The 53,478-nt window shown below is 61.0% G+C and carries 60 protein-coding genes and 1 pseudogene (1 of these 61 running past the window's edge); 2 read left to right on the forward strand and 59 right to left on the reverse strand.

What is annotated here, in order from left to right:
- The 55 genes and pseudogenes from trbF to IV109_RS19050 form a co-directional block, all read right to left on the reverse strand.
- Window positions 1–630, reverse strand: partial view of a conjugal transfer protein TrbF gene (trbF, locus tag IV109_RS18780; protein ID WP_296700559.1) — the 5' portion only. It extends 75 nt beyond the left edge of the window; only the first 630 of its 705 coding nucleotides appear in the window; the start codon lies at window positions 628–630; the stop codon falls past the left edge of the window.
- Between the two features lie 12 nt (window positions 631–642).
- Window positions 643–2,019 carry a P-type conjugative transfer protein TrbL gene (trbL, locus tag IV109_RS18785; protein ID WP_296700562.1) on the reverse strand — a complete coding sequence of 459 codons (1,377 nt, stop codon included), beginning with the start codon at window positions 2,017–2,019 and terminating at the stop codon, window positions 643–645.
- Window positions 2,020–2,024: 5 nt separating this feature from the next.
- On the reverse strand, window positions 2,025–2,303 hold the full coding sequence (locus tag IV109_RS18790) for an EexN family lipoprotein (protein WP_296700565.1): 279 nt from the start codon (window positions 2,301–2,303) through the stop codon (window positions 2,025–2,027).
- A 10-nt stretch (window positions 2,304–2,313) separates the two neighbouring features.
- Window positions 2,314–3,042 carry a P-type conjugative transfer protein TrbJ gene (gene trbJ, locus IV109_RS18795; protein WP_296700568.1) on the reverse strand — a complete coding sequence of 243 codons (729 nt, stop codon included), beginning with the start codon at window positions 3,040–3,042 and terminating at the stop codon, window positions 2,314–2,316.
- Window positions 3,039–5,495: a conjugal transfer protein TrbE gene (trbE, locus tag IV109_RS18800; protein ID WP_296700571.1), complete on the reverse strand. Its 2,457-nt coding sequence runs from the start codon at window positions 5,493–5,495 to the stop codon at window positions 3,039–3,041. The genes trbJ and trbE overlap by 4 nt, the downstream gene beginning before the upstream one ends.
- 22 nt (window positions 5,496–5,517) lie before the next feature.
- Window positions 5,518–5,802 carry a VirB3 family type IV secretion system protein gene (locus IV109_RS18805; protein ID WP_296700574.1) on the reverse strand — a complete coding sequence of 95 codons (285 nt, stop codon included), beginning with the start codon at window positions 5,800–5,802 and terminating at the stop codon, window positions 5,518–5,520.
- Complete coding sequence (locus tag IV109_RS18810) at window positions 5,799–6,131, reverse strand: TrbC/VirB2 family protein (protein WP_296700577.1); 333 nt, start codon at window positions 6,129–6,131, stop codon at window positions 5,799–5,801. The genes IV109_RS18805 and IV109_RS18810 overlap by 4 nt, the downstream gene beginning before the upstream one ends.
- On the reverse strand, window positions 6,128–7,093 hold the full coding sequence (gene trbB, locus IV109_RS18815; protein WP_296700738.1) for a P-type conjugative transfer ATPase TrbB: 966 nt from the start codon (window positions 7,091–7,093) through the stop codon (window positions 6,128–6,130). Before trbB ends, IV109_RS18810 begins: the two co-directional genes overlap by 4 nt.
- An 85-nt stretch (window positions 7,094–7,178) precedes the next feature.
- Window positions 7,179–7,655: a CopG family transcriptional regulator gene (locus tag IV109_RS18820; protein ID WP_296700579.1), complete on the reverse strand. Its 477-nt coding sequence runs from the start codon at window positions 7,653–7,655 to the stop codon at window positions 7,179–7,181.
- Window positions 7,652–9,673, reverse strand: a complete 2,022-nt coding sequence (locus IV109_RS18825; protein WP_296700587.1) for a conjugal transfer protein TraG — start codon at window positions 9,671–9,673, stop codon at window positions 7,652–7,654. The genes IV109_RS18820 and IV109_RS18825 overlap by 4 nt, the downstream gene beginning before the upstream one ends.
- Window positions 9,674–10,207: 534 nt before the next feature.
- Window positions 10,208–13,342: an efflux RND transporter permease subunit gene (locus IV109_RS18830; protein ID WP_296700590.1), complete on the reverse strand. Its 3,135-nt coding sequence runs from the start codon at window positions 13,340–13,342 to the stop codon at window positions 10,208–10,210.
- A gap of 12 nt (window positions 13,343–13,354) precedes the next feature.
- A complete protein-coding gene (locus IV109_RS18835; protein ID WP_296700593.1) occupies window positions 13,355–14,929 on the reverse strand; it encodes an efflux RND transporter periplasmic adaptor subunit in 1,575 nt (524 codons plus the stop codon).
- A complete protein-coding gene (locus IV109_RS18840) occupies window positions 14,926–16,200 on the reverse strand; it encodes a TolC family protein (protein WP_296700596.1) in 1,275 nt (424 codons plus the stop codon). The genes IV109_RS18835 and IV109_RS18840 overlap by 4 nt, the downstream gene beginning before the upstream one ends.
- A 59-nt stretch (window positions 16,201–16,259) precedes the next feature.
- On the reverse strand, window positions 16,260–16,607 hold the full coding sequence (locus tag IV109_RS18845; protein ID WP_296700600.1) for a copper-binding protein: 348 nt from the start codon (window positions 16,605–16,607) through the stop codon (window positions 16,260–16,262).
- 91 nt (window positions 16,608–16,698) lie between these two features.
- Window positions 16,699–17,436, reverse strand: a complete 738-nt coding sequence (locus tag IV109_RS18850; RefSeq protein WP_296700602.1) for an L-2-amino-thiazoline-4-carboxylic acid hydrolase — start codon at window positions 17,434–17,436, stop codon at window positions 16,699–16,701.
- 30 nt (window positions 17,437–17,466) lie between these two features.
- Entirely contained in the window at window positions 17,467–17,691 is a 225-nt protein-coding gene (locus IV109_RS18855; protein WP_296700604.1) for a hypothetical protein, read from the reverse strand.
- A 205-nt stretch (window positions 17,692–17,896) separates the two neighbouring features.
- Entirely contained in the window at window positions 17,897–18,385 is a 489-nt protein-coding gene (locus IV109_RS18860) for an SRPBCC family protein (protein ID WP_296700607.1), read from the reverse strand.
- The gene (locus IV109_RS18865; protein WP_296700740.1) at window positions 18,382–20,460 is read right to left on the reverse strand and encodes a copper-translocating P-type ATPase; all 2,079 of its coding nucleotides are present in this window, start codon (window positions 20,458–20,460) and stop codon (window positions 18,382–18,384) included. Before IV109_RS18865 ends, IV109_RS18860 begins: the two co-directional genes overlap by 4 nt.
- A gap of 100 nt (window positions 20,461–20,560) precedes the next feature.
- Window positions 20,561–20,989 (reverse strand): DUF302 domain-containing protein, encoded by a 429-nt coding sequence (locus IV109_RS18870; RefSeq protein ID WP_296700610.1) that lies wholly within the window; start codon window positions 20,987–20,989, stop codon window positions 20,561–20,563.
- Window positions 20,990–21,041: 52 nt separating this feature from the next.
- Window positions 21,042–21,326 carry a heavy metal-associated domain-containing protein gene (locus tag IV109_RS18875; RefSeq protein WP_296700612.1) on the reverse strand — a complete coding sequence of 95 codons (285 nt, stop codon included), beginning with the start codon at window positions 21,324–21,326 and terminating at the stop codon, window positions 21,042–21,044.
- A 97-nt stretch (window positions 21,327–21,423) separates the two neighbouring features.
- A complete protein-coding gene (locus tag IV109_RS18880; RefSeq protein ID WP_296700615.1) occupies window positions 21,424–21,840 on the reverse strand; it encodes a hypothetical protein in 417 nt (138 codons plus the stop codon).
- A 58-nt stretch (window positions 21,841–21,898) separates the two neighbouring features.
- Window positions 21,899–22,102 (reverse strand): hypothetical protein, encoded by a 204-nt coding sequence (locus tag IV109_RS18885; RefSeq protein WP_296700618.1) that lies wholly within the window; start codon window positions 22,100–22,102, stop codon window positions 21,899–21,901.
- Window positions 22,103–22,273: 171 nt separating this feature from the next.
- Window positions 22,274–22,771: a TPM domain-containing protein gene (locus IV109_RS18890; RefSeq protein ID WP_296700620.1), complete on the reverse strand. Its 498-nt coding sequence runs from the start codon at window positions 22,769–22,771 to the stop codon at window positions 22,274–22,276.
- A 2-nt stretch (window positions 22,772–22,773) separates the two neighbouring features.
- On the reverse strand, window positions 22,774–23,583 hold the full coding sequence (locus IV109_RS18895; protein ID WP_296700743.1) for a YgcG family protein: 810 nt from the start codon (window positions 23,581–23,583) through the stop codon (window positions 22,774–22,776).
- 38 nt (window positions 23,584–23,621) lie between these two features.
- Window positions 23,622–24,254, reverse strand: a complete 633-nt coding sequence (locus IV109_RS18900; protein ID WP_296700622.1) for a LemA family protein — start codon at window positions 24,252–24,254, stop codon at window positions 23,622–23,624.
- A 29-nt stretch (window positions 24,255–24,283) separates the two neighbouring features.
- Window positions 24,284–24,862: a hypothetical protein gene (locus tag IV109_RS18905; protein WP_296700625.1), complete on the reverse strand. Its 579-nt coding sequence runs from the start codon at window positions 24,860–24,862 to the stop codon at window positions 24,284–24,286.
- Entirely contained in the window at window positions 24,853–25,245 is a 393-nt protein-coding gene (locus IV109_RS18910; RefSeq protein ID WP_296700628.1) for a hypothetical protein, read from the reverse strand. The genes IV109_RS18905 and IV109_RS18910 overlap by 10 nt, the downstream gene beginning before the upstream one ends.
- On the reverse strand, window positions 25,235–26,497 hold the full coding sequence (locus IV109_RS18915) for an MFS transporter (protein ID WP_296700632.1): 1,263 nt from the start codon (window positions 26,495–26,497) through the stop codon (window positions 25,235–25,237). The genes IV109_RS18910 and IV109_RS18915 overlap by 11 nt, the downstream gene beginning before the upstream one ends.
- A 46-nt stretch (window positions 26,498–26,543) precedes the next feature.
- Window positions 26,544–26,814, reverse strand: a pseudogene (locus tag IV109_RS18920) (ATPase P); the annotation flags it as partial.
- A gap of 110 nt (window positions 26,815–26,924) precedes the next feature.
- Window positions 26,925–27,575: a DUF6629 family protein gene (locus IV109_RS18925; protein WP_296700635.1), complete on the reverse strand. Its 651-nt coding sequence runs from the start codon at window positions 27,573–27,575 to the stop codon at window positions 26,925–26,927.
- Window positions 27,576–28,931 carry a cyclopropane-fatty-acyl-phospholipid synthase family protein gene (locus tag IV109_RS18930; protein WP_296700637.1) on the reverse strand — a complete coding sequence of 452 codons (1,356 nt, stop codon included), beginning with the start codon at window positions 28,929–28,931 and terminating at the stop codon, window positions 27,576–27,578.
- Between the two features lie 146 nt (window positions 28,932–29,077).
- On the reverse strand, window positions 29,078–29,548 hold the full coding sequence (locus IV109_RS18935; RefSeq protein ID WP_296700640.1) for a hypothetical protein: 471 nt from the start codon (window positions 29,546–29,548) through the stop codon (window positions 29,078–29,080).
- Window positions 29,549–29,576: 28 nt separating this feature from the next.
- Entirely contained in the window at window positions 29,577–30,464 is an 888-nt protein-coding gene (locus tag IV109_RS18940; protein ID WP_296700643.1) for a ribose-phosphate pyrophosphokinase, read from the reverse strand.
- Window positions 30,461–31,969, reverse strand: a complete 1,509-nt coding sequence (locus IV109_RS18945; protein WP_296700646.1) for a thymidine phosphorylase family protein — start codon at window positions 31,967–31,969, stop codon at window positions 30,461–30,463. The genes IV109_RS18940 and IV109_RS18945 overlap by 4 nt, the downstream gene beginning before the upstream one ends.
- Complete coding sequence (locus IV109_RS18950) at window positions 31,966–33,327, reverse strand: MBL fold metallo-hydrolase (protein WP_296700648.1); 1,362 nt, start codon at window positions 33,325–33,327, stop codon at window positions 31,966–31,968. Before IV109_RS18950 ends, IV109_RS18945 begins: the two co-directional genes overlap by 4 nt.
- Before the next feature lie 45 nt (window positions 33,328–33,372).
- A complete protein-coding gene (locus IV109_RS18955) occupies window positions 33,373–34,437 on the reverse strand; it encodes a type II glyceraldehyde-3-phosphate dehydrogenase (RefSeq protein WP_296700651.1) in 1,065 nt (354 codons plus the stop codon).
- Window positions 34,434–34,826 carry a hypothetical protein gene (locus IV109_RS18960; RefSeq protein WP_296700654.1) on the reverse strand — a complete coding sequence of 131 codons (393 nt, stop codon included), beginning with the start codon at window positions 34,824–34,826 and terminating at the stop codon, window positions 34,434–34,436. Before IV109_RS18960 ends, IV109_RS18955 begins: the two co-directional genes overlap by 4 nt.
- Complete coding sequence (locus IV109_RS18965; RefSeq protein ID WP_296700657.1) at window positions 34,823–35,572, reverse strand: lycopene cyclase domain-containing protein; 750 nt, start codon at window positions 35,570–35,572, stop codon at window positions 34,823–34,825. The genes IV109_RS18960 and IV109_RS18965 overlap by 4 nt, the downstream gene beginning before the upstream one ends.
- An 81-nt stretch (window positions 35,573–35,653) precedes the next feature.
- On the reverse strand, window positions 35,654–35,941 hold the full coding sequence (locus tag IV109_RS18970) for a heavy-metal-associated domain-containing protein (protein ID WP_296700660.1): 288 nt from the start codon (window positions 35,939–35,941) through the stop codon (window positions 35,654–35,656).
- Between the two features lie 31 nt (window positions 35,942–35,972).
- Window positions 35,973–36,470, reverse strand: coding sequence for a DUF5676 family membrane protein (locus IV109_RS18975; protein ID WP_296700662.1), 498 nt, complete (start codon window positions 36,468–36,470; stop codon window positions 35,973–35,975).
- A gap of 75 nt (window positions 36,471–36,545) precedes the next feature.
- On the reverse strand, window positions 36,546–37,274 hold the full coding sequence (locus IV109_RS18980) for an L-2-amino-thiazoline-4-carboxylic acid hydrolase (RefSeq protein WP_296700665.1): 729 nt from the start codon (window positions 37,272–37,274) through the stop codon (window positions 36,546–36,548).
- A gap of 107 nt (window positions 37,275–37,381) precedes the next feature.
- A complete protein-coding gene (locus tag IV109_RS18985) occupies window positions 37,382–37,564 on the reverse strand; it encodes a YHS domain-containing protein (protein WP_296700668.1) in 183 nt (60 codons plus the stop codon).
- 163 nt (window positions 37,565–37,727) lie between these two features.
- Window positions 37,728–40,226, reverse strand: a complete 2,499-nt coding sequence (locus IV109_RS18990) for a heavy metal translocating P-type ATPase (protein ID WP_296700671.1) — start codon at window positions 40,224–40,226, stop codon at window positions 37,728–37,730.
- Between the two features lie 23 nt (window positions 40,227–40,249).
- A complete protein-coding gene (gene ppk2 / locus IV109_RS18995) occupies window positions 40,250–41,125 on the reverse strand; it encodes a polyphosphate kinase 2 (protein WP_296700674.1) in 876 nt (291 codons plus the stop codon).
- Window positions 41,126–41,151: 26 nt separating this feature from the next.
- Window positions 41,152–41,802, reverse strand: a complete 651-nt coding sequence (locus tag IV109_RS19000; protein WP_296700677.1) for an isoprenylcysteine carboxylmethyltransferase family protein — start codon at window positions 41,800–41,802, stop codon at window positions 41,152–41,154.
- On the reverse strand, window positions 41,799–42,080 hold the full coding sequence (locus IV109_RS19005) for a DUF2933 domain-containing protein (RefSeq protein ID WP_296700680.1): 282 nt from the start codon (window positions 42,078–42,080) through the stop codon (window positions 41,799–41,801). The genes IV109_RS19000 and IV109_RS19005 overlap by 4 nt, the downstream gene beginning before the upstream one ends.
- A gap of 9 nt (window positions 42,081–42,089) precedes the next feature.
- Complete coding sequence (locus tag IV109_RS19010) at window positions 42,090–42,569, reverse strand: hypothetical protein (protein WP_296700683.1); 480 nt, start codon at window positions 42,567–42,569, stop codon at window positions 42,090–42,092.
- Between the two features lie 382 nt (window positions 42,570–42,951).
- Window positions 42,952–43,302 (reverse strand): copper-binding protein, encoded by a 351-nt coding sequence (locus IV109_RS19015; RefSeq protein ID WP_296700686.1) that lies wholly within the window; start codon window positions 43,300–43,302, stop codon window positions 42,952–42,954.
- Window positions 43,299–43,784: a DUF411 domain-containing protein gene (locus IV109_RS19020; RefSeq protein ID WP_296700689.1), complete on the reverse strand. Its 486-nt coding sequence runs from the start codon at window positions 43,782–43,784 to the stop codon at window positions 43,299–43,301. The genes IV109_RS19015 and IV109_RS19020 overlap by 4 nt, the downstream gene beginning before the upstream one ends.
- Complete coding sequence (locus IV109_RS19025; protein WP_296700694.1) at window positions 43,762–44,271, reverse strand: cupredoxin family protein; 510 nt, start codon at window positions 44,269–44,271, stop codon at window positions 43,762–43,764. The genes IV109_RS19020 and IV109_RS19025 overlap by 23 nt, the downstream gene beginning before the upstream one ends.
- Window positions 44,272–44,302: 31 nt before the next feature.
- On the reverse strand, window positions 44,303–45,721 hold the full coding sequence (locus IV109_RS19030) for a copper oxidase (protein WP_296700699.1): 1,419 nt from the start codon (window positions 45,719–45,721) through the stop codon (window positions 44,303–44,305).
- A 31-nt stretch (window positions 45,722–45,752) separates the two neighbouring features.
- Window positions 45,753–47,171: a TolC family protein gene (locus tag IV109_RS19035; RefSeq protein WP_296700704.1), complete on the reverse strand. Its 1,419-nt coding sequence runs from the start codon at window positions 47,169–47,171 to the stop codon at window positions 45,753–45,755.
- Window positions 47,172–47,182: 11 nt separating this feature from the next.
- Complete coding sequence (locus IV109_RS19040; protein WP_296700707.1) at window positions 47,183–47,500, reverse strand: hypothetical protein; 318 nt, start codon at window positions 47,498–47,500, stop codon at window positions 47,183–47,185.
- A 201-nt stretch (window positions 47,501–47,701) separates the two neighbouring features.
- Entirely contained in the window at window positions 47,702–48,010 is a 309-nt protein-coding gene (gene fliE / locus IV109_RS19045; protein WP_296700710.1) for a flagellar hook-basal body complex protein FliE, read from the reverse strand.
- A gap of 74 nt (window positions 48,011–48,084) precedes the next feature.
- Window positions 48,085–48,456: a hypothetical protein gene (locus IV109_RS19050; RefSeq protein ID WP_296700712.1), complete on the reverse strand. Its 372-nt coding sequence runs from the start codon at window positions 48,454–48,456 to the stop codon at window positions 48,085–48,087.
- Window positions 48,457–48,776: 320 nt separating this feature from the next.
- Here IV109_RS19050 and IV109_RS19055 point away from each other — a divergent pair, with 320 nt between their 5' ends.
- Complete coding sequence (locus IV109_RS19055) at window positions 48,777–49,460, forward strand: heavy metal response regulator transcription factor (RefSeq protein WP_296700716.1); 684 nt, start codon at window positions 48,777–48,779, stop codon at window positions 49,458–49,460.
- Complete coding sequence (locus IV109_RS19060) at window positions 49,457–50,845, forward strand: heavy metal sensor histidine kinase (protein WP_296700718.1); 1,389 nt, start codon at window positions 49,457–49,459, stop codon at window positions 50,843–50,845. The genes IV109_RS19055 and IV109_RS19060 overlap by 4 nt, the downstream gene beginning before the upstream one ends.
- 91 nt (window positions 50,846–50,936) lie before the next feature.
- Here IV109_RS19060 and IV109_RS19065 read toward each other — a convergent pair whose 3' ends face one another.
- The 4 genes from IV109_RS19065 to IV109_RS19080 form a co-directional block, all read right to left on the reverse strand.
- Window positions 50,937–51,764 carry an IS30 family transposase gene (locus IV109_RS19065; RefSeq protein ID WP_296700720.1) on the reverse strand — a complete coding sequence of 276 codons (828 nt, stop codon included), beginning with the start codon at window positions 51,762–51,764 and terminating at the stop codon, window positions 50,937–50,939.
- Window positions 51,730–51,933, reverse strand: a complete 204-nt coding sequence (locus tag IV109_RS19070) for a helix-turn-helix domain-containing protein (protein ID WP_296700723.1) — start codon at window positions 51,931–51,933, stop codon at window positions 51,730–51,732. Before IV109_RS19070 ends, IV109_RS19065 begins: the two co-directional genes overlap by 35 nt.
- A gap of 214 nt (window positions 51,934–52,147) precedes the next feature.
- Entirely contained in the window at window positions 52,148–52,357 is a 210-nt protein-coding gene (locus IV109_RS19075) for a hypothetical protein (protein WP_296700726.1), read from the reverse strand.
- Window positions 52,358–52,558: 201 nt separating this feature from the next.
- Window positions 52,559–53,478 (reverse strand): DUF3363 domain-containing protein (locus IV109_RS19080; protein WP_296700729.1); only part of this gene is annotated, 920 nt, incomplete at its 5' end.

Below are 53,478 nucleotides of genomic sequence, written 5' to 3' on the forward strand. Positions count from 1 at the left end.
GCGGCGCAAACGCTCTTCCGTTCGCGGCGGTTGCAGCACCACCGATACCACTGCCGTCCAGCGCTCGGTGACCGAGGGTGCGCCATTCGCATAGTTGCGCTCGATCCAGCGCATCTGAAACGAAGAATCACTGGCCCGGACCACGCTCGTCACCTCCACCGAAACAGAGTTCTGCCCGATGCGAGCAAAAGGATCATTGACACGCGCGTATTCGTTCAGCGTGGCCGCGCCCTTGTCCGTGGTGTACTCATAGGCTTCGAGCCAGTTCTGCCGCACCACAACGGGATCGATCGACAGCGAGCGCACGTCGGTGAGGAAGCGCGCCAGGTGGTACGCAATCTGCGCGTCGTTCGGCTTGTACGGCGTGGCAGCTTCACCAACCGCCCGCACTTGGCCCGCGCTGTCCACCTCGACGACATACGGTGTCACGATGGACTGTGCGGATCGCCAGACCAATCCACCCGCCATCAGCAGAGCCAGGCTCAAGCAACCGAAGGCCATCAGCCGCCAATTCTTGGCTTGCACGGTGGCGCTACCGATGCGCTGGTCCCAGACCTGCGATGCAGCCTGGTACGGGGTAACGGGCTCGGGCGTTTCCGAGTAGCGCACCTGGGGACGTTTGAATAACATGAAGTGATCTCCTCAATGGTTGGAGTCGTCGCGCAGACTCGGACTGGCTCCGCCCCCGCCGTGGTCACCAGAGCGCAGCGAATGCGCAGCGGTAGAAACGCCGTGTGAAAGACGCTGGTTACGTTGCAGGCGTTTTGCCCAGGCGGGTGCAGGGGGTGGCGTGTCGGATGTCGTTGCGTTGGCGCCAGTTGTGGCACCTGCGGCTGAAGCCGGTGCAGCCGCTTCAGATACAGCCGATGCAACGCGATCCTTGACGGCCTTGGCCCCAGCCGCGACACGCTGACCAATAGCACTCGCACCGGTCTTCGCCACGTTGGCGAGGCCTGCACCCGCAGCACGAACGCCACCACCGCCTGAGGCGGCGGCACCCGCCTGGTAGGCGGACTTCGCACCTCCGACCATCGCGCTTGCCGAGCGGGCGGCACTGGCACCACCCCCAATAGCCGCGCGTGCCGCTCCCGGTGCCATGCGCGCCCCGGCTGCTACGGCTGCACCGCCTGCAGCAATGGCTGCGCCACCTGCTACGGCCAGACCCGCAGCACCCAGCACGGTTCCTGCCGCCGCACCCGCGCCCAACTGCGGCGCGCCCGATACCAGCCCGGTCGCGATGCCGGGACCGAAGATGCCCAAACCCAGCAGCGTGAGCGAAGCCAGCATGATGACCAACGCATGGTCAATCGATGGCTCTGTCCCCGGTGGTGTCTGAAACTCGGCAAACAAGCTAGAACCGATGCCGACAATCACGGCCAGCACCAGCACCTTGATTCCCGACGACACCACGTTGCCCAGCACGCGCTCAGCCAGAAACGCTGTTTTGTTCCACAAGGCAAACGGCACCAGCACAAAACCCGCCAGCGTCGTCAGCTTGAATTCGATCAGCGTCACAAATAACTGAACCGCGAGCACGAAGAAGCTCACGATCACCACCAGCCAGGCCAAGAACAGCACGGTGATGACATCAAGATTGGCGAACACCTCGGGAAATCCGGTCAGGTCGCTGATCTGCGCCATGATGGGTCGACCCGCATCAACGCCCGTTTGCGCGAGCCGTCCCGGCTGCAGCAACTGCGCCTGGGTCATTGAAGAACCAGACGCCACCAGTCCGAGCCCAGCAAACGAGCGGAACACAATACCCGCCAGGTTGTTGAAGTTGCCGATGATGAAAGCAAAGGCTCCGACATACAGCACCTTCTTGACCAGCTTGGCTATCACGTCGTCGCCACCCCCACTGGCATGGCTCATGGCCCAAAACAGGCCGGCCAGCGTCATGTCGATCCCGACCAGCGTGGCCGTCAGGAACACCATCTCGCCATGCAGCAGGCCAAAGCCGGAATCGATGTAGCGCGAGAAGACGTCCAGAAAGCGGTCGATGACCGACAGATCGTTCATGACGGTCAATCCTTCGAGGTGACCGGTGGCACCGGTTTCGGCACGGGATCGTTCGCGTAAGGCGATTTGCCATCCCCCATGAAGCGCCGCCGCGTGGCCTCGGACACCGCAGCACAGACGGCGTCCCCCACTTTGGCATGGTCAGCCTTGCACTGAGCTCTAAGCTCTTTCAGACGCTCAGGATTCGCGACCAGTGATTCGACGGTGTCGGTAGGTGCCGACTTGCCGCAGGCCGCTATCAACGATATCGAAACCGCAAAGACAATGATCAAAATCTGTTTCATGGTGACTCCTTCAGTTGCTGTAGAAGTTGACTGTGTACGGGGTGTAGGGCGTGCCCTCCCCCTGGAAGCGCCGACGCACCTCGCGCGCTCGCTCCTGCACCGCCACTTGCCGGGCCTGCTCCAGAGCGGTGGCCCGGTCCTGCGTGATCTGAAGTTGCTGCGCCTGGATCGCCTGGCGAGCCTGCAAGGCCAGCAATTGATTGGTCGCTTGCGTGGCCTGCAGGGCACCGACGGCCGACTGACTGCGGTTCACCAAGTCGGTCAGCGTCTGCTCGTCGGACCTGAAGTTCTGCACCGCCTGCGACTGCACCTGGGTCGCGGTGCGCAACGCCTCCAGCGAGTTGCGCCAGCGCTGGCGTGCATCCAGCGCCATCTGACCACCTGAAGCAGATGCGGAATACGCGTTCGGGTACAGCCGTGAAAACTCGGTCTCCATCTGCGACACGTTGAAGGCCATGCCCTGCGCCTGCTGAATCAGCTGGTTCGTCGCAGACAGCGCGGACCGCAACTCGGCCAGTGCACTGAAGTCCAGGCCCGTCAGATTCCTGGCCTGGTTCATCAGCATCTGCGCCTCGTTCTGCAACTGCCGGATCTGGTTGTTGATCTGCTCCAGCGTACGTGCGGCGGTCAGGATGTTCTGGGAATAATTGGAAGGGTCGAACACGACCCACTGCGCTTGTGCAGCAGGCATGGCGGTCACAAGCAAAGCAGTGGCAACGGCCAGCAAGGTCTTCTTCATGATGATTTCTCCTGATGTGATGGAACCGAAAGAAAGGACGGAATGAGGTCCGCAGCCCAGTCCAGACCCCGATGACGCAGCCATGCACTTGCGAAGTCCGCAGGTGGAACGGACGCTGACACCGCATCCATAGCGCGTTGATCCTCGGGCTTGGCAGCAGCGGCAAACGCCAGCGCCACCGGCCCGAGTCCCAAGTCAAAGACCCGGTTGCCCAGTCGCGACTGGTAGTAGTAATCCCGTTTGGGCTGCGCCTGCGCGACGATGTCGATCTGCCGGCTGTTGAGTCCGAAGCCTTCGTAGATGACCCTGATCTGCGGTTCGGTTGCTTGCGAATTCGGCAGGAAGATGCGGCTCGCGCAACTCTCGATGATGGCCGGGGCTATTGCCGAGTCCTTGATGTCCGCCAGCGATTGCGTGGCAAAGATCACCGACACATTCTTCTTGCGCAAGGTCTTCAACCACTGGCGGATGCGGGATGCAAACACCGGATCGTCAAGGAATAACCACGCTTCATCCAGAATCAAGAGCGTCGGTGCCCCATCAAAACGTTCATCGAAACGCGCGAAAAGGTAGCCCAGTACGGCCAGCATTGCCGCCTTGCTGTGCATCAGCTCTTCCATCTCGAAACCCTGCACGTCGGCGGAACCCAATCGGTCCGAGTCCGCATCGAGCAGCTTGCCGTGCGCGCCGCCCAGTACATAGGGTTGCAGGGCCTGGCGCAAGGCATTCGATTGCAGCAGTACTGACAGGCCCGTCATGGTTCGCTGATTGACCGGCGCGCTGGCCAGACTGTTCAAAGCCGACCAGACTGCATCCTTCTCGGCCGGACCAACCGGGACGCCTTCGTGAATCAAGCGCCCTGCTATCCATTCCGCTGCCCAGGTGCGGTAACCGTCCTGGTCAATACGCGCCAGTGGCTGGAAGGAAATAGCACCCTCGGCACCGCCATCATTGCCCAGGTCGTAATGTTCACCACCCAGTCCGAGGATGGTGGCGCGAATGGAGCGCCCCATGTCAAAGGCCAGGATGCGTGAACCGGCATAGCGACGGAACTGCATGGCTAACGTGGCTATCAGTACGGACTTGCCCATACCAATAGGACCAACCACCAGCGTATTGCCCACGTCGCCGATGTGCGTGACCAGCCGGAACGGCGTCGCGCCATCGGTACGCGTCACGATCAGGGGCGGCCCGTCCAGGTGCGCGTTGCGTTCCTGTCCGGCCCACACCGCGGACACCGGCATCATGTGGGCCAGATTCAAGGTCGAGACAATGGGCTGGCGCACGTTGGCGTAGGCATGTCCCGGAATCGACGACAGCCAGGCGTCCACCGCATTAAGGGTTTCCGGGATCGTCACGAAGCCGCGGCCCTGGATGGTTCGCTCTACCGCGCGCAACTTCTCGTCAGCGGCCGTGGCATCTGTATCCACTACTGTGACCGTTGCTGTCACGTACCCGAACGAAACCTGGTCGCTGCCCAGTTCCTGCAAAGCGACATCGGCATCCGCCGACTTATTGGACGCATCGGAATCAACCAACGGGCTTTCCTGCTGGAAGATGGTCTCGCGCAGCAGCGCAACGATGTTCTTGCGCTTGGCGAACCACTGGCGGCGCAAGCGCGTCAGTTCTTTCTCGGCCTCGGCTTTATCCAGGCACAGGAAACGCGTGCTCCAGCGGTAGGCAAAACCCAGGCGGTTCAGGTCATCCAGCAGGCCGGGCCAGGTCGAGGTCGGGAAACCGCGCACCGACAGCACACGTAGGTGCTGACTGCCGAGCATGGGTGCCAGCCCACCCGTCAGAGGCTCATCCGCCAGCAAGGCATCCAGGTGCATGGGCACCTCGGGCACAGCTACCGGATGCCGGCGCGTAGACACACAGCCATGCAGGTAGGTCAACGTCTGGCTGTCGTCCAGCCAGCTGATCTCGGGCATCACCCCTTCGAGCAGACCAAAGAAGCGTTCCGTTTCGGACACGAACGATTCCAGGCGCGCTCTCCAATTGGGCCAGTCCACGCCTTCGGCTCTGGTGTTCTCGTACAGCAGCTTGACGGCACGGGCTTGAGACTCCTCGGGTGGCAGGTACAACAGCGACAGGTGGTAGCTGCTCTCGAAGTGACTATCGGCTTCCTCGAAAGCCGCCCGGCGCTCTTCATCGACCAACCAGGACAGTGGCTCCGGGAAAGAAGACTCGGGATAGTCGGCCGCTTTGCGCCGTTTGGCCTCGACAAACAGCGCCCAGCCAGACCCCAGCCGACGCAGCGCATTGTTCAGCCGCGCAGTGGTCGCGACCAGTTCGCCCTGCGTGGCGCTGTCCAGATCCGGCCCCCGAAAACGCGCCGTGCGCTGGAACGAGCCATCCTTGTTCAGCACAACACCCGGTGCGACCAACCCGGCCCAGGGCAACCAGTCGGCCAGCAAAGCTGGGCGCTTGCGGTATTCGGCGAGGTACATCATGGTGTGTTCTCCATGGTTTACCTCACACGTCCAGCAGCACGCGGTGCTTGATGTGCCGCGCGAAGACCTGTATGAATTGCGGGTCCAAGCGCGCACCCCAAACCGCCAGCGAATGCCCGATGATCCACAGCGCGATCCCCGGCAACCACAATTGCAACCCGAGTCCAACCGCAGCAGCCAGCGTGCCGTTGGCAATCGCCACGGTGCGCGGCGCACCACCCAACAGGATGGGTTCGGTCAGGGACCGGTGCAGCGGAATCTCAAAACCACTGGCGAAGCCCGGCGCGTTGGTAGTCGAAGCGTTCATGCCAGCACCGCTCCACCCGAGAAGCTGAAGAAGGTCAGGAAGAATGACGACGCGGCAAACGCAATCGACAGCCCGAACACAATTTGCACCAGCTTGCGAAAACCACCACTGCTATCGCCAAACGCCAGTGTCAGGCCGGTGGTAATGATGATGATCACCGCCACGATACGCGCCACCGGTCCCTGAACTGATTCAAGGATGGACTGCAATGGTGCTTCCCATGGCATGTTCGAGCCGGCCGCAAAGGCAGGCAAGGTAACTGCCAGCAATAGCGCGCCAATGGCAGCGGCCTGGCGGACTGGTTTTACGTAAATGCGTGAAGTCGTCATGACGGTTCTCCGGTGGTGGGTAAGTTGGGGGATGGGATGGAAGGAAACGACGGCATCAGATCGGTGCTGAGCTGGTAGCCGTGGCTGTCGAAACCGATGACCCGCGCAATCTCCTGCACGTGCCGCTGGCGGCCACGCCCGACGATGAAGACGATGACGTTGACCGCCTCGGCGATCAGCGCACGGGGAACCGTGACGGAGACTTCCTGAATCAGTTGCTCCAGCCTGACCAAAGCGCCATGGGCGGAACCTGCATGCACGGTGGCAATACCGCCGGGGTGGCCGGTGCCCCATATCTTGATCAGGTCCAGCGCTTCGCCGCCCCGTACTTCGCCCACGACCACCCGGTCCGGCCGCAGACGCAACGTGGCACGCACCAGGTCAGCCATGGTGCTGACGTCTGGCTCGGTGCGCATGCAGACATGGTCATCGGATCTGCATTGCAATTCCACCGTGTCCTCGAGAATCATGACCCGGTCGCCGGTATCGGCAATCTCGTCCAGCAGCGCATTGGCCAAAGTCGTCTTTCCCGTGCTGGTGCCACCACATACGACGATGTTGAGCCGCTCGCGCACGGCGGCACGAAGAAACCCAGCCTGAGCCTCGGTCAGGATGCCATCAGCCACGTAGTGGTTCAGCGTCATGATGCGCAGCGCCCGCTTGCGGATGGCAAACGAGGGTGCCCGCACCACGGGTGGCAACACCCCCAGAAAGCGCTCCCCAGTCTCGGGCAGCTCGGCCGACAGAATGGGCGCCCCGGCATTCACTTCGGCCCGCACGTGCGCTGCTACCAGGCGGATGATCCGTTCGGCGACCGCTGGTGGCAGAGTCGTGCCGGTCGGGGCACGCCCTGAGCCCAATCGGTCCAGCCACAGTGTGCCATCAGGGTTCAGTAGGACTTCCACGACTTCCGGGTCTTCCAGCGCTGCCGCAATCTCCGGCCCCATGGCCGTGCGCAGCATCCGTATGCGGCGCTCCAGGGAGACGGCGGCACTGCCACCGCTACCGTCACCATCGCTGCGGTTCTCACCGTCTCCAGTGTCTTTGTCAGGCTTGCGGATCATTGGTTATCTCCCCTTCCTTGTGTTCTGGTGTGGTCGCCTGCGAAGACAGGTCATCCGGGGCAACCTCTTCATGGACTTCGCGCACCAGGCTGCGCCCGCGCTGGATATGGCGGGCGAGTTGTTCGATGAACTGGGCGTAACGGGCACGGCCTTGCGCACGGGCTGCGTCTTGTTGGCCTTCGGGCACGGGCAGCGAGACGGTCAGGAAGTAGCGGATGTAAAGCGCCACCGTTTCGATCAGGATGGCCTGGTCTCGCTCCAGCCGGTCGAACTGGCGCGAGAGACGGTCCAGCCGCTTGCCCATGGCCGCCTCGCGCTGGTCGGCCGCATCGGGTGAGAGGAACGAAGCCAGGGCAGCCGCGATCACCGCTGACTTGGACACGCCCTTGTGCGCGGCGAGCTGGTCCAGCCGTTTGGCGTGATCCGGTTCGATGAAGATATTGAGACGGGTCCGACTCATAGCGCAATCCCGTCATCCGGGTCCAGTGCGGCCAGTCGCGCGGTGCGCTGCATTCTTTGGTCTGAATCACCAATGTCCCGCCTATCCCGCTTCAGGCTCTGCGGCTGCAGCGGCATGTCGTCCTCGTCATCGAGCACCAGCAGGTCGTCGACATCCATCAAAGGCTGGGCATCAAACGCAACGTCCAACTCCGGCTTGAGCTGATGACCGCCTTCATCGGCGAAACCGCACGACTGGTTTGTGGTCAAGGCCTCGGACAATGCAGGGATCGCCAATCCACTCCAGTCGTCTGACCGTGCCGTGGGTTTGTCTGCGTAGCCATCCATCGCCAGCACCGGCGGCGCCAGCATCCGAACCATGAAGTTCCGGTCCTGGTAGTAGCGCAACTTCGCCGCCTTGATCGGCGCATGCCCCGACACCATCACCACCTCTTCATCGGGCGGCAATTGCATCACCTCGCCCGGCGTCAGCAAGGGGCGTGCGGTTTCCTGACGTGAGACCATCAGGTGTCCGAGCCAAGGGGCCAACCGGTGGCCGGCGTAGTTGCGCTGCGCGCGCAGCTCGGTGGCGGTACCCAGGGCTTCAGAGATGCGCTTGGCGGTGCGCTCGTCATTGGTCGCGAACGCAATGCGCACGTGGCAGTTGTCCAGAATCGAATGGTTCTGGCCGTAGGCCTTGTCGATCTGGTTCAGGGACTGCGCAATCAGAAAGGCGCGCAAGCCGTAACCCGCCATAAACGCCAGCGCCGACTCAAAGAAGTCCAAGCGACCCAGTGCCGGGAATTCGTCCAGCATCAAGAGTAGTTTGTGTTTCCTGGCAATGCCGTCGCTGCCGTCCAGTGATTCAGTCAGCCGCCGGCCGATCTGATTCAGGATCAACCGGATCAACGGTTTGGTGCGGCTGATGTCGGAGGGCGGCACGACCAGGTACAGCGATACGGGATGTTCGGCCGAAATCAGGTCCGCAATACGCCAGTCACAGCGCGAGGTAACTTCGGCAACCGTGGGGTCGCGGTACAGGCCCAGGAAACTCATGGCCGTGGACAGAACGCCCGAACGTTCGTTGTCGCTCTTGTTAAGCACTTCGCGAGCTGCTGAGGCAACGACCGGGTGGGTGACATCGTCCAGGTGCCGCGTCGTCATCATCCGGTGCAGCGTGATCTCGAACGGGTTGGCCGGATCAGACAGGAAGTTAGCGACGCCACGCAGGGTCTTGTCGTCACCGGCATAGAGGACGTGCAGGATCGCGCCGACCAGCAGCGCATGCGATGTCTTCTCCCAGTGGTTGCGTCGCTCCAGCGCGCCTTCGGGATCGACCAGGATGTCGGCGATGTTCTGCACGTCGCGCACCTCGTGCATGCCGCGCCGGACTTCGAGCAGCGGGTTGTACGCGGCCGAGCGTGCATCGGTGGGGTTGAACAGCAGGCAGTGCGAGAAACGTGAGCGCCATCCGGCAGTCAAGGTCCAGTTCTCACCCTTGATGTCGTGGATAACGGCGGAGCCAGGCCAGGACAGAAGCGTTGGCACCACCAAACCGACACCTTTGCCTGAACGGGTTGGTGCGAAGGCCATCACATGCTCGGGGCCTTCGTGGCGAAGATAGTCACCTTCCTTGGTCCGCAGTCGGCCGAGGAACACACCTGCGGGTTGGGTCAGACCCGCAGCCCGAACCTCTTCAGGCTCGGCCCACCGGGCTGAGCCATAGGTTGTGACGCGCTTTGCGAGACGCGACCGCCAGACGGCCATCGCGATGGCGGCACCGGTTGCGACCAGACCGCTGAATGCAGCGATGATGCCGCCGCGCAGGAAGACATCGGGGGCGTAGGCATCGAAGAAGTACCACCACTCGAACAAGCGCCACGGGTGATAGATCGGGATACCAAACAGGTCGAACCAGGGTAGCCCAAGCCGCACCTGGTAGCCGAGCGCCGCCGCAGTCCATTGCGTGGCAGACCATATGCCAGCAAGCGTGACACTAAGCACCACCGCCATCTGTCCGAACAGGATGCCTGTTGGCATGCTTCCCCTTTATGCGTTAACTCCGAGCCCGCGCTTGCCACCGCAGCAGCGCCCATGCGAGTCTGGTCTCAGCTGGCCACGTGACACACCCACGCGGACGTAGCGCAGCGCAGTTCATCAAAGGAAGCGGAGAGCCACCGCTGGCATTGACCGCAGACGACCGCCGATATCGACTGGCTGACCAAGACGCCGCGCGAGCACTGAGCGATTGTTCGCGCATCAGAACCCTGCTGCGCTGGTGAAATGACACGATGAAGTCAAGCAGAACGGGACTGCGAGTTTGCCCTCAAAACACTTTGTCTAAGCAAACACGCTCAGTTACTCTTGTAACTGAGCGTGTTTTGGCGGAGTCAGTCACACATTGTGTCTGCACCGTTGCCGTACCCGACGACGCGTCAGGCAGCGCCGCACAGCGGGCATCAAGATAGGACGCATCTGCGGCCACCGTCCGCAGCTCATTCCAACGCCCAATCAAGCCCAGGGCATCGGCACACTGCACACTGCACCGCAAAATCTTTTAATGCCGATTCGGGGTTAACCCTCCAGCCCCCGCTTCAGCCTCCACTGTTTGACCAGCGCGTAGATCGCCGGAATCACGGCCAGCGTCAGCATGGTGCTGGAGATCATGCCGCCCACCATCGGCGCGGCAATGCGGCTCATCACTTCGGAGCCGGTGCCAGTCCCCCACATGATGGGCAGCAGGCCGGCCATGATGGCGACCACGGTCATCATCTTGGGCCGCACGCGCTCCACCGCACCTTCCATCACCGCCTCGTACAGGTCGGCCACACCGGGCTCTCTGCCGCCCGCGCGGCACTTCGCCTTGACCGCCTCCCAGGCGTGATCGAGGTAGATCAGCATGATGACGCCGGTTTCGGCCGCCACCCCGGCCAGCGCAATAAAGCCGACCGCCACCGCCACCGACAGGTTGTAGCCGAGCAGCCACATCAGCCAGACGCCGCCGACCAGGGCGAACGGCACCGAGAGCATCACGATCAGCGTCTCTGTGATGCGCCGGAAGTTGAGGAACAGCAGCAAGAAAATGATGAGTAGCGTCACTGGAATGACGACCTTCATTTTCTCGATGGCGCGCTCCATGTACTCAAACTGGCCGCTCCAGGTGACGTAGTAGCCGGGCGGGAACTTGATCTGTTGGGCCACCGCCTTCTTTGCGTCGGCCACATAGCCGCCAATGTCGCGGTCCCGAATGTCAACGTAGATGTAGGCTGACAGCAGCGCGTTCTCGGTGCGGATACCGGGCGCGCCCTTGGCGACCACCACCTTGGCCAGTTGCCCCAGGGGAATCATGGCGCCGTCCATGGCCGGGATCAGCACCTCGCGCGCAATTTGCTGCGGGTCGCCGCGCAGCTCGCGCGGGTAGCGCACGGTGACGCCATAGCGCTCCCGGCCCTCGACCGTGGTGGTCACCATCTCACCGCCCAGCGCGGTACCGACGACATCCAGCAGGTCGCCCACATTCAGCCCGTAGCGGGCCAGTTGCTCGCGGTCGGGCTCGATGTTGAGGTAAAAACCGCCGGTGATGCGCTCGGCGAAGGCGCTGGTGGTACCGGGCACGGCTTTGACCACCGCCTCGATTTGCTTGGCCAGCTTTTCCATCTCGTCCAGATCCTTGCCGAAGACCTTGATGCCAATCGGCGTGCGAATGCCGGTGGACAGCATGTCGATACGGGCCTTGATCGGCATCGTCCAGGAGTTCGCGACGCCCGGGAACTGCAAGGCCTTGTCGAGTTCGGCAATCAGCTTGTCGATGGTGAGCCCTGCGCGCCATTCGGATTCCGGCTTGAGGTTGATCACGGTCTCGAACATCTCGGTCGGCGCCGGATCGGTCGCCGTGTTGGCGCGCCCGGCCTTGCCGTAGACCGAGGCCACTTCGGGGAAGCTCTTGATGATCTTGTCCTGCGTCTGCAACAGCTCCGCGGCCTTGGTGATCGACATGCCGGGCAGGGACGCCGGCATGTAGAGCAATGAGCCTTCGTTGAGCGTGGGCATGAACTCGGAGCCGAGCTGGGAGGCCGGGTAATACGAGACAGCCAGCGCCAGCAGGGCGAGAAGAATCGTTATTTTCTTCCAGCGCATAACGCCGGCGATGATCGGTCGATAGACCCAGATCAGAAAGCGGTTCACCGGATTTTTCGCCTCCGGCATGATCTTGCCGCGGATGAACAGCAGCATCAGCACCGGCACCAAGGTGACCGACAGCAGCGCCGCACCGGCCATGGAAAAGGTCTTGGTATAGGCCAGCGGCGAGAACAGCCGCCCCTCCTGGCCTTCGAGGCTGAAGACCGGCAGGAATGAGACGGTGATGATGAGCAGCGAGAAGAACAGCGCGGGCCCGACTTCCTTGCAGGCGGCCAGCATGGCATCCAAGCGGTCGCTGTTCGTGTGGCCCTCAGGCAGCCGCTCCAGATGCTTGTGGGCGTTCTCGATCATGACGATGGCCGCGTCGATCATGGCACCGATGGCAATGGCAATGCCGCCCAGGCTCATCAAATTGGAGCTCATGCCCAGCAAGCGCATGGCGATGAAGGAGATCAGGATGCCCACCGGCAGCATCAGGATGGCGACCAGCGCGCTGCGCACATGCAACAGGAAGACGACACAGACTAGCGCCACGATGAGCGACTCCTCCAGCAGGGTTCGCTTGAGGGTGTCAATGGCCCGATTGATGAGTTCGGAGCGGTCGTACACCGTTTGCACCGTCACCCCGGCAGGCAAGCCGGGGCCGATTTCTGCAATCTTTTCCTTCAGGTTGGCGATCACTTCCAGCGCGTTCTGGCCATAGCGCGCCATGGCGATGCCCGACACCACCTCCCCTTCGCCATTGAGTTCGGTGAGTCCCCGTCGCTCGTCGGGCGTCAGTTCGACCCGCGCAATGTCGCGGACCAGCACCGGCGTGCCCTTGTCGCTCTTGACCACCAGCATCTCGATATCGCTCTTGCCCCGCAGATAGCCCTTGCCGCGCACCATGTACTCGGTCTCGGCCATCTCGACAGCGCGGCCACCGACATCGCGGTTCGAGTCGCGGATCACCTGCGCCACCTTCATCAGCGGGATGCCGTAGGCGCGCAGCTTGACCGGGTCGACCGTCACCTGGTAGGTTTGCACGAAGCCGCCGATGGAGGCCACTTCGGCGACGCCATGCGCCTTGGTCAGTTGATAGCGCACATACCAGTCCTGGATCGAGCGCAGTTCCGCCAGCGTCTTGTCCTTGGCCAGCAGCGCGTATTGGTAGACCCAGCCGACCCCCGTGGCGTCCGGCCCGATCTGCGGCGTGATGCCCTTGGGCATGCGCCCGGACGCGAAGTTGAGGTACTCCAGCACGCGCGAGCGGGCCCAGTAGATGTCGGTGCCGTCTTCAAAAATGATGTAGACGAAGGACGCGCCAAAGAAAGAAAAACCGCGCACCACCTTGGATTTGGGCACTGACAGCATGGACGTCGTCAGCGGGTAGGTGACCTGGTCCTCCACCACCTGCGGTGCTTGGCCGGGGTACTCGGTGTAGACGATGACCTGCACGTCCGAGAGGTCGGGCAGCGCGTCGATCGGTGTCCTGAGGACGGCAAAGATGCCCCAGAGCGTGATAAACAGAGTGGCGAGCAGGACCAGGAAGCGGTTCCGGCCCGACCATTCGATGATGTTGGACAGCATGGTTTGTTCCGGTCAACGACCGGCGGGCGCCGTAGCCGCCAGGGGTTTGACGCTGGTGATGACCCATTCACCGGGCTGACGCTCGACGAACTCGACGGCGACTTTGGCGCCCGGCTTCAAGTCCTTGAGCAGGGCGTCATTGGCGGCCTTGAACTCCATGGTCATGGCCGGCCACTTGAGGCTGGCCACCGGGCCGTGCGAGAGACTGACCGTGCCGGCCTTGGCGTCGATGCTGTCGACCGTTCCTTCAGCATGGTGGCCTGACGCTTGAGGCACTGCGGCCGGAGCCGAGCTGCCAAAACCTCCGACCGCCGCCTTGAGATTGCTCTCGGCGTCGATCAGGAAGTTGGCTGCCACCACCACTTTGTCGCCGTCCTTCACGCCGTCCAGGACTTCCACGTAGTTGTCGTTGCGGGCACCCAGCTTGACCTCTCGCGGCTCGAAGCGGCCCGCGCCTTGGCTGATCAGCACCATCTGGCGCGTGCCGCTATCGATGACCGCGGAAGCCGGTACGGTAACCACCGTGCCTTGGGTGGCGGCCGATAACTCCACCTGGGCGAACATGCCGGGTTTGAGCAACAGGCCGGGGTTGGCGAGTTCCACGCGAACCGCCACGGTGCGCGTCTCGGCTTTGAGGGTCGGATAGACGTAGGTCACGCGGCCCTCGAACAGCTTGTCCGGGTAAGCGTTGATTTTGACCTTGGCCTTGGCACCGGATTTGACCAGGGCAATGTCCTGCTCGAAGACGTCGGCGACGACCCACACAGCGGACAGATCTGCGATCTGGTAGAGCGCCTCTCCAGGCATGAAGCGCATGCCCTGCACCGCCTTTTTCTCAATCACGATGCCGGCCACCGGCGAGCGGAAGGTCAGGGTGCGCTTGGACTCACCGGATTTGGCCAGCGCCTTGATCTGTTCTTCCGAAATATCCCAGTTCTTGAGGCGTTGCAGGCTGGATTCGGCCAGCTGCTTCATGCCGGCCTGGGCCGGGCTGCCCGCCTCCTTGAGCGATTCCACGCCTTGCGCGGCAATCGCGTATTCGCGCTGGGCCGACACCAGCTCCGGGCTGTAGACTTCGAACAGCGGTTGGCCGCGACCGACCGGCTGGCCGGTGACGTTCACATGCAGGCGCTCAACATAGCCTTCGAATTTGGGGGCGATGGAGAAAAGACGACGTTCATCGGGCTCGATGCGGCCGGCTGCGCGCACGGCCCGGTCCAGGGTGCGCAGTTGGGCGGCTTCGGTGCGCACGCCTAGTTTTTGAACCTTGTCGGTGCTGATCTTGATCTGCTTGGCGGCTGCGGGATCGTTATCCTCTTCCCCGCTGTAGACCGCGATGTAGTCCATGCCCATGGGGTCTTTTTTCGGAACCGGCGAGGTATCGGGCAGGCCCATCGGGTTGCGGTAGTAAAGGAGTTTTCGTTCCTTTTTGCCAGTGGCATCAGCCGCACTGCTAGCGCTGGCCGTCACCGCTGCATCACCATTCGGCCGGGATGCCATGCCCTTGTGGCCGAACCAGTAACCACCACCGGCGGCGAGCAGCGCCACCGTGATGACGCCCACGGCAATTCCCGTGCCCTGCTTCATAGATCTTCCCCTATTAATTTTTCGATTTCGGCAAGACGAATTTGAGCCTCCAGCTGGGCCTTGATCTGGTTTTGTTTGGCTTGTCGGATTTGGCGCTGGGCATCCAGCAGCGTGGCGAAATCGACCTTGGTGTTTTCATAGCTGGCCAACGCGGACTTGAAGGTGAGCTCCGACTGCGGCAGCAGGCTCGTGCTTGTCGTCATTTCGGTGCGGCGGGCGGCGTCGAGTCCCGACAGGTTTTCCGCCAGCTCACTCAGTACCTGGTTCGCCGCCGCTTCCCGGCGCACGCGGGCGGCCGACAACATGGCCTCGGCTTCGCGTTCCTGCGAACGGCGTGAGGATTGCTGCAAGGGAATGTTGAGCTCCACCATCAGGCCCCATTCCTTGATCGCGCTGCCGTACTGGACCGGGGCCACGCTGACATTGAAATCCGGATAGCGGTTCTTGTAAGTCAGCTCGCGCGTCTTCTCGGCCGCCCTGAGTTTGGCGTCTTCCGAAAACAGCTGCGGATTGTGGCCGCGCACGCGCTCTTCCAAAGCGCCATATGCCAGTCGCGTGGCGAGCGGCATGGGGCGCAAGCGCTCCGGTGGCGCCAGTGCCGCATTGGCGGGACGGGCGAGCAAGGCGTTCAAGCGCGCCTGGACCATGCGCCGCTCGTTCTCCAGCGCGATCAATTCATTGCGCATATTGCTCTGCTCGACTTGCGCGCGAATGATATCCTGCTGCACCGCCAGACCGCCGGCGTAGCGCGATTGCGCCACTTGTTCCAGACGCGCCATCAAATCCAGTATTTCTGTCGTCAAGCGTTCGCTCTGGTGCAGGTAGTAAAACTGCGCATAGGCAGACTTGATGCGCGAAGACAACTCGGCCCAGGTGCCCAGTGCACGGCCCTCGGCGCCTTGCGCCTCCAGCGCGGCGATGTCGCGCTTGAGATCGCGCTTGCCGAACCAGGGCACGTCCTGCATCAAGGTATAGCGTGTACTGCCCACCTGGTTGGGCAACAGGGTCGGGTTCTGCTCGCCGGCCTTGGTGATGTCCATCAGCTCGACGCGGAGTCTGGGGTCGGGCAAGGCGCCGGCCGGCGCCACTCGCTCGGCGGCGGCCTGCGCCTCATAGCGCATGCCGCTGTATTCCGGATTTCTTTCCCGTGCGATCACGAGCAGCGATTGCACATCCGCGCCCGGCGGCACTTCCTGCGCGCCTGCGGCGAAGCACCAAGCGCTGGCAACCGCCGCGAACAGGAAGCCCCAGGGGCTTTGAAATGATGTCATGCGAATGTCCCCTGCTTATTGTTCGAATCCGGCCAGCCAGGCCGGCGAGCCTTGGTGACTTACTTTACCGATTCGAAACGCACCACCGTCATGCCGCCGTCCGCGGGATCGGTGGCAAAGCGGATTTTCTGTCCTTCTTTCATTTGGTTGAGCCAGGCCACATCCTTGACGCGGTAGGCCATGGTCATCGCCGGCATGCCGCCAGGCAGTGGGCCGTGCGACAAGGTGACCCGTCCCGTTGACTTGTCGATTTTCTTCACGACGCCCTCGGCCAGCGGCATTTCGGCGGCCGCCATCTGCATCGCGGCGGGGCCGCCGTGACTGCTGTGGTCTGTTTGGGCCATGGCCTGCATGGAAAAGCCTGTGCTGGCCAGCACGATGAGCACGGAGGCAATGAAAGTCCTCATAGGGGTTTCTCCTGGGGTTGAATGCAATGAGAGCAGTCTGCACGACTCGCCCCGACGGCTAGCTGACCGCCAAATTACATTTTTGTTATTTTCAAGCTTCCGTCTTCGCACCCTTGAGCAAATCTGCACGACGCAAACCAACACCACCATCCCAAGGCGATGGCAAGCGTTCATAGCTGAAGGTGCAGCGCAACGCCCCTCTTGCAATCGTGTCGGGCACTTGTCCTCCTCGGTGAAAGCGCATCAAAGGCGAATACTCGTTAAACACCATTTCGTCAGATCGGCAGAATGCCTCGGTGATCGCGGCGTTTCCCATGTCCCGAAAGCACTCGTGGAAGCGGCATCGTGTAATGTGCATCGTTACCGTTGCGTCGGTGTGTAAAACACCATCGTTCTCGTTGTGGCTGATGAAACCTTCCTCCATCTGCGCCTCATGCTCGCGATGGAAGTGGTCCCAGGTCCGTGGCTGGCCGGGAGGAGGAAAGTAAGCTTGACGCTGCACGACGCAAGCTAGACGGTAGAGGAAGGTCTGAGTAATCGCCAGCGCACTTGGATCGCCAATTCTCTTGGCAAGCTCCTTGTAGAGCACGCCAACCAAAAGAAACGTCTTCTTGACTTCCCGCAGAGGCCTGTCGTCGCCCTCCGTCGCGAAACGTTTGCGGTAGAACGGCGCCAGCAAGAACAGGCGCGCCATGAAGAGAAAGCGCCACCCACCCAACGCGGGCGCGAGTTCCTCGTCGAGCAGTCGCGGCACCGCGTTGAACAGTATGTTGCGCCGATGTTGGCGTTCGACTGCTGGGTCCAACTTTTTAGAGGAAATGATTGACATATTGGGAACCTGCAGACCGCAGCGCGCGACTTATTTCCCGTCGCGTGGATGGTAGTGCTTGGATTTATCCTGCGCGGCATGCTTCTTAGCAGCCGGAGCGCTCGCTGCGTCTAGCGGATTGCTGGCCTGAGCGCCTTGCTCCGATTTGGCTGCGGTAGCGGGTTTGGCATTGCTGGTCTGGCCAGCCTGGACGTTGATGGACAGGACCGTGATCGCGGCGAACATTGCTGTTGATATGACGGTTTGCAGTTTCATGGTGTTTCTCCAAAGAGGTGAATAAGGTAAAACTGTCTGGTGTTTTCAGACACTTTGAAGTCTGATCTTCTGCGACCATCGGCACCATGACGGCAAAGTTACATTTGAGCAAGATTCAAGCGTTCGTCAAGTTGGACGACGCGACGACTGTGCGTCAAACCCAATATGAGACTCCCTGCAAGAGCCTGCCGCCAGCGAAAAACAATCAAAAAGCTTTCTTCGCATCTCCGATCATGCGGCTCACACACCAATTTGCGTAAACATTGCTCAGGAGTCTTCCGAGCCAGCGTGCCAACACGCCATCGGGAAGAACGTAGTCGATCCATACGCGCAACCGCGTCTTGTCGGCATGCGGGGTCAGGTCAAAACCCATGCGATAGCGTCCAATCACCAGCAACTTGGGCTCTGCGCTGGTTTCCCAGGTCTTTCGAAGCGGGGGCTCGTATTCAATGACTGTCTCTTCGACCGATAAGGGAATGCCCAGCACGCGTCCCTTCACCCGGATCTGAGATCCGACGGCCTGGCCACGGCGCTTATCGGTTTCTATTTGCATCGTGCCACCGGCCATCATCAGCGACGGCTTCTCCATGTGTCCGGCCAGTCGCTTGTGGTCGTCCAGCAGGTCGAACACGGTTTGAGGCCTGGCCGCGATGTCGGCCGTCGCTTCGCGATGGAACTGGTAGCGCGGATTCACACCCGACTACGTCGCAGACGCAGTGCATTGCCGATCACCGACACGGAACTGAAGCTCATGGCGAGGGCCGCGATCATCGGCGACAGCAGCCAGCCCGTCAGCGGGTACAGCACACCCGCCGCGATCGGGATTCCCAGCGTGTTGTACAGGAGGGCGAACAGCAAGTTCTGTTTCATGTTGGCGACAGTGGCTTCCGACAACGCCCGCGCGATGGCGATCCCCCGCAAGTCACCCTTGACCAGCGTCAGCTGTGCGCTGTTCATCGCGACATCGGTCCCGGTACCCATGGCCACGCCGACATCGGCTTTGGCCAAAGCCGGTGCATCGTTGATGCCGTCCCCCGCCATCGCCACGATGCGCCCTTCCTTCTGCAGTCGCTCGACCAGCAGCAGCTTGTCCGCCGGTTTGACTTCCCCGTGCACCTCGTCAATGCCCAGGCGCGCACCAACCGCCTTGGCCGTGGTCAGGCCGTCGCCGGTGGCCATCACGATGCGCAGGCCGGCCGCCTTCAGGGTCGCCAAGGCTTCGGGCGTACTGGGCTTGATCGGATCGGACACGGCCAGCAGGCCCGCCAACTGCCCATCAACGGCCAGATGCATCACGCTGGCACCCTCGGCGCGCAAGGCCTCGGCCTCTGACACCAGAGGCGCAACCGAGACGCCGATTTGCGCCATCATCGTGGTGTTGCCAAGCGCCAGCTGGCGCCCTGCGACCTGCCCGCGTACGCCGATGCCTGAACCGGACTCGAAGTTCTCCGGCTTGTCCAGCGTCATGCCGCGCTCCCGGGCGGCCTGCACGATGGTCTGGGCCAGCGGGTGCTCGCTGCCCTGGTCCAGGCTCGCGGCCAGGCGCAATACGTCGTCCGCCTCAAAGCCCGCGGCGGGAACGGCGCGGTCAAACGCCGGGCGGCCCTCGGTCAGGGTGCCGGTCTTGTCGATGATGAGGGTGTCGACTTTGCGCAGGTTTTCGATGGCGGCCGCATCACGGAACAGCACGCCCCGTGTGGCGCCCAGACCGGTGGCCACCATGATGGACATGGGCGTGGCCAGGCCCAGGGCGCAAGGACAGGCGATGATCAGAACCGCGACCGCATTGATCAGGCCGAAGACCCAACTGGGCTCGGGCCCAAACAATCCCCACGCCAAGAAAGTCAGCGCGGCGATGGCCACGACGGTCATGACAAAGTAGCCCGCCACCAGGTCAGCCATGCGCTGCATCGGAGCCCTGGAACGCTGGGCTTGTGCCACCATCTGCACGATTTGCGCGAGTACCGTGCTGGCGCCCACCCGCTCGGACCGCATCACCAAGGCGCCACTGGTGTTGAGTGTCGCGCCGATCACCTTGTCCCCCACGCGCTTGGTCACCGGCAGCGGTTCACCCGTCAGCATGGACTCATCGACCGCACTACTGCCTTCGGTAATCGTCCCGTCCACGGGCACCTTCTCCCCTGGGCGGATGCGCAACACATCGCCCACATGGACGTGGGTCAAGGGCACATCTTCTTCGCTGCCGTCGTCACGGATGCGTCGGGCGGTCTTCGGTGCGAGACCCAGCAAGGACTTAATGGCGGCTGATGTCTGTGACCGGGCCTTGAGCTCAAGCACCTGGCCCAGCAAGGTGAGCGAGATGATCACGGCCGCCGCTTCAAAATAGACGGCGACCCGACCCATCGAGACGAAGGAGGCCGGAAATACCTGTGGCGCCACCGTCGCCACCACGCTGTAGACGAATGCGGCGCCGGTACCGAGCCCGATCAAGGTCCACATATTGGGGCTGTGATTCACCACCGACTGCCAGCCACGGGTGAAGAAGGGCCAGCCCGCCCACAGCACGATGGGCGTCGCGATGACCAGTTCGACCCAGCTCTGCAGCGCCATGTCCATCCACTGCAGTCGGTGGCCGAACATGGCGAGCACGAAGACGATCGCGGTCAGCGGCAAGGTCCACCAGAAGCGGCGCTGGAAATCACGCAACTCGGGGTTGTCGTCGTCCCCCAGCTCAGGCAGCATCGGCTCCAGTGTCATCCCGCACTTCGGGCAGTTGCCGGGATGGTCCTGGCGTACCTCGGGGTGCATCGGACAGGTGTAGATCGTGCCGCCCGCATTGGCGACCGACGGGGGGCTGGCAAAACTGCCAGTGCTGGTGGTACTGGCGGAGTTCATGGTCTTGTTCTGGTCAGGCCAGCGCGGCGCACACGCGCTGCAGCCGCTCGCGCGCCTCTTGCGCCACCTGGGCCACCTCCGGGTTGTCGGTCATTTGCAGCATCGCTATCGGGTCGATGAAGCCGACCGTCACCTCGCCGCCGCCATCCTGGCGCACGGCCACATTGCACGGCAGCAGCAGGCCGATGTCGGGTTCGGCCGTCAGCGCGCGGTGCGCCAGCGGCGGGTTGCAGGCGCCCAGAATGCGATGCGCTGAAACGTCGATGTTCAACTTGTTCTTCATCGTCGCCTGCACGTCGATCTCGGTCAGGACGCCGAAGCCCTCCGTCTTCAGGGCGGCAGTCACGCGCTCGACCGCGGCGGCGAAGTCGGTCTTGCCAAGATGGGCGTGAAATCCGTAGGGCCGGGACACGGGCGTTGATGTTCGTTCGCTAGGGGTCATGATCATTTCCTTCCAGAATAGTTAGTTGCTCGAGCTGCGTCTTCCACGGCCGTCAGCCGCAACCACAACCACCTGTGGTGCCGCTGTGGCAGCTCGATGTCTTGGGCTGCGCGGTCGATTCAGAAGACGTGGCCAGTCGTGCGGGATAGCCCGCCGCAGTCAAGGCCGAAACCATGAAATCGCTGCCTTGCTGGAAATCACCGCGTACCCGGACATGGCCGGACTGCAGATCAACATCCACCCCGCTCACACCCGCGAGGGGCTGCAGCGCCTGCGTGACATGCTTGACGCATGAGCCACAGCTCATGCCGTCAACTTCCAGATCAATAGTTTTCATATTCAGGCTCTTCAAACTAGTCGTATTAACAATTGACGGCGCCACGTCTTGTGGGGAACCTCGCTTGGTCGATCGCGGCGTTAGACCTGGCGCCGCCTCACTTGGACGGTGCAACTGGCATTCGGTCCATCATCATGGTCATCATGGTCTGCATCATCTCCATGCGCTTGGCCATCATCTGATGCTGGGCACCCATGTCGCCAGTCATCCCCCGCACGCCCTTGTTGCCCATGCTTGCATCAGACATGTCGCCCATCATTGCCATTCCGCCCTGCATAGCTTTCATATGTTCGGCCATCAGCTTACTACGATCTTCCGGGGTCTTGGCGTTCATCATCTTTTCGTGCATATCGCGCATGGTCTTCATCTGCGCATCCATTCTGGCCATATCGGGGGTGGCCATGCTGTTGGCAGATGCGGAGCCCATGGGCATCGTCGGGGCCGTGTTGCAAGCGACCAAGGTGCTGGCGGTGGCGATGGCGAGAGCAAGTGGAATGAAACGGAAATGGGTCATAAAAGACTCCTGTGTGGGTTAAATAAAGTTGAGGCTGGCGCGGGATATTCGATTTTGATCACTTGCCGCCTCGCTTGACGATCCATGCCACAACGCCAGCAACCACGATGACCAGCAAGATCGGCATCCATATCCCGCCGTATTCGCCCATCGAACCGACACCCCATGTGCCGCCGTTCATCATGTTTCCGTTTTGCGCGAACGAAGCACCGCTGCTGAACAGCGACGTCATGCCAACAGCCATAAAAAGCAAGGTCTTCATAAATTTTCTCCAGTAAAACATCGAAGTCAATTTACGTGGGCGTCCTGCCAACGTCTGTGCGGCATCACACATACCCTTGCTGAAACGAAACAAATCGGGGAATACTGTTTCAGAAAGCGGGACCAGCTCTCACCTAGACCCTGCGCATCACCCGCTCCGTCGTTGCTGGCCTCACAGCAGCACCGGCTTGTCCGGCAATTCATTGCGGCTGCGACCGTCAGCGGGGAAATGCGCCACCAAATGCTGCGTCACCGCCTGCACGCCGCTGACCACGCCACCTTCATAGTTCGCTTGTTTGAAGGCTGCCTCCATCTGGTGACACACTTTATTCCATTCTTGCGCGCTCACCTTGGCGTCAATCCCGCGATCAGCAACAATCTCCACCGCCCGATCGGCGAGCAGCACGTAAATCAGCAAGCCATTGTTGTGTTGCGTATCCCACACGCGCAGTTGAGAAAAAACTTCAATCGCGCGCGCTCTGGCCGACTGCCCCTTGAACAGTGGCACGCCGTCCAGAGCATCCTCTACTGCGAAACGGATTTCTCCGACGTGGGCGGTCTCGCTGGCCTTGATCGCTTTCTCAATCATCATCAATGTGCTCTCGGGAAAGGCCCGCCTGACCTGTCCATGGGTCGTCAGCAAATGTTTCACTATGCGTTTGATATTCATGCTCACCACCTTCCCGACGCACCGCCGCCACCGAAGCCGCCACCGCCACCGCTGAAACCACCACCGCCTCGGCCACCACCGTAGTAGCCGCCAAGTCCATGTCCGCGCATGCCACCACCCAGCAACGTGACGAATAGCGCCATCACGCCAGCAAGCAACGCCACAGATACGGCGCCAGCTACAAACCAGGCAAGCACGGCCACGGCTCCGCCCGTGACCAGCGCGCCTGGAACTCGGCCTAACGTAGCCCGCAGAACGCCGCCGACTACGATGGCTAGAATGAAGACAATGGGGGCGTACTGTCGAAGATCTCCGATGTTTCCGGTAGGCTTCTCGCTCGGTGCCGGCAAGGGCTCACCATCAATGACACTGATTATTTGCCCCACACCGGCATTAATGCCACCATAGAAATCTTGCTGCTTGAACCGCGGCAGAATGGTTTCGCTGATGATACGTTTGCTGGTGGCATCGTTGAGCGCCCCTTCCAGGCCGTATCCCACCTCGATGCGCAGGGTGCGGTCGTCCTTGGCGATGACCAGGATGGCACCGTCATCGACCTTCTTACGTCCGAGTTTCCATTGCTCTGCAACACGCAAGGCGTAGGGCTCAATGGCTTCTGGGGCTGACGAAGGAATCATTAAGACAGCCAGCTGACTCCCTTTCCTGGCTTCAAACGCTGTCAGGGATTGCTCCAAAGAGGACTTCTGCTCTACGGTCAGCGTGCCGGTCTGGTCGATGACATGCCCCGTCAAAGGCGGGACTGCAATCTGTGCTGAGACAACAAGGGACCAGCAAAGCGTGACCGCAAACAGTAACGCTCTGGTCGCCCCCCTCGCGGTACTCGGGGTGATCACTTGGTAGCTTCCGAAGCGACGCCTTTGGGCTGGACCGGCGCGGCGTCAAAACTGACGCTCGGCGACCTGGAGATTTCCTTTTCGTTCTCGACGGCGAAGTTGGCCTTTTGCTTGTAGCCAAACACCATTGCGGTCAAATTGGAGGGGAAGGATCGCACCGTCACGTTGTAGTCCTGCACCGACTTGATGTAGCGGTTGCGCGCCACCGTGATACGGTTCTCCGTCCCTTCCAACTGCGCCTGCAGATCCCGAAAACCCTGATTGGCCCGCAAGCTCGGATAGTTCTCTGAAACAGCCATCAGCCTCGACAACGCCCCGGTCAATTCGCCCTGCGCCTGCTGGAATTTCTGGAATGCCGCAGGATCGTTGATCAGTTCCGGGGTGGCCTGGATCGATGTAGCCTTCGAACGCGCTTCGATCACTTTGGTCAGCGTGTCCTGCTCGAACTTGGCCTCGCCCTTGACGGTGTTGACGAGATTGGGGACCAGATCCGCGCGGCGCTGGTACTGGTTGACGACCTCCGACCAACTCGCCTTGATTTGTTCGTCCGTGGTTTGGAACGTGTTGTAGCCGCAGCCGCTGAGGCCAAGAGCCAGCAGTGCCAAAAATAAAGTAAAAATTTTGCGCATTTCGATTTCTCCGTTGAAGTTAAATGATGCTAGTCCGATAGCGGACGGGTGTCCAGTTCCGTTTTGATGCCGTCCATCGGTACACCGGTCGCGTGCGCCGTCACGGCACCGACCAAGGAATACTTGAGTCCCTTGCCCAGTAGCAGCGCGCCGACCACTTCGGGCCACGGCAATCCGAGCAGCGCCGCGAGAATCAGCGCCGGTGTCTGAGCGAACGGTGATGCGGCAATCGCTGCCAGCGTGACAAAGCCGTAACTCGATACCCAACTCACAAGGTAGTGCCAGTGCTTCGAGGCCGCCAACTGCGGCAGACGGTCATTGATCCATACGGTGCCAAAGTGACCCAGCAAGTGGGTGAACAGTGCTCCTGCGATGGCGCTCCCGAGCACCGACCACACGACCACGGTGCGCCAGCGGCGCGGATTGAACGCGACCAGCGCTATCAGCATCGGTCCCACCGGAACCGTGAGGCTCAAGGTGGCTGCAGCGGACAGCACCGCAATGAGCGGTGGGAACCACCAACGGTCGGCATAGGGGACAAGTCGTCCCACCCAGCGGCGAATACCCAGGTTGTGCCCGAACTCAAGGGCATGCGTGATCAGCCGCATGACATCCCGCCCCGCTGCTGGGTGAACACCGGACTTGCGGCGACTCCGTACCACGCGGACGCAACAAGCGTCGCAGTAGCACGCCCTAGTATCGTTCTCCTTCTGACCTTCAGCACTGGCACGAGCGGCTGAATCACACCACGGTCAGGAGCAACCTTGAAGTTTGCGTCGGCTGCCGGCGGACGCGCCAGCAGACCGACCTGTGGACCGTTGCCGGGTTTCAGTATCAGGGTATGTTTCAATGCCAGCCCCAACAGTTGCACCGCAGCGTGGCACACGTTGACAAGTTGGTTTTTCTGGCTCAGGGGCCGGGTCGGGCCGCAGCAGCCCATGGCCGCCCAGCGCCATAACGAAGGTTCGCGAAGGCGACTGTCAGTCGTCATGCTCGACCTCCAATGTGTTCTGCGAGGATATCTCGTCGTCACGCGCCGTACCCCACAGCGCGTATGCAGCACCAGCGCCGAACAGCAGGACGATCGCCGCTAGCCAAAACGGCGCGGCGGGGTGCAACGCGAAGAGGGAGCCGGCACTAACCGATCCGAGCGCCTGACCCAGGTTGCCCGCCGCGGCCTGTCGGCCCAGCAGCGCGCCGCGTGCACTTGCGTCACGCTCCAGCAGTTCGTAGGACAGGACCGGTCCGATCATGCCAACACCGGTGGCCACGACGGCGATCAACAGACCGAGCGCGCCGGCATCGGAAACAAGGGCTGTGAAACTCAACGCGAGCGCCGAGGCGACAAAGGTCGCGGCAACCCAACGATGGTCGATACGACGCCTCACAGCCGGTAAAAGCATCGTCGACTGAGCGACGAGCATCGCCACACTACAGGTGACGAACATGATTGCCATCGTTCCATTGGTCAGGCCGAGCGTCTGTCCACCAAAGAGATTGAACCCGACTTCGAAGGTGCCCACTGCGAATGACGCGAGCAAAGCAAGCACCATTGACGCAAGGATAAAGCGCCGGCGTTGGACCGTTGTTGGTGGCGTCGGTGGCAATTCGGCCGTGGAGCGATTACGACCCAGGCTCCATGGGGCCAGCAGCAGGATCGGAATCCCACCGACGGCAATGACCAGGGCAGGCCAGTTGACCATGCTTGTCATTTGCCCGACGCTCACTCCCATGACAGGGCCTGCGAGCCAGGTTCCAAACGCGGGGCCGGCAAAAAAACCAATGAACGAAGCGCTGCCGAGCAGTACAAAACGGCGGCTTCGATCACCAGGTGTGCTGATATCGGCGATGTAGGCCTGGGCGGTCGGCAGGATCGCGGCCGCACCTGCCCCAGCCAGCAAGCGGGCTGCATAAACTATGCTGAGGGTGGGCGCAAGCGCAGCGACGGCATCGCCAACCAGAAAGGCGGCAAAGCCGGCCATCAGAACCACCGTCCTGCCATACCGATCGGAAAGACGACCCCACCAGGGCGCAAACAGGAACAGTGCGAACGAATAGACGCCGCCCAGCATGCCGACATGCCAGGCGATCTGCTGCGGCTCGGCGGACCCTAGGTACTGCGACAGGTAAAGCTGAAGCAACGGCAACCCAGCACCGTAGCCCAGCGCGACCACGAAAACTGCAGCTCCAAGCAGCGCCATCGCCGCATGGCTCGATGGCGTCAAGGGGGTTAAACGCTTCATCGCCTGGCTCCTCTGAGGCACGGGTGGCCGTAACCGCCGTCGCTGCACTGGCACTGTCCCGACGGATGCCGGCGAGCCGCGTGCGCTTGAGCATCAGTGCGTTGATGGCAACCAGCAGAGAACTGCGCGACACTGCAATGGCAGCGACGTCCGTACTGATCATGAGCGGGTAGAACACGTCGGCAGCCAGCGGGAAGGCCACCGCGCCACTGGTTCTGGTACATCTTTCGCAGCGTGGCGCTCGGCACTTCGATCGCGCCGAAGACGTCGAACGAGTCGCTCTTCATCCGCACCACGTTAGCGCTTTCGATTGCCACATAGTTGATCTGCACTGTCGTCACACCGGACAGGCGCGACGACCGCTTCTCAACGCCTGGGGTGGACATGGACGACAACAGGCCGTGGACTGCAAAAGTCTTCACGGTGTTCATACGCTGGCCTTTTTCGCGAGGATGGATTGTGGAAAAAAGTGGAGGTAGACGACGATACTCAACAGCGCGGCGAAGAAGCACCACACAGAGATGAACCAAATTGCATAGAAGTAGTAGGCCCCAGCAAAGGACAACAGCGCAAGCACGCCGAAGGCCTTTACCATTCTGTGTGTCGACAGCAATGGACTCACGGTAGTTGACAGCAGATACAGCGTCATCGTCACCGCGGCAAAGAAGTGCGGCGAAACGTATTCGATGTGCTGGCCGGTTGGTCGCGAGACGACCGGAAAGGCCACCAGGAAGTACAGCAGGTACGCACCCACCGCGACGCCGGCGGCAACGAACACGAGCAGCGCTCGCTGGCGCCGCCCCGGCGGTTCGATCAGCAGCACCGCCACGGGCACATAGATCGGCCACAGCACATGCGAGAAGAAAGAATACACATGCGTCATCACCGCGTTGAGCAGCGGAGCCTCGTAGCGGAATGTCAGCCAGATCACGCCCTCGATCAGTTGCTGGATCGCGAACAGCAGCGGGATGGCGGCGAATGGCAGTTCGCGCGGGCGACGCGCCGACTTCAGCGTGAGCGTACCGAGCCCGAGCAGGAAGGCGCCCGCCGAAAAGCTCGCGGTGGCAGAGAAGCACATTCAGTTCACCTCCCCGAAACGTCCGTCTCGGCCTACGTAGAGATCGCGCCTCGACAGCGGAACCGGCCACTCGCCCCGGTTGGGCTTGGACGCGAGGATCTGGTAGATGCCTGTTCCGCCGGATTCGAACTCCAGCGCGCAGGCGGCCATGTACAGCCGCCAGACGCGATAGGTCGGCTCGTCGACCTCGCGCAACGCCGCTTCACGGTTGGCCTCCAGCCGCTGTACCCAATGCCGCAGCGTCAGCGCGTAGTGTGGGCGCAGGCCCTCGACGTCGTGGATTTCGAAACCGGCACGCTCCATGCCGAGCTGGATGTTGCTGACGCAATCGAGCTCGCCGTCCGGAAAGACGTAGCGGTTGATGAACTCGGTGGCCACTGTCTTATTCCAGCCCTCCTCGTCGTGCGTGATGCCGTGATTGAGGAACAGTCCGCCTGGACGCAGGACACGCCGGACGGTCGCCAGGTAGGTCGGCAGGTTGGCCAGGCCCACATGCTCGAACATGCCAACGCTCGATACCTTGTCGTAAACGCCTTCGCCGGCGAGATCCCGATAGTCGCGCAGTTCGATGGTGACCAGATCCTGCAGTCCGTCGGCCCGGATGCGTTGCTGCGCATACTCGAGCTGCTGACGGCTCAGCGTAATCCCATGGGCCCGCACGCCGTGGTGCCTGGCCGCCCAGCACACCAGTGAGCCCCAGCCACAGCCAATATCGAGCAGCCGCTCGCCGGGCTGCAGCCGAAGCTTGCGGCAGATGTGCTCCAGCTTGTTGCGCTGCGCCTGATCCAGCGATTCGTCCGCGCTCGTGAAATAGGCACAGGAGTAAACACGCTCCTCGTCGAGCCACACGCGGAAGAAGTCATTTGAGACGTCGTAATGAAACGAGATTGCGGCGTGGTCGCTGTCTTTTGAGTGGCGATGTGAGAAGCGCCGTGCGAACCGGGAAGCCATTGTGTTCGCTGGCTTGAGCTTAGCTTCCGTCCCGTCGGGCAGGCGCCAGGCGTCACGCAGCAGGGCCAGCTTGTCGCGCCAGGTCAGCGACAGGCGATCGAAGTGATTCGTTAAGGAAATTGCACTGTACACATCGCCCTCGAAATCAAGCAATCCCCGAAAATAGGCGTCTGCCAGCAACAGCGGATTGCGCTCGAGAACCAGCCGGCGCAGCAGAGCCGGATCGCGCAACACCAGAGTGAAAATCGGCGACTCGTCGTCGGGCGCATGTAGCGTGTTGTTCCAGAGCCGCAGTGCAGCTGATCCGTCGTAACCGCGCATCAGGCGCTCGAAGATGCGAATGGCCGGTTCCTGGGCCGTGACTGGACTAGCGTTGTCCCGCTTAAGGGGCGAAGTGTTTCTCATCTCTGTCGACCTCCTTCATTGTTGGATTTTTTACATAAAGAAATGCACGACGACCGCGATAGCGAGTAGCCTTCTCCCGGGCGAGCTTCGAACTGTTGAATTGCATCGGGAACTTCATATGTCAGTGAGTGTTCGCGGTAGGCCTCTCAGGGGGTTTCGCGATGAGACGACCAGGCCGACACCTCGAACTCGATCTCAGCCGCTCGGCTGGGCAGCTTGACGAGGACGCGGAAGCGGTAAGGTCCGTTCCTGACGGTCGAGAACAACTGGCCATAGGTCATTTGGCCGTCGACGCTCATCGGCGTCAGATACTTCGGCGGCGAAGCGATGATCCCGGACTCACTGAGTTGGGCGTGCACCACGGCGTCCTCAATGCGTTTGCCATCGGCATTGAAGAGGGCGACGACGAGGTGATGAATCTGGCCACCGTCCTTCGGTACGATTCCGTGCATCTCTTCAAGCGCATGCTTCTGCGACACGATGGCGGCCGGCACGAGGCCCCAGTACAGCACCACGCCTTCGCGCTCCAGGCGTGCTTGAGCCAGGGTGATCGACGGCGCGAGCGCGAGCAGAGCCAGTGTGAAGAATGCAGCGAATTTGGAACGGATGAATGACATGGCAACCTCCTGGATGATTCGGTTTGGTTTATGGCAGCAACTCGCGCACACTGGCGGCGATGGCTGGTGCCAGCGCGATGCGGTTGGAAGGATGCTCGATCGTGTCGCAGCTCACGATGTCGGTCGCGCCAGCCACGCGCAGGTCCTCGAACGCCGTTTGCGCGAACACCGCATGCACGGCCACGCACACAGGGGCAGCAAGACCGGCCCGGCGCAGATGACCGACGGTTTCGATCATGGTCCGCGCGGTCGAGACGATGTCATCCACCAGCACCGGCGTGTGCGACTGCCAGCGCTCAACGTCGGGTACCGAGACTTCGACGTCACGGTCACCTCGGCGGTGTTTTGTCAATACGATAAACGGCGCGTTGGCGCGTTGCGCCACGGCGCCCACCCACTGGGCGCTTTCCTCGTCAGGCCCGATCAGTAGCGGCTGGCGAACTTGCGAGCGCACCCAGCGTGCCACACTGTCGGCGGCAGGGACGATGCGCGATGGAATGCTGTAGACCTGCGACAGATCCGCAATGCGGTGCAGGTGCGGATCAACCGTCACCAACCAGTCAACATGGCGGGAGATCCACGCCCCGATATGCCGGGCACTGATCGTCTCGCCCGGTTTGAACCGCGTGTCCTGGCGCATGTAGGCGAGGTAGGGTGCGACGAGGCCCACCGAGCGTGCGCCGGCTTCGCGCACAGCGCAGGACAGCAACAAGAGCGGCACCAGCTTGTCATCGGGGCGGTCGAGTGTGCATACGATGAGTGCATGCCGCTCCTCGATCGACGCTTCGACCCGAACATGCGACTCCCCGTCGGGGAAGCGCCGCACAATGGCCGCGACGCGTTCCAGCGCCAGATGGTCCGCCAGTTGATCTGCGAGCCGCTCATTGCCGGGCATGGCGATCACCACGAGTTTCATGGCGCCACCGTGTCGGACAGCTTGATGAATGGATGTGTTGCGAGGTAGAGCTTTGCATAGGCGAGCTCCCCGGGCGCCTCGGCGTGCAGCGTGAACAAGGGCATGCCGCGCTGGACCTCATCACCCAATTTCACATGAAGATCGAGGCCAGCGGTCGGGGCGCCGGGCGCCCCAGCCAGTTTGGCGACGCGTGCAAGCCGCCGGCTGTCGATGCCGCTGACGTAGCCAGCGTGCTCGGCGGTCACAACCTCTTGCAAGGGGGCGACGCCGGGTTCACGCAGACCCCCTTGGGCCTCGCAGATGGCCTGAAACTTGGTCCACGCCGCACCGCTGTCGAGCAGGCGCCAGGCCTCTGACCTGCCCGTGCCAGGAATGCTGTGGCCGCAGAACTCCAGCAGCTCGCCGGCCAGCACCAATGCACGCATGCGCAGATCCACGGGTGCCGCGGCTGCGCCACGCAATACGGCCAGGACGTCGTGCGCCTCGAGCGCGGGGCCAACGCCCCGTCCCACCGGCTGTGAGCCGTGCGTGAGCAGAACACGCAATTGCAGGCCATGCGCGGCCGCCACCTGTTCCAGCAAGGCCTGCAGACCATGGGCGTCTTCTTCGCTGCGTACCTTGGCGGTCGGACCGACCGGGATGTCAATCAAGGCATGGGTCGCCCCGGCGGCGATCTTCTTGGACAAGACCGAAGCGACGAGCTGGGCGTCGCTGTCGAGATCCAGCGGGCGCTCAACGCGTATCAGCACGTCGTCGGCCGGACTCAGGGTCAGCGCGCCGCCCCAGACGAGACAGCCACCCTCGCGCTCCACGACGCGCCGCATCGCCGTCACGTCAAGATCAACGCGGGTCAGGGTTTCCATCACATCGGCCGTGCCCGCGGGTGATGTGATCGCCCGCGACGAGGTCTTGGGCATGATCAGCCCAGCCGCCGCCACGATCGCAACCACAATCGGGGTCGTGCGGTTGCCCGGCAGGCCGCCGACGCAATGCTTGTCCGCAATGGGCGTTCGTCCCCAGTCGATGCGGTCTCCCACGTCGACCATCGCCCGCGTCAGCGCTATCGTCTCCTGCAGGTCCATGCGACCGCCAGCGCAGGCACTCAGGAAGGCCGCGATGTGCAGGTCGGAGTAGCGGCCCGCAGCCACGTCGCCGATGATGGCATCGAACGCCTGCACGTCGAGCCGATGGCCGTAGATCTTGGCGCGCATCGCGCTCAGCGAGTCGAGCGTCGGCGCGTGCCCCACCGTGACAGTGTCGCCTGGCGCGGCGCCCAGGGCCCGCCACGCGCTGGTTGACAGGCTGACCTCGCCGGTCGCCAGGAGTTCGGAGTGCACCACGTTGAGCGTTGCGATGATGAGTCGCTCACGCAGGCACACCTCCACCCGTGTCAGCGACTCGAAGCCCTCGGCGCGGCAGACGTGGCAGTCGCGGCGCATGTAGATCACATACTCCTGCTGTGTGTCGATGCCCAGCGGACGTAGGCGCAGTCCGGTTGCATTCATGGCTGGATCTCTACGGTCTGGCCCAGGCGGGGGACGGTTGTGGGCCAGCTGAGTTCGCGTTCGATGCGTTGCCGCAGCGCGTCGGCCGGACCTGGTTCGCCGTGGTTGAGATAGATCCCGCGCGGTGGCCGCGGCGCCGTGGCGAGCCATTGCACAATCTGCTGTGCATCGGCATGGGCTGACATGCCGGGCAACGATACGACCTCAGCGTTGACGGCGACCTCCTCGCCGTGAATGCGGATGCTGCGCTCGCCGGCGACGATCCGGCCGCCACGGGTGCCGCCGGCCTGGTAGCCTGCAAATATGATGGTGTTGCGCCGGTCGGGGGCCAGTGCCTTGAGGTGGTGCAGCACGCGACCGCCAGTGGCCATGCCGCTGGCCGACACGATGATGGCCGGATGGCGCTGGGCCACCAGCGCGCGCGACTCCTCGACCGTGCGGACCATTTTTGCGACAGTGCACATGCCGATGCATTCCTCGACCGAGAGCCGGTGTTCCGCACGATGGCGGTGGTAGATCTCGGTCATATCGATCGCCATCGGACTGTTGAGGAACACCGGCAGATCGGGAATAGCGGCACGTGCCTTCAACCGGTAGATGGCGTACAGCAGCGACTGGGCCCGCCCCACGGCAAAGGCGGGGATCACCACGATGCCCCCGCGCGCCGCCGTGCGCTTGATCGCCTCGCCCAGGACAGCCTCGCCATCCTGCGTGTCGTGCAGCCGGTCACCGTAGGTCGATTCGACCACCACATGGTCGGCCCTCTCGATGGGCGACGGTGCCCGCATGATGCTATCGTCCGGCCGGCCCAGGTCGCCTGAGAACAACACGGTCGTATCGTTCATGGTCAACTCGACCGAACTGGCGCCGAGGATGTGCCCGGCCGGCCGCAAGCGAACGCCCATGCCGGCGGCTGCATCCGCGCACTGCTCGAATGGCAGCGGCTCCAGCCGGCGCAGCGCGCGCTTGGCGTCATCCTCCGTGTACAGCGGCAAGGCCGGCTCGTGCTTCGAGATCCGGTGGCGATTGGCGTAATCGGCGTCTTCCTCCAGCAGCCTCCCGCTGTCGGGCAGCAGCACCCCACACACATCGATCGTGGATGGCGTGGCGAACACCGGGCCCCGAAAGCCGTGCTTGACGAGCAGAGGCAAGGCCCCTGAATGATCTAGGTGCGCGTGCGTCAGAACGACAGCGTCGAGTTGCTTTGGATCAAAGGGAAAAGGCTCCCAGTTCATCAGCCGCAGGTTCTTGTAGCCCTGGAACAGGCCGCAATCGACGAGCAGTTGCTTCCCCTCGTGCGTGACGAGAGTCTTTGAGCCAGTAACAGTGCCGGTGGCACCGAGGAATGCTAGGTTCATAGGGAAGCTTTCCTGTGAAGTTCTTGTTGATGCAGATTTCGATGTTCACGCCACCGGCGTCAGCGATGAGCTTTTCGTTTCAAATGGAATGCCCATCCCCAACGTGATGTCCGTCAAGGCGATGGATTCACCTACAGGCACTTGGTTTCCCGTCAACGCGCGGATGGCATCGATCGTTTCAGGGATGACGATGGCCTGGTTGTCGACCATGTAGGCGTAGAAGAGCTCCGAACCTTCGACGCACAGCATGTCGGCCCACAGCCCGACTTCATACAGGCTGTCATGCGGACGGCCACTGTCGGCCATCAACTCCTTGATTACATTCGGCGCTGCAAGCCCCGAGCTACCGTCGATCAGGGCGATCCGGCTGGAGGTGGCAAAGGCCCGAAGCACCTCCTCTTTCGCGGCAGGTCGCGTCAGATCGACTGCCCAATAGTGAACGTGCGCGCTCGTCGTCGGTACCGCCACGGCCATCGTGACGATGTCGAGATCTGGGTCGACGCTGCGCGCATCCGGTCCCTGATGGCTTGGAATCGAAGGCTCCGGCAGAACGGTGTTCATGATGCCGCCCAGATGGCTTTCCCACGGATCGGTCGCGCGCCGTAGCAGCGTACCTCGTGCGCGACGCAATAAACCGGCGCGCTTGAGGGCGCCGAGCGTGCGCACGATCGAGGTGGTGTTGCATGACACGACACGGGTCGCAGGGCGCCCGATGGCCGAGGCGTAGTTCGATTCGGCGACGAAGGAATGACCCGTCACCTCGTGCTTCTCGCCACCGTGAAGCACGAAAGGCTTGCCGGCAGCACGATAGCGCTCGGCATTCCTGGCGCCGACCCGCTTGGGCGTGCAGTCGACAACGATGTCGCTGATCGACAGAAGATCGTCCAGTGACCCGCTGAGGTGCAGACCGGCGGCGCGCATGCCCTCACTGGCTGAAGCGTCGGCAGCATAGAGGGGAATCTGCAAATTTTCGGCGACACGCACACGCCAGTCCGTGACGATATCGGCCACGCCCGCGAGCGCCATATCGGGCTGGCGTGCAATCGCCTCGGCAACGCGTTTGCCAATCACGCCGTAGCCGACGATGGCCACCTGAGTCTTGCTGTTCATTCGTTGTACCTCTCTACTTTCCAGTCAAAGGGTCTCTGACACGTAGCGAAGCACTTGCGGGTCGCCTCGTCCCCCATGGCGGCGAGTTCAGCTTCGGTGAGCGAGCTTGCCGCAGGCACGCCCATCGCCTGGGCCGCTGTGACGAGCACATGCGCCCAGGTGCAGCGGTTCGCGAACAACATGCCGAAGATGTCCAGAGTCCCACCCCGGTTGTTGAAGCCGAGGTACCAGGTGAGATCGCGACTTGTGCCGAGGCGCCGCAGCACGCCGACCAGCAACTCGCGCCACGGGTGCGACACGAAGACACGCGCCTTGCTGTGCCCGGGGAAGAGATCGGCGAGTGCGGCGTCCGGGTGCCCGTCCGCCATGGAGAGCCATGACTTTTTCATGGTGAAACCCTCCCATGGCCCATGATGCGCCGACGCTTCACCGCGTCGCGCTGTCGCCACGTGACGTGCTCGTAGACGCTGCTCCAGTACATGCCGAAAGCGGAGCCGAACAGGAGCTCCTCGAGGGGCAACCCCGCCGGCCGCCAAGCGAGCAAAGCGCCGAGGTTCCATACGGCCTCGATGTATCCTGGCCAGAGCCACTTCAGACCCAGCAGAAAGGCGGTATACAACACCAGAAAGACGCCTCCACCAAAGAGTATGTTGCGCCAGAGGTCCGGGCGGCACAGGACCGTGGCCGCCGCGCCCGAGAACATTGCCAGAATCCCAGGATAAATGGGGTTCCAGCGCAGCGGCAACAGGCCACTGAAGATGAAGAACGGACTTGCGAGAGCCAGCAGGTGCCAGCGATGTCGCGGTGACAAACGCGCGTGGTGATCCAGTCTCTTGAGGGGTACTGGAGTTAGGACGTCATAGCTGACCACGCCAAGACCACCAATGGCGAAGCAGAAGACAAGGCTTTCGATATCGAAGCCGCTTCGCTGGGCCAAGTCGAACAGGCTGGGTGGATTCCAGTAAGCCGGTACGAACAGCGGCTCACTCAAGCCAAACGGTGCGGTCAGAGCGCTGGCCCAAAGCATGGGGCGGCGTTGTGCCGGCCATGCAATAAACAGTAACGCCCAGGGCAACAGGAAGCCAGTGGCCCACAGCAGCCATGCGTAGCGGAAAGAGGCATCGGTCAGAGTCACGTCACGTATTTCGATGAGTGGTAGTTGGATTTGGCTCGCAGGCAGTTGCGCCGCTCAGTTGCACCTGCCATTGGCGCGCGGTCAGTGACAGCAGCAACCTCCTCGTCCGTTCTTCGGAGAGACGGTCGGCCCACTTTCGGGTGAAGGCAACTCACTGACGCCCGCCAGCTTGGCCGGATAACCGGCGGCGGTGAGTGCTGACACCAGGTGATCCACTCCCGCATCAAATGTGCCGCTGACGTGGACGTGACCTGCCGATAGATCGACGGTCACATCGTCCACGCCATCGATTAACTTCAACGCCTGGGTGACGTGGTTAACGCATGAGCCACAGCTCATGCCCTGGACTTCGAGATCAATGGTTTTCATCATAGGACTCCGTTTAGGTGGGGTTGAGAAATCAGCGGTCGGCAAGCTGCTCCATGGGTCGCAGCACTGGGCGCTGACCGAGCTTGATGTCAAGCGCGATGCGTTCGCCGCGCCGTTCGACTTGCAGGTTGACGGTTTTCCCGGGCTTGGAATTTCCGGTTTGCGACACGAGTTCCGCAGCGTCAGCTACCGCCTTGCCGCTGATCGATCGGATCACGTCGCCCAGCCGGAGGCCGCCACGCCGAGCGGGGCTCTTAACATCGCGAAATCGGCCGTGGATCCAACTAAAGATTGCACCGAGCGCAAAGCTCCACACCATCATCACCGCGAGTGCGTAAAGGAATGAACCGAAATCGAACAGCATTGGGCCGCTTTGCAACTTGCGGAAGTCCAGACCGTGAAATAGCGCATTCATGAAAGTTGCAGCCGCCTCCGGCCAAAGCCAAAAGACGAGCGTGCATGCTGAATACGCGATGCCAACGGTAACCGCGAGTGCTGCGCCGATCTTCACGGCATTGATGTGTGCCATACCTATTTCCTTTCGAGTCCTATTGAAAAGCTAAACGCTGGGGGCGCTTCACGCATGATTCAGACCAATCCGTCCTTACGCGAGCGGTTGCGGCCGCTGGCGCAATTCCCAGACGAAATTGCATTCGTGCTGGCCATCCGAAATCCGGCGCCCAATGCCACCGCGATCAAACGTCATTTCGTCGGGCAAGTAGGAATTGAACATCGCGTTATCGATCTGGCAGACAATGGGCGTCATCTCGGGAATGCCCAGGTGGACCGCAAATTCATGGAACATGCAGCGCGTGATCTTGATCTCGAACCGTCGATCCGTACGTTCCACGACTTCCATCTTGTTCCAGCGAACCAGGCCAGTGCGGTTGTTCTCTAGCTCCAGATCCGCGAAATTCCGGAAGTTCCGTTCCTTGTGAACGGTATCGAACTGCAGGTTCTGCGCCGCCGTGCCGCCCGTCAACAGTGCGACACGCATGATCTCGAACGCCTTGCGTTGGCCTATTTCCTCCTTAAGGCTCAAATAGACCCAAGCCGGTAACGCCGCCAGATCGATCAGCTCGCGAGGAAACCGTGGGTCTATCGTCTTTTTGAAACGATTCAGCGTGAGCTTGCGCCGTAGAAGAAATAGTCTCGGAAATCGCAGCTCTTGGCCCAGCATATGAAGCAATAGCGGCGTGGTGACCTTCTTCATGTCAAATTGCGGAGTCATGGTCATTTGAGTTTCCCCTGTGTTAGCTTCCGCATGGCGGATCGCCTGTCGTCGCTTTGATGCACGCTGTGGCATCCGCTCTGATCCGGCGAAGTCGGCCATCTCTAGCCCAGGTGATAGCGGCCACGAGTCCCGCAGAACCCGCGCCGCCGATCTGGTTGCGATCGGTCCGCGCTGCACTGTTCATTTTTTGCACCCTGCCCTACCTGTCAGTGCCCACCGCAGCACGCGTGGTCGGCCGGTGCGCCTCCGCTGATGTACTTTTCCGGTTCAGCGACAAACGACTTGTGACATATTTCCGAGCAAAAATAATAGATCTGCCCGGCATGTACTTCCTTGGCCGCTGCCTTATCTGGATCCACCTTCATCTTGCATACTGGATCGATCATCATGTTCCACCTCCATATCATCATGCCAATGGTTGCCACCATCCTGTTGCACAGTCGACCCCGGGGGCAACCCATCCGGAACCGGTACAAACTTATCTGCATTGCAGCTTTACCCTACCCTGCCCGGCTTTCATCGGGATCGCTGGCGCAGTGTGCTCCCTATCCTTCAGGCCGCCACGCCCGATGAAACCTGCGCGACGACCACCGGCGCGCCGTGTGATCCCGCTTGTCTGATGCCGGCGAGCTTGGTGCGTTTGAGCATCAACGCGTTGATGGCCACGACTGCTGAACTGCCGGACATCGACAGTGCTGCAATTTCCGGGGACAAGGTGAAGGGATAGAAGACACCTGCCGCCAGCGGGAAGGCGATCACGTTGTAGCCCACCGCCCACCACAGGTTCTGATGCATCTTGCGCAGCGTGGCGCGTGACAACTCGATGGCGCCAACGATGTCGTAAGGGTCACTCTTCATCAGCACGACCTGGGCGCTTTCCATTGCCACGTCGGTGCCCGCGCCGATCGCAAAGCCAACGTCGGCCTGGGTCAGGGCCGGTGCATCGTTGATGCCGTCGCCGACCATTCCGACCTTGTTTCCCTGGTCCTGCAGTTCCTTGATCTTGGCAGCCTTCTGACCGGGCAACACATCGGCCAGCACGATGTCGATGCCCAGTTCCTTGCCGATGCGCTCGGCCGTAGCCTGGTTGTCACCAGTCAGCATTGCCACCTTGACCCCCCGCTCCTGCAGCTTGGCGATCGTCGCCTTCGACGTCGGGCGCACCGCGTCTGCGATGGCAATGAGGCCGATGAGCTTGCCCGCGCGGGCGACATGGACCACCGTGCGACCGCCGCCTTCGAGCCTGGCGGCCTCTGCCGCCAGTGCATCAAGGTTCACGCTTTCGGACTGCAGCAGCTTGCGGTTGCCCAGCAAAACCACATCTGCGCCGATGTTGGCTCGCGCCCCCTGCCCATCGATATTGCTGAAGCCCGTGGCGACGTCGGCGGGGGCTGAGCCGGCGCGCTTGAGAACCGCCTGCGCCAGCGGATGCTCCGAGAACTTCTCGACGGCTGCCGCGGCGGCCAGCAACTGCGCTTCGCTGATGCCAGGGGCTGTCACCATCTCGACCACATCAGGCTGACCGAGTGTGAGCGTGCCGGTCTTGTCGAAGACAATAACTGTCAGCTTGGTGGCGTTCTCCAGTGCCGCGGCGTTCTTGAACAAGATGCCATTCATCGCCCCCAGCCCGGTGCCGACCATGATGGCCATCGGCGTGGCCAATCCAAGCGCGTCGGGACAGGCGATCACGAACACCGTGATCGTCAGGGTCAGCGCGAACAGCAAGGGCTGGCCGATGACCCAAAACCACACGCCGAAGGTGAGCAGTCCAACGGCAATGGCTGCCAGTACCAGCCACTGCGAAGCCTGATCGGCCAGCAGTTGGCCCGGCGCTTTGGAGTTCTGCGCTTCCTGGACCAATTTGACAATCTGCGCCAGCGCCGTGTCGGCACCGACCTTGGTCGCCTTGTATCGAAAGCTGCCGCTCTTGTTAATGGTGGCGCCGATGACGGGGTTGCCGGCCACCTTCTTCACGGGCATCGATTCGCCGGTCAACATGGACTCGTCGACTTGCGAGCTGCCTTCAGTGATTTCGCCGTCGACCGGAATTTTGTCGCCCGGTTTGATGACGACGATTTCGCCAGCGAGGACCTCCGAGGTGGGAACCTTTGTTTCTATACCACCGCGCATGACCGTGGCCAACGGCGGTGCCAGGTCCATCAGCGCGCGAATCGCGTCCGAAGCACCGGCGCGCGCACGCATTTCCAACCAGTGGCCCAGCAGGATGAACACCAGCAGCACAGCCGATGCTTCGTAAAACACCTCACCTTCGTAGAAGAAGGTGGCGCCCACGCTGAAGACATAGCCAGTGCCGACGGAGAGAATGATCAGCGTCGCCATGTTGGCAACCTTGTTGCGGGCAGCCCGCCAAGCGGCGACCAGGAAGGGCCATACGGGATAGGCGATGGCACCGGTGGCGACAATGAAGAGGAAGAGTTTGCGATCCAAGCCAAAAGGCGTCGGGAAGTCGCCGAACATCTTGCCCATCGGCGAGTACATGAAGACAGGAACAGCAAACGCCAGAGCCACCAGGAAGCGGTTGCGCATGTCGCTTGCCATATCCTGCATAGACATGCCTGGCGCATGGCCCATGTCATGCATCATGTCGGCCTTTTCGTGCGTCTTATGGTCGGCTGACGAGTCGACGTGCCCTGCATGTTGGCCGTGGTCACCGTGCCCCGCATGGACATCTTTCACGGGTGCCGTTTGCGCCTTTGCACCCGAATCGGTCCCGGCGCCTTGCCCGCCTGCGCTGCCAGGCATCGCATGATCGGCATGGCCCGCCTGGGCATGCCCGGTCGCATTGTGGTCCGCCGGATCGCAGACATGGGCGGGTAGGAGTTCACCTCGGCAGTGATAACCGCAATCGACCACGCGCTGCCGGATGGCTTCAAGGGTGGTTCGCGCTTCGTCATAGTGCACGGTGGCGCTGCCGGCGACGTAGTTCACTTCGGCGTGATGAACGCCGGGGAGCGTCGATAGCCGCCGCTGGACGCCCACCGCACTCAGGGTGGAAACCAGCTCGCCAACTTCGATAGTGCTTGTTTTCATGATTATTCCTTGGCAGACGGGATTCAGCGTGCCAATTGCTTGGCGGCGATGCAATCCGGCGTAAATTCGAACGCGATGTCCGGTTCAGGCTGGACGAGTTTTATTTTCTTGCCGGCGTAGTGCAGCCGAGACAGGATGTCGCGCATCAGATTGAGGCGCGCGAGGCGCTTGTCGTCCGCGCGCACGATGTGCCATGGGGCGACAGCGGTATGCGTTCGCAGCAGCATCGTGTCACGCGCGGCAGAGTATGCTTTCCAGTGCTTGACTGCAACCGCGTCGATCGGGCTGGTCTTCCACTGCTTGAGCGGATCGCGCGCACGGTCGGCCAGACGCCGTATCTGCTCGTCCTTACTGATATCGAGGTAGTATTTCAGCAACTTGATGCCCGAGTTGGCCAGCATCTCCTCGAACTTCGGCACCGACTGCATGAACTCTTCGTGCTCATCCTTGGAGCAAAAGCCCATCACATGCTCGACACCCGCGCGGTTGTACCAACTGCGATTGAACAAAACGAGTTCTTCGGCGACTGGGAGTTGGGCGACGTAGCGTTGGAAGTACCAGCCACTGCGTTCTCGGTCGGATGGCTTGCCCAGAGCAACCACGCGGGTTTCCCGGGGGCTAAGGTATTCCACGATACGCTTGATGCTGCCGTCTTTGCCAGCGGCGTCGCGGCCTTCCAGTAGTATGAGGATTTTGTCGCCGCAACCTATGAAATGCCTCTGCAACTTGACCAGCTCGACTTGGAGAATGTGCAGCTGTGCGTCGTAGTCCTCGCGCGAGATCGAGAGTTTCGCTGGCCACTCGCCGGTGCTGAACGCAACCGACGCGCCACCATCACCATTGGCCTCCGCCAGGTGGTTGCCCTTGCTGGGCTTGTCCTTGGGGTTCTTCTTGCTCATAGCTGGGCCTGGTCGTCCACGTGCTTTTAAACGACTGGCATTTGCTTTCGCCATGACGGCAGAAAGCGTGGCGTACGCGCTGCGTAGGCATCGAACTCGGCGCCGAATCGCTTGCGCATCTCGGCCTCTTCCGTGATCGCGAGGCGCGCATACATGACCAGCAGGATCGGGAACATCACCAGCGTGAGCAGCGTCGGCCATTGCAGCAGGAAGCCAAGCAGGATAAGCACAAAGGCGACGTACTGCGGATGTCGAATCACTGCATAAGGTCCGGCGACAGCGAGCGCATCCCGGCGTTGCGCGTGGTACAGGACATTCCACGCACTGGACAGCAGGATGAAGCCATAGGCCAGGAAGATGTAGCTGGCAATATGCAAGGCACCAAAGTGGGGGTCTCCTTTTTCACCCAGCAAGGTCGACCACAAATGCCCCGCATCATGGGACAGGATGTCCAGGCCCGGATACTTGGTCTGCAGCCATCCCGACAGCAGGTAGATGGTCAACGGAAAACCGTACATCTCGACAAACAAGGCCACGATAAAAGCAGAGAAAGCGCCAAACGTTCGCCAATCTCGCGCCGTTGCGGGCTTGAAGAAACTGTAGGCAAACATGATGAAAATTGCCGAGTTGAGGATGACGAGCATCCATAGCCCGTAGGCCGGTTGGTCGTGGCTCATGATGGATCCCCTTGTTTCGCCTGGTCCGGCTTGCCCTGCCCAGCTTGTGGTTCGCCAGGATCATGGTGATGACCATGATCACCGTGACCGTGATGCATAAAGACATGCATCAGCGGGCAGGCCAGCAGCAGCAGAAACGGCAGCGCGCCGAACAAGTGAGCGCGGTGCTCTGTCAGTAGGAAGTACCCTGCGACGGCCCCGATAACAATCAAACCAATCGCGTAGCGGGAAGTCCAGAAACTGGGCGGTGTCTCGTGCTCTACATGGTCATGGTCCATGATGACTCCTTACTTGGCGGTTGGCGCTGGCATGCGCTCCATCATTGTCTTCATCATGTCCTGCATCATCTCCATGCGCTTTTCCATCTGCTGCATGTGATCCGGCGCGCCGTCTGGCTGGACGCCGTGCTCCATCATGCCCATGCCACCCTTGCCCATCATGCCGCCTTCCATCATGGGGCAGCCCATCATGTCAGCTTGCATGCTGCGAGCCATCTGCATGTTCTCCTGCATCGTCTGCATGTGCTCGGCCATCGCCTTCTGCCTCTCCTCATCCGTCTTCGCCTTCGCGATGCGGTCCAGCTGGGGTTGCATCTTCTTGACGTTGTTCCGCATCTTTTGCACGGTCTGTGTGGGGTTCTTGACCGCTGGCTGGGCCGGCACGGACGTGGTCCCTTGCGCTGCTTCTGGATGGTGCGCATCGTCTGCGAACGCCGGCGTGGCAAATGCGAGTGCAGCCGCAAGGGCTGTCATGGCTAGGTTTTTCATCGTGGTACTCCTTTAATCAGCGTGTTGCCGACCCCCGAGCAACAAAATGGGTGGGGCCAATCCTTGGGAAACTGTTTAATCACAGTGTGCTGGCCTACTCTTAACAGAATGATGACCCAAAGATTACATTCCTGTTATCTGCGCCGCACAGGCGCACGAGCAGCGCAAAAAGGCGGCCGGTCAGACGAGTAGCGACCATTAGCTACAAAATAGATAGCATACAACGCATATTTCACAGGGGCCGAGGCCACTAATGCACCTGCTTGCAGGCTGAACTGCAGAGGTAAGTGCAGCCGCCGAGCACGGTTGCTGGCAGCTGTTTACCGTCATCGTGGCGGGGTTCAGGTTTGCGACCCGATGTCAGATAGCCGCAATCCCTGCATTACTTGACCGTTTGGAGATCGGTCACCACCAAGGTGCCCTTGTCCTTGACGACTGTGAACTGCACCTTGCCACCGACCTTGACCCCCTCCAACAAAGCCGAATCCCTGACCTGAAACACCATCGTCATGGGAGGCATCTCAAGGTTCTTGATCTCACCGTGCCTGATCGTGATCTTTTTCGCGTCCTTGTCGATCTTGCGGACCTCTCCCTGAGTCATGTCGTTGTTGGCCATCATCTTCATGTCGCCCATCTTGCTGGCATCCATCGTGGTCTGCGCGAAAGCACTGCCTGAGAAGGCCGTGGCTGACGCGATCGATACGAGGACAAGCATTTGCTTCATTGACTTCATGATTTTTTCCCGTCATAGGTTTGGTAAACCGTAAAACTTCCGTCCTTTTTTAGCAGCAAGACGTTGTAGGCATCCTTGCGATTGCCATACTCGGGGCCATCCATGCCGGGGGAACCGACCGGCATGCCGGGGACGGCCAGTCCAATTCCTTCGGGCCTGCCCTGAAGCAGACGCTTGATGTCACGGGCAGGCACGTGGCCTTCCAGGGCGTAACCGGCCACCAAGGCGGTGTGGCACGACCCATATTTTTCGGCAATACCAAGTTGCGACCGCATGGCATTGCTGCCAGTTTCGTTGACTTTGACCGCAAAGCCATTGGCCACCAGGTGAGCGACCCAGTCTTTGCAGCAGCCGCAATTTGGATCTTTCCAGACCTCGACGCTGGGGCGGATCGGTGCGGCCCAGGCGTCAGCCAGCGGCAGCAGAAGCGCCATCGCCAGCCAACGTCGGCGTTGGAGTTCAATGGTTGTGCGCATGACCATCCTCCTTGTTGTTCACTTTGTTCGCAGCAATTTTGATCTGCCCTTTCATACCGGCGTCGTAATGCCCCGGCTGCAGGCAAGCAAAATCAACCTTGCCCGCCTTGGTGAACTGCCAGATGATCTCGCCGCTCATGCCCGGCGCCACCGTGACCATGTTGGCGTCGGCATGCTCCATCTCCGGATACTTCTTCATCACTTCGTAGTGTTCCTTGAGTTCCTTTTCGGTGCCCAGCACCATCTCGTGCTTAACCTGACCGGAATTTTTGGCAATAAAGCGGATGGTTTCACCCTGCTTGACATTGAAAGTTGATGAGTGGAAACGCATGTCGTCCGTCATGTCGATGTTCACGGTACGCACCACTTTGGATGCGACGCCGGGCTTGCCGATCGCCTCGTTGTCATGGCCCCCTGCGTGATTGCCAGAGGCCATGGCGGTCATGGCTAGAAAAATACCGGGAATGGCGATCAGAAGGTTACGTGATTTCATGGAATATCTTTCAAGGTTCGCGGATAATAATTTAGTCATGCTTCATATTGCCCATCACGGGCTTGCGGACTTGAACTTCGACTTCTTTCAAGGGCATGTTCAAAACGGGCATGGATTTACCCCCCTCCGCAGAAAAACGTGCGGGGTTGGGCAGTGAACCCGTCCATTCATATGCAATTTCACCGGGTGGGTGCTTGTACCAGCCCGGGTCTTTGTAGTCGCCAGGTTTTTGATCCTTGCGCACCTTGACCATGCTGAACATGCCGCCCATCTCGACGCTGCCAAACGGGCCTTGTCCCGTCATCATGGGTGCGGTGTTGTCCGGGATAGGCATTTCCATTTCGGTCATATCGACCATGCCGCGTTCGCCCATCACCATGTAGTCCGGAATCAGATTGGTGATCGCGCTGGCAACGCCACGGTGATCCACGCCAATCATGGTGGGCACGTTGTGTCCCATGGCGTTCATGGTGTGGTGGCTCTTGTGGCAATGGAATGCCCAATCGCCTTCTTCGTCGGCCAAAAATTCAAACTGGCGCATTTGGCCCACCGCAACATCCGTGGTGACCTCATACCAGCGGGTCGATTTCGGCGTAGGACCGCCATCGGTGCCGGTCACAAGAAACTCATGCCCATGAAGGTGCATTGGATGATTGGTCATGGTCAGATTGCCAACGCGGATGCGTACCTTGTCGTTTTTGCGCACCACCAGCGGATCGATGCCGGGGAAAATTCTACTGTTCCAGCTCCACAAATTGAAGTCCAGCATGGTCATGATCTTGGGCGTGTAGGCGCCCGGGTCGATGTCGTAGGCGTTGAGCAGAAAGCAGAAATCGCGGTTCACTTCTTCGATCAGTGGGTGTTTGACCTTGGGGTGGGTGATCCACATGCCCATCATGCCCATGGCCATTTGCGTCATTTCATCGGCATGCGGGTGGTACATGAAAGTGCCAGGCCGACGCGCTACAAACTCGTAAACGAAGGTCTTGCCCGGTTGAATGGCAGGTTGAGTCAGACCCGCGACGCCATCCATGCCGTTGGGCAAGCGTTGACCATGCCAGTGCACGCTAGTGTGCTCGGGCAACTTGTTGGTCACGAAAATGCGCACGCGGTCGCCCTCAACAACCTCGATGGTGGGGCCTGGCGACTGACCGTTGTAGCCCCAGAGGTGGGCCTTGAAGCCGGGGGCCATCTCGCGTACCACGGGTTCGGCCACGAGATGGAACTCCTTGACTCCGTCGTTCGTACGCCAGGGCAGCGTCCAGCCGTTGAGCGTGACCACCGGGTTGTAGGGACGGCCGGTATTGGGAACCAGCGGTGGCATCGTGTCCGGGCTGGTCTGCAGCACCAGCTCAGGCAGGGCCGCCATGGCGACTTTGCTAACGGCAGCGGTCACAACTGCGGTGGTCAAAGCGCCGGCACCCGCCAAAAAATTTCGTCTGTTTGTCATATGAATTGCGGTAATGAGGTGATGCGCCAGATCAGTGACCGGCTTGGCTGGCGCTGCTACCCGTGGGCATCAACATGGCAGCCATGGTGGTTGGCTTGCCGGTCATGGAGGCTGCGAGTGCCGCATCGGTGAGCCAGAACTGCTGATAAGCATTGATCGCAGCCATGACGCTGGAGATCTGATCGCGGTTGTCGGCCAGAAGTTCGAACACCCCGATCAGCATGCCGTTGTAAGCAAGCACGTTTTCTTCGGCTATGACCTTGCGCAACGGCACGATCTCGTCGCGATAGTGTCTGGCTACATCATGGGCCGTGCGGTAGGCCGAATAGCTTTGCCGCAGCTGGGATGAAGCGTTGCGAACCGTGCTTTCGTAGCGGTTTGCGGCGGCCAGGGATTGCGCGTTCATGGTGCCACGCTGCGCCGACCCCCAATCGAAGATGGGCAGGCGTATGCCAAGTTCATAACCCAGGCGCGGCGTTTGGGTGCCCGCAGCGTTGTCGAACACCGTATCCCGGCGGATTCCCAGTTCCACGTCGACGAGGCTGTTGAGCAGGCTCAAACCTTGGGCCTTGCCCGCGATATCCAGCTGGCTGAGTGCCATTCGCACATCCAGACGCTGCTGCATCGCGTTGGCGTTGACAACGTCGGGTTGGTGCGGTTCTTTCGGCAGGTCCGGCAGGCGCTCGGGAAGCTTTAACTCCGCCGATTGCGCATCGGTCAAGCCCAACAGGCGAATCAATTCCTCCCGGTCCGCGGTGGCCGCGTTCCCGGCCGAGGCCAGTTGAGTTGTAGCATCCGCGTAAAAGATCTGCTGGCGCGCCCGCTGCAGCTTGGTGAAATTGCCCACTTGCAGCATGCGCCGCGCCAGTTCTGCACTCGCTTGCGCGCTGCGGTTGACCTGTTCGGCATATTTCAACACCTGCTGTGCGCTCACGGCCCGCACCCACGCCTGGCGCACCTGGGTGACGTTGTCGACCACATCGGCGCTGAGCTGGATCTTGAATTGCGCGACCTGGCTGCGGGCTATCAACTGGCGCTGCGGCAAGGTCAGGATATCCAGCAGACCAAACGACAGCAATCGGTTCAGCTCCAGCTCATCGCCAAAACGCACTCTCTCGAACGCAAAAACTGGGTTGGCGATTCGACCCCGCTGGTTCGCCAAAGCCATTTCGGACCAACTCTGGGCCAACAAGGTTTGTACGGCCGGGCTGTTGGCCAAGGCCAACTGGACGGCGTCATCCATGGTTAACGGCCGGGCCAGCAAATCGCCTGTCAGCTTGCTGCGGGCTCGCTGCTGCTGCTCAGTGCGACTGATCTCCAGCTTGCCTTGGGTGAAGGCGTTGCTTGTGTCATTGGTTTCCTGGACGGCCTGATCAATGTTGACGGATGCGCATCCTACCAACACAAGGGTGGCCGTGGCCAGAGCGCCTAATCTGAAAATTCTCCTCATGGTCGCCTCTTTCACGGTTTGGCGCGCCCGGCATGGGGATCGGTCGTGGCTGCAGCATCCGCTGCTTGCGGCAGCCGGGCCTCTTTGGCATATTCGCGCCAACCACCGAGACGGCCAACGCTGTCATTGGCCTCGCGCCATGAAACAACGGGTTGCTCGCTGTAAGCGCGGTAGTCGGGAAAAGCTGATCGGTAACCGAGGGTGACCGTGGATGGCGCCGTGCTCTTTGAATCAGTGGTCACCGGCACAGAACTGGGCTGGGCGAAGGCCATCGGTAGGACCATCGCCAGTCCCACTGGCACGAGCCAGCGTGGGGGGAGTAAATGCATGGAATCCTCGCGTCAACACTGGGGGTTCGTGAGAAGAAAACTCACGACGAAAATCAAAGAGAAATGTACTGGCGCGCTCCCAACAAGACGCTGACCGCAACATTACATTCCTGTTATCTGCGCCGCACAGGAGCACAAGCAGCGCAAGACGGGAGCTCATTGCATGCTAATGGAGCACCGCCGTGAGAATCCCTCGCCCTTTCACACTTGCATATTCAGGATGTCGGTATAGGCTTGTACGAGCCGATTGCGCACCTGAAGCGTCGCCTGAAATGCAATGTTCGATTTGACGCCGACCAGCATGGTTTCCTCAAGACTTACAGTCGAGTTTTCCAGCTGAAAATCCTTGGAAAGCCGTCCAGATTCCTTTTGCAGAGCACTCGTCGTTTGCAGGGCCTGCACCAGCGCGTCCTGAAATCCTGTCCCCTGTACGCCGGGGCTTTTACCCAGTGGTTGACTTATGCCAGCAAGCGGGCGGATGAAATCAACGGGTTTCGTTGGAACGCTCATGTCATGTGTCTTTCTGCACAAGAGCAGTTCATGTCACGCACGCACGAGCAAACGGCATGGCTACCAGTTCGCCTTCAGGGCTGCGCACTAGTCGCCATTTGTCGATGGCCCGCTGCCAAACCATCGTATTCGGTCGCAATGCTCTCGTACAGGCTGACGATGGAATTGCAGTGGGCCGGCATGCTGGAGCCGCCCCGTCCGCCCGCGGACATCCCCTGGTAGCTTTTGGCCATCTTGCGATGTTCAGCGGCACTGGCGCGGGCAACAGTGGCTTCCCGGTCGTAGTAGGTGACCAATGCCTCGTGATCGCCGCGGGTGCGTGCGGCCTCGATCCGCTGCCGCAGTTCAGGCGAGGGTGCGTTCGGGCCCGAAGCGCAGCCAGCTATCACAACGCCCAGCAGCAACACTGCGGCAATGCGCCGCAACGATTTCCAATTCATATTCATGGCAGTTCTCCACTGGTAACAGGAATTTCTCAAAAGAGGCATGAGCAGCATACGAAAATGAAACCGTCGAAGAGATGACGTATTTATGACATTTCAGTCAGCGTTGTGTAACCTTACTTGGCGTCACCCATCTTCATTTGATGCGTTCAATCCAACTTTGCATTTTTTTTCAGCGGCGCCGCGTCCCTTACATGAAACACCATCAACATCCACGCCCAACAGAAAACTGACCGCCAGATTACATTGCTGTTATCTGCATCCCCAGTCGCCCAAGCAGCGCAGAATGGCGGCCACGTTACAGATTCCCAAGGAGCATTGCCATGAGAATCCTCATTGTTGAGGACGAACCCAAGACCGGGGACTATCTGAAACAGGGTTTGGTCGAAGCCGGCTTCGTCGTCGATCTGGTGCGCGACGGCACGGACGGCCTGCATCACGCGCTGACCGAGGCTTACGACCTCGCGATTCTCGATGTGATGCTGCCTGGCATCGACGGCTGGGCGGTCTTGCAAGGCATCCGCAAGGCCGGCAAGGACACACCCGTTCTGTTTCTGAGCGCCCGCGACCATGTGGATGACCGCGTCAAGGGTTTGGAACTCGGCGCCGACGACTATTTGGTCAAACCCTTTGCTTTTTCCGAGTTGCTGGCCCGGGTACGCACCCTGTTGCGCCGCGGCAGCAAGGCCAAGGCGGCGGAGTTTCTGTGTGCGGCTGATCTGGAGCTTGATTTGCTGCGGCGTCGCGTCACGCGCGCGGGTAAGCGGATTGATCTGACGGCCAAGGAATTTGCCTTGCTCGAATTGCTGCTGCGGCGACAAGGCGAGGTGCTGCCACGCTCGCTCATCGCATCGCAGGTGTGGGACATGAATTTCGACAGCGACACCAACGTCATCGAGGTCGCCATGCGCCGCCTGCGCGTCAAGCTGGACGACAATTTTGAGCCCAAGCTCATCCGCACGGTGCGCGGCATGGGCTACGTTCTGGAGAATCCCGATTGCGCTTGAATGGACGAACCTCCATCACCCGGCGGCTGACGCTGCTGTTCATCATCGCCTCGTCGGCCGTGCTGCTGGCGCTCGGGTTCGTGATCGCCTCCTCGGTGGAGCAACACTTCGAGGACCTGGACATGGAAGTTCTGGTGGGCAAAATGGAACTCACCCGGCATGCCCTGGCAATGTTGAAGTCCCAAGACGATCTCAACGGTCTTTCACAACAGCTGGACCACTCGCTGATTGGGCACCACGGCCTTGAGGTGATGGTCATCGGCGCCAATCACGCCGTCATCTTTGCCACGCCGAACGCCAACTTCGCCCCCGGCCTGGTGGCTGCCAGCGCTACCCAAACCCCGCATCGCCCCATGCTCTGGACGCTGGGAGAGCAAACCTACCGTGGCATCGCGGCGGAATTGCCCACGGGCATCAACGGTGGGAAGAAGGTGGTTGTGGCGGTGGCCACCGACATCGCGCACCATCAGGCGTTCATGCATTCTTTTTTGCAAACGCTGTGGATCTTTGTCGCCGGGGCCGCCGCACTGACCGGTGTTTTGGGTTGGGCCGCCGCGCGGCGCGGCCTGGCGCCGTTGCGCGCCATGCGCGAGCAAACACAAACGGTCACCGCCCAGCAGCTGAGCTATCGCCTGGCGGTGGAATCGGCGCCGGTCGAACTGGCCGAACTCGCGCAGTCCTTGAATGAAATGCTGGCACGGCTGGAGGAAGCGTTTCACCGGCTCTCAGATTTTTCTTCCGACATCGCGCACGAGTTGCGCACGCCCGTGAGCAACCTGATGACGCAAACCCAGGTCGCACTGTCGCGCCCGCGCGAGGCCGACGCCTACCGCGGCATTCTCGAATCGAACGCCGAAGAGTTCGAGCGCATGGCACGCATGATCTCCGATATGCTGCTGCTGGCCAAGGCCGAATACGGCCTGGTGGTGCCCAGCCGGGAAACCGTCCATCTGGCGACCGAGGTCCGCGCGTTGTTCGACTACTACGATGCGGTGGCCGAAGACAAGGGGCTGCGCCTCACCCTCGAAGGCGACGGCGAGGCGAGTGCAGACCGGCTCATGCTGCGCCGGGCGCTGAGCAACTTGTTGTCTAACGCGGTGCGGCATTCGGCTTTTAAAACAACGCTACGCGTCAACATCAACACGGGCCTGGACGCGATCTCGATTGCCATGGAAAATACCGGTGATGCGATTCCGCAAGCCTATTTGGAGCGTATTTTCGACCGCTTCTTCCGGGTCGATCCTTCGCGACAACGCTCCAGCGAGGGCACCGGACTGGGGCTGGCCATCACCAAGTCAATCATCGTCGCTCATGGTGGCACGATCTCGGTCGCATCAACCGAAGGTGTGACTACGTTCACGATCAGACTGCCGCGCGCATCCTGAACGTCGACAGCCCCACCGCCGAGCTGTCGCATGCGCTGAAATTTCCTCTCTGACAAAACACAGTGTTTTGAATTCTTGGATTATTGCAATTTCAGTAACGGCGGTTCCAAGCTCGAAGTGCAACAGCTTGTTGATGTGACTGTACCTGTTTCATAAATATCTCGTGGGGCGTTTTGAAGCCCAGGCATTTTCTAGGGCGGTGATTGAGGCGGTGCATGACGAAGGCGATGTGTTTGGGTGTGATGGAATCGAAACGCATTTTCTTTGGGAAGAATTGACGGATAAGCCCATTCATGTTTTCGTTTGCACCGCGCTCCCACGATGCGTATGGGTGCGCAAAGAAGAAGTCGGCATCCAGAGCTGAGGCGATCCGTTCATGATGGGCGAACTCTTTGCCGTTATCGGTGGTCAGTGTGTGAACGCAGGATGCAAAAGGTCTGAGCAGAGCAATCATGGTGTCAGATACAGCCTGCGCCGTCTTGAACGGGACATGGGCGATCAACGAGTAGCGAGATGTGCGCTCGTTCATTGTGACGAGGGCTTGCTTCTGGACGGCCCCAATGACCAAGTCGGCCTCCCAGTCACCAAAGCGCCCACGCTCAGCCACAACACTGGGGCGCAGATCGATAGAAACCTGGTTGGGTATCGTGCCGCGTCGCTCGCGTCCCCCGTATCGTTTCTTGCGGACTTTCTGGCAACGCAGGGTTCGGTGCAGCGTGCCACCGGCAGACTTGTCGGCGTAGATGCGCCGATAGATGCTCTCATGGCTGACACCGGGCTGTCCATTGACTTTGAGGTAGCCACTGATCTGCTGTGGACTCCAAGTCTCTTCAAGCTTGGCCTCGACCACGGCCCATGTCTTGGCCGCAACGCGAGAGCCGTTCTCACAGGCCCGCATGCGGGCGGTGTGAGAACTCATGCGCCTGTTTGGGTCGGTAGCCGCGAAGACCCCGGTTGCGGCGCAGTTCGCGACTGATGGTTGATTTGTCCCGGTTGATCAATTGAGCAATAGCGCTTTGGCCATGACTGGCTTTGGCAAGAATGGCAATCTGGTAGCGTTCGTCTCGGGTGAGATGTGTATAGGTCATTCCGGACAACTTTGACTTGGCGGTCGAGGGGCACGGATGCTCTCACATCTCGCCCACCCAGCCGGTTAATTACAAAGTTGCTCGGGCGCGCACCGTTCTGAATAAGAGCACTTCTATTTGACGCATCACACTAGCATCATTGTTCGAGCGGCATGGGACCCGTTTACGCCAAAGCGGAAATCGAGTTTGCCAAAGAGGTTCTCTTTGGCTTCCTTCACGATGCAGTGTTCTCACCTTTGGCCTTGGGAAGTGTACCTGCAGGAACGCCGTCAAGCGGATGTCCATGCGCCCTACAGTAGGTTACGACCATCACCTCAATCATGTAGACCAAACTGTGCATTTCGCGCGCGGCGGTGGCCTGGAGAGCTGCCTTGATATGCGGATCTACCCGAACACTGACCATCTCCGTCTTGACCGTCGACATCGGCTTCTCCTGTAAGTCAAACGCGAAGCGCCAGCATAACGCACACGCCTTCGCCAAAGCAACAGAGTTCGAAATCGAAGGAGATAAATCGAGAGGTTGGCGGGTAACGCCGTTTCCGGTCACTCGATGTTGAGGTTTGGCAGGGTCATGCGAATGGTGTGCGTAAAAGCTGTCCCAGCTATCCCCCATGAGGGTAAATTCCTATCGTCCGTGCTGCCGCCCCAACCCCCAAGTCACCGATGACCCATGGACGACGGCCGATACCTGCTGCCCCAGCCGCTGCTCCACCACAGGCCTCCACGGCACCAGGCTGAAACCTATGCCGTCGTCCAGCATCGCGAATCGGCCGCTGGCGAGTTGGACTGAGCGGCGGTAGACGCCGTTTGCGCGCTCGCCATTGCGCAGCGGGCGATGGATTAGCCCGGTCTGGTGCTGGATCACTTTGCCCGCTTCCGCCAACTCCCGATCACGCAAGGTGGATAGCAGGTTACGCGCCAAAACGACACGCTCGCCGCGCCGCTCGGCCAAGCCCTGCTCGACGAGGAAACCTGTTCGATTTTGCATGGCATCACGCACTTGGGCGCCGAAACCCCGTGGCGACGGTTCGCTGGCACCGCCCACCATTTGGTGATCCAGCCATGTTGCGCCCTGGGCGCGCACTTGCTGTTCGATAGACAGGTGCGACCGCAACAAGGCGGTGACACCTGCGGCCTGCTGGGTATCATGCACTTGCGCGCGCGACAAAAAGTCAGGCGGTACGCGCCAAACAACGTCCGTCATCCGCTCCACGGCCCCAGAGCGGCGCAGAGCTTCGAGCCGGCGCACGTGGGCATCTACGGCAGTTTGTGGGTCTGGGGTGCCTTCTTGTCGAAGCTGCACAAGATGGTCAGCACTGCGGTAAAGACCCTCACGCACGATGCCCGCGATGTTGCGGTCCACCGTCCGTTCCCCTCCAGCGGGCTTCACTTTCACGATGCCACCCACCGGCAGTGAGGTCAGGTCGGCACCAACGGGCAGGCGGACATAGTGCGCGCGACCGTCGATGCCATCAACCACCAGATAGCCGCGGTCATTCAACTCGTCGGCCAGGCCCTTGGCAGCGATGCGACCGATGACAGGTG

Origin of the sequence: Rhodoferax sp., from assembly GCF_018780565.1 — a bacterium.
Taxonomy (GTDB): domain Bacteria; phylum Pseudomonadota; class Gammaproteobacteria; order Burkholderiales; family Burkholderiaceae_C; genus Rhodoferax.

What these genes read in the sequence shown, in the direction of transcription:
- trbL (WP_296700562.1), bottom strand. Translation starts at nt 2,019, where the DNA reads ATGAACGATCTGTCGGTCATCGACCGCTTTCTGGACGTCTTCTCGCGC.
- IV109_RS18790 (WP_296700565.1), bottom strand. Translation starts at nt 2,303, where the DNA reads ATGAAACAGATTTTGATCATTGTCTTTGCGGTTTCGATATCGTTGATA.
- trbJ (WP_296700568.1), bottom strand. Translation starts at nt 3,042, where the DNA reads ATGAAGAAGACCTTGCTGGCCGTTGCCACTGCTTTGCTTGTGACCGCC.
- trbE (WP_296700571.1), bottom strand. Translation starts at nt 5,495, where the DNA reads ATGATGTACCTCGCCGAATACCGCAAGCGCCCAGCTTTGCTGGCCGAC.
- IV109_RS18805 (WP_296700574.1), bottom strand. Translation starts at nt 5,802, where the DNA reads ATGAACGCTTCGACTACCAACGCGCCGGGCTTCGCCAGTGGTTTTGAG.
- IV109_RS18810 (WP_296700577.1), bottom strand. Translation starts at nt 6,131, where the DNA reads ATGACGACTTCACGCATTTACGTAAAACCAGTCCGCCAGGCCGCTGCC.
- trbB (WP_296700738.1), bottom strand. Translation starts at nt 7,093, where the DNA reads ATGCTGCGCACGGCCATGGGGCCGGAGATTGCGGCAGCGCTGGAAGAC.
- IV109_RS18820 (WP_296700579.1), bottom strand. Translation starts at nt 7,655, where the DNA reads ATGAGTCGGACCCGTCTCAATATCTTCATCGAACCGGATCACGCCAAA.
- IV109_RS18825 (WP_296700587.1), bottom strand. Translation starts at nt 9,673, where the DNA reads ATGCCAACAGGCATCCTGTTCGGACAGATGGCGGTGGTGCTTAGTGTC.
- IV109_RS18830 (WP_296700590.1), bottom strand. Translation starts at nt 13,342, where the DNA reads ATGCTGTCCAACATCATCGAATGGTCGGGCCGGAACCGCTTCCTGGTC.
- IV109_RS18835 (WP_296700593.1), bottom strand. Translation starts at nt 14,929, where the DNA reads ATGAAGCAGGGCACGGGAATTGCCGTGGGCGTCATCACGGTGGCGCTG.
- IV109_RS18840 (WP_296700596.1), bottom strand. Translation starts at nt 16,200, where the DNA reads ATGACATCATTTCAAAGCCCCTGGGGCTTCCTGTTCGCGGCGGTTGCC.
- IV109_RS18845 (WP_296700600.1), bottom strand. Translation starts at nt 16,607, where the DNA reads ATGAGGACTTTCATTGCCTCCGTGCTCATCGTGCTGGCCAGCACAGGC.
- IV109_RS18850 (WP_296700602.1), bottom strand. Translation starts at nt 17,436, where the DNA reads ATGTCAATCATTTCCTCTAAAAAGTTGGACCCAGCAGTCGAACGCCAA.
- IV109_RS18855 (WP_296700604.1), bottom strand. Translation starts at nt 17,691, where the DNA reads ATGAAACTGCAAACCGTCATATCAACAGCAATGTTCGCCGCGATCACG.
- IV109_RS18865 (WP_296700740.1), bottom strand. Translation starts at nt 20,460, where the DNA reads ATGCACCCCGAGGTACGCCAGGACCATCCCGGCAACTGCCCGAAGTGC.
- IV109_RS18870 (WP_296700610.1), bottom strand. Translation starts at nt 20,989, where the DNA reads ATGACCCCTAGCGAACGAACATCAACGCCCGTGTCCCGGCCCTACGGA.
- IV109_RS18875 (WP_296700612.1), bottom strand. Translation starts at nt 21,326, where the DNA reads ATGAAAACTATTGATCTGGAAGTTGACGGCATGAGCTGTGGCTCATGC.
- IV109_RS18880 (WP_296700615.1), bottom strand. Translation starts at nt 21,840, where the DNA reads ATGACCCATTTCCGTTTCATTCCACTTGCTCTCGCCATCGCCACCGCC.
- IV109_RS18885 (WP_296700618.1), bottom strand. Translation starts at nt 22,102, where the DNA reads ATGAAGACCTTGCTTTTTATGGCTGTTGGCATGACGTCGCTGTTCAGC.
- IV109_RS18890 (WP_296700620.1), bottom strand. Translation starts at nt 22,771, where the DNA reads ATGAATATCAAACGCATAGTGAAACATTTGCTGACGACCCATGGACAG.
- IV109_RS18900 (WP_296700622.1), bottom strand. Translation starts at nt 24,254, where the DNA reads ATGCGCAAAATTTTTACTTTATTTTTGGCACTGCTGGCTCTTGGCCTC.
- IV109_RS18905 (WP_296700625.1), bottom strand. Translation starts at nt 24,862, where the DNA reads ATGCGGCTGATCACGCATGCCCTTGAGTTCGGGCACAACCTGGGTATT.
- IV109_RS18910 (WP_296700628.1), bottom strand. Translation starts at nt 25,245, where the DNA reads ATGACGACTGACAGTCGCCTTCGCGAACCTTCGTTATGGCGCTGGGCG.
- IV109_RS18915 (WP_296700632.1), bottom strand. Translation starts at nt 26,497, where the DNA reads ATGAAGCGTTTAACCCCCTTGACGCCATCGAGCCATGCGGCGATGGCG.
- IV109_RS18925 (WP_296700635.1), bottom strand. Translation starts at nt 27,575, where the DNA reads ATGTGCTTCTCTGCCACCGCGAGCTTTTCGGCGGGCGCCTTCCTGCTC.
- IV109_RS18930 (WP_296700637.1), bottom strand. Translation starts at nt 28,931, where the DNA reads ATGAGAAACACTTCGCCCCTTAAGCGGGACAACGCTAGTCCAGTCACG.
- IV109_RS18935 (WP_296700640.1), bottom strand. Translation starts at nt 29,548, where the DNA reads ATGTCATTCATCCGTTCCAAATTCGCTGCATTCTTCACACTGGCTCTG.
- IV109_RS18940 (WP_296700643.1), bottom strand. Translation starts at nt 30,464, where the DNA reads ATGAAACTCGTGGTGATCGCCATGCCCGGCAATGAGCGGCTCGCAGAT.
- IV109_RS18945 (WP_296700646.1), bottom strand. Translation starts at nt 31,969, where the DNA reads ATGAATGCAACCGGACTGCGCCTACGTCCGCTGGGCATCGACACACAG.
- IV109_RS18950 (WP_296700648.1), bottom strand. Translation starts at nt 33,327, where the DNA reads ATGAACCTAGCATTCCTCGGTGCCACCGGCACTGTTACTGGCTCAAAG.
- IV109_RS18955 (WP_296700651.1), bottom strand. Translation starts at nt 34,437, where the DNA reads ATGAACAGCAAGACTCAGGTGGCCATCGTCGGCTACGGCGTGATTGGC.
- IV109_RS18960 (WP_296700654.1), bottom strand. Translation starts at nt 34,826, where the DNA reads ATGAAAAAGTCATGGCTCTCCATGGCGGACGGGCACCCGGACGCCGCA.
- IV109_RS18970 (WP_296700660.1), bottom strand. Translation starts at nt 35,941, where the DNA reads ATGAAAACCATTGATCTCGAAGTCCAGGGCATGAGCTGTGGCTCATGC.
- IV109_RS18975 (WP_296700662.1), bottom strand. Translation starts at nt 36,470, where the DNA reads ATGGCACACATCAATGCCGTGAAGATCGGCGCAGCACTCGCGGTTACC.
- IV109_RS18980 (WP_296700665.1), bottom strand. Translation starts at nt 37,274, where the DNA reads ATGGCCGACTTCGCCGGATCAGAGCGGATGCCACAGCGTGCATCAAAG.
- IV109_RS18985 (WP_296700668.1), bottom strand. Translation starts at nt 37,564, where the DNA reads ATGATGATCGATCCAGTATGCAAGATGAAGGTGGATCCAGATAAGGCA.
- IV109_RS18990 (WP_296700671.1), bottom strand. Translation starts at nt 40,226, where the DNA reads ATGAAAACAAGCACTATCGAAGTTGGCGAGCTGGTTTCCACCCTGAGT.
- ppk2 (WP_296700674.1), bottom strand. Translation starts at nt 41,125, where the DNA reads ATGAGCAAGAAGAACCCCAAGGACAAGCCCAGCAAGGGCAACCACCTG.
- IV109_RS19000 (WP_296700677.1), bottom strand. Translation starts at nt 41,802, where the DNA reads ATGAGCCACGACCAACCGGCCTACGGGCTATGGATGCTCGTCATCCTC.
- IV109_RS19005 (WP_296700680.1), bottom strand. Translation starts at nt 42,080, where the DNA reads ATGGACCATGACCATGTAGAGCACGAGACACCGCCCAGTTTCTGGACT.
- IV109_RS19010 (WP_296700683.1), bottom strand. Translation starts at nt 42,569, where the DNA reads ATGAAAAACCTAGCCATGACAGCCCTTGCGGCTGCACTCGCATTTGCC.
- IV109_RS19015 (WP_296700686.1), bottom strand. Translation starts at nt 43,302, where the DNA reads ATGAAGTCAATGAAGCAAATGCTTGTCCTCGTATCGATCGCGTCAGCC.
- IV109_RS19020 (WP_296700689.1), bottom strand. Translation starts at nt 43,784, where the DNA reads ATGGTCATGCGCACAACCATTGAACTCCAACGCCGACGTTGGCTGGCG.
- IV109_RS19025 (WP_296700694.1), bottom strand. Translation starts at nt 44,271, where the DNA reads ATGAAATCACGTAACCTTCTGATCGCCATTCCCGGTATTTTTCTAGCC.
- IV109_RS19030 (WP_296700699.1), bottom strand. Translation starts at nt 45,721, where the DNA reads ATGACAAACAGACGAAATTTTTTGGCGGGTGCCGGCGCTTTGACCACC.
- IV109_RS19035 (WP_296700704.1), bottom strand. Translation starts at nt 47,171, where the DNA reads ATGAGGAGAATTTTCAGATTAGGCGCTCTGGCCACGGCCACCCTTGTG.
- IV109_RS19040 (WP_296700707.1), bottom strand. Translation starts at nt 47,500, where the DNA reads ATGCATTTACTCCCCCCACGCTGGCTCGTGCCAGTGGGACTGGCGATG.
- fliE (WP_296700710.1), bottom strand. Translation starts at nt 48,010, where the DNA reads ATGAGCGTTCCAACGAAACCCGTTGATTTCATCCGCCCGCTTGCTGGC.
- IV109_RS19050 (WP_296700712.1), bottom strand. Translation starts at nt 48,456, where the DNA reads ATGAATATGAATTGGAAATCGTTGCGGCGCATTGCCGCAGTGTTGCTG.
- IV109_RS19055 (WP_296700716.1), top strand. Translation starts at nt 48,777, where the DNA reads ATGAGAATCCTCATTGTTGAGGACGAACCCAAGACCGGGGACTATCTG.
- IV109_RS19065 (WP_296700720.1), bottom strand. Translation starts at nt 51,764, where the DNA reads ATGAGTTCTCACACCGCCCGCATGCGGGCCTGTGAGAACGGCTCTCGC.
- IV109_RS19070 (WP_296700723.1), bottom strand. Translation starts at nt 51,933, where the DNA reads ATGACCTATACACATCTCACCCGAGACGAACGCTACCAGATTGCCATT.
- IV109_RS19075 (WP_296700726.1), bottom strand. Translation starts at nt 52,357, where the DNA reads ATGTCGACGGTCAAGACGGAGATGGTCAGTGTTCGGGTAGATCCGCAT.